Raw genomic sequence first — 47,460 nt, forward strand, 5'->3', positions numbered from 1 at the left:
GGCACACCAGTCCCAAAGCCGGATTTGTGGATAGAGACGTGAGTGTGTACAAAGGCCCCGCCGCGAAGCTCGCCGGCGGGCGCGGGGGCGCGTTTCCCGCAACGCGCGGCAGCCGGTGCGGTGACGCCCAGCCGGGCCGGAAAACTTACCCCAGAAAAGGGACGACCCCCGCCAGGGGGGGAGGAGGCGAGGGTCGTCGTGTATCAGCCCCGGGGGGTCGGGCTGATGCACCCTCGGCTCAGGCCGAGTAATGCTTACTATACACATGACAGTCCGCACTAACGCAAGTAGTTGTTCTGGCGAAAGGTGCGTTGAGCCGCAAAAATACCGGCGGTATGTTCTTTTGGTGGCGATGAGCGGCCGTTTTTGGCCTAACTCCGCGGCGCCGTCGGAGCACCGACCTATGCTGGGTCGGTGACCGTATCCGACTCGGCCGCACGGCAGCAAACCTCACCGGAAACAGCTGCAACTACCGGTCCGCACGCCCGCACTGCCGCCTTCTTCGACCTGGACAAGACCATCATCGCCAAGTCCAGCACGCTGGCCTTCAGCAAACCCTTCTTCAACCAGGGACTGCTCAACCGCCGCGCCGTGCTCAAGTCCAGTTACGCCCAGTTCATCTATCTGCTCTCCGGCGCCGATCATGACCAGATGGACCGGATGCGCATTCACATGACGAACATGGTCGCGGGTTGGGACGTGGAACAAGTCAAGTCGATCGTCAACGAGGCGCTGCACGACATCGTGACCCCGCTGGTGTTCGCGGAAGCCGCGGACCTCATCGCCGCCCACAAACTGTGCGGCCGCGACGTCGTCGTGGTCTCGGCGTCCGGCGAGGAAATCGTGGCGCCCATCGCCCGTGCGCTCGGTGCCACGCACGCGATGGCGACCCGGATGGTCGTCGAGGACGGCAAGTACACCGGCGAGATCGCGTTCTACTGCTACGGCGAAGGCAAGGTGCAAGCGATCCGCGAGCTGGCCGCGCGCGAGGGCTACCCGCTCGAACACTGCTACGCCTACTCCGACTCGATCACCGACCTGCCGATGCTCGAGATCGTCGGCCACCCGAGCGTGGTCAATCCGGACCGCGGTTTGCGCAAGGAAGCGGTCGAGCGGGGTTGGCCCGTGTTGATGTTTTCCCGCCCGGTGTCGCTGCGCGACCGGCTTCCGGCACCGTCGGGCGCCGCGATCGCGACCACCGCCGCGGTGGGCGTCACCGCGCTCGCCGCCGGCGCGGTCACGTACTCATTGCTGCGCCGCTACGCCTTTTAGGCGTAGCAGCAAACATGCCATTTGCGCAATACATTTTTGCTTCGCAATTAGGCCTTGATGTGGTTCGGGTCTAGTAGTACAAAGGAACCACGGAAGCCCGGTGAGGCCTAGGTCGATCCGGAAGAGAAGGATCGTTCTCCCGAGTCGGGCGCCCAGCACGGAACCCGGCACCCACGCGGAGTCATAGCCGCGATAATGGCAGAAGTGTTGCGGGCCTGCGTAATTGCGAAAAGTGGATGGCATCGACGGCCCTTTGGGTGGGGTTGCAGCCGGAAGCGTCGCAAGATCGCCGAGGCCAACCCACGCAGCCCAGAAATGCACGCTTGGTAACCGAGTTCCGTGCTAGCGGGCGGCGGACCGAATAATTCGGGACGTCGCCCGCTTTACATTTGCGAAACAAATTCCTTGCCGCCGGTTCTGCGGCGCGTCGGCTACCGATTCGGCAGCGATTCGGCGATCGCCAAAGCCTCCTGCGCACCGGCCTGCAGCGCCCGGCAACACAGCACGAGCCAGGCGCCGACACCTTCCGGAGTGCCTTCGGCGAACCCGCGTGCGGCGTCGCGGTAGTCCGCCGGCTGTCGCATCCAACTCACCTCGGGCACACCCAATCCGTGGGGGTCCAGCCCGCTGGCGATCGTCACCAGCCGCGACACCGCCCGGNCGCCGCAGGTTGGCCGGGTGGCGGTGGGCGCGACCCAGCGCGTCGCGGGCTCGGTCGCTGGCCTCGGCTACGCCCGGGAGTTCCATCAGCGGGGCCAGCGGGTCAGCCGTCACAGCTTGCCAACCTATCGGGGCGACGCCGACGGCCTCGGGCTGGCCTCAGGACGGCCTGGGAATGGAATCCAGCAACCGCCGCGTGTACTCGTCGGCGGGCCGGGTGAACAGCTCCTCGGTGGGCGCCTGTTCCACCACCCGGCCGGCGCGCATCACCAGGACGTCGTCGGCGATCTGCCGGATCACCGCGAGGTCATGGCTGATGAACAGGTACGTCAGACCCAGTTCGGCCTGCAGGTCGGCCAGCAGGTCCAGTATCTGCGCCTGCACCAGCACGTCGAGCGCCGAGACGGCCTCGTCACACACCAGGACGTCGGGCCGCAGCGCCAGCGCCCGAGCGATCGCGACCCGTTGCCGTTGGCCGCCCGACAGTTCGCGCGGCAGCCGCCCCAGCACCGAGGACGGCAGCGCCACATGGTCGACGAGCTCTCGCACGGCGCGCTCGCGCTGCCTGCGGTCGCCCACCCGATGGATCCGCAACGGCTCCTCGACGGCCCTGAAAACCGAATACATGGGATCCAAACTGCTGTAAGGGTTCTGGAACACCGGCTGCACACGTCGGCGAAACGCCAACACCTGCTCGCGGTCCAGCGTGTGGTCGATGGGCGTCCCATCGAAGAACACGGTGCCCGAGGTGGGTGACAGCAGACCCAGCACCATCCGCGCCAGCGTCGACTTTCCCGACCCCGACTCTCCCGCGATCGCCAACGTGCTCGCCCGGCGCAGCCGAAACGACACGTCGTCGACGGCGCGGAATTCGGCGCGGCGCCAAGGCGCCCCACGCGACTCGCGGTAGACCTTCGTCAGCTTGGAGACGACAAGAATGTCGTCGGACGGCGCGTTCGGCGTACGCGCCCGGGGCCGGGCTGGATTCGGCGTCAGCGACGGGGCGGCGGCCACCAATCGTTGGGTGTATTCGTGTTGCGGCTGCCGCAGAATTTCTTGCACCGCACCGGATTCCACCACCATACCGCGATGGACGACGACCACGGACTCGGCCCGTTCGGCGGCCAGCGCCAAGTCGTGGGTGATCAGCAGCAGCGCGGTGCCGAGTTCGGCCGTGAGCCGCTGCAGATGGTCCAGCACCTGCCGTTGCACGGTGACGTCGAGCGCGGAGGTCGGCTCGTCGGCGATGAGCAGCTTCGGCCGCCCGGCCAGGCCGATGGCGATCAGCGCGCGTTGGCACATGCCGCCCGAAAGCTGATGCGGATACCGGGCGGCCTGCTGGACCGGATCCGGCATGCCCGCCTCGGCGAGCAGCTCGAGCGCGCGTCGTCGCGCGTCGCGGGTATCGGTGTTGGCCCGCAACGCTTCCCGGATCTGAAACCCGACCTTCCAGACCGGGTTGAGGTTGGTCATCGGATCCTGGGGGACATAGCCGATGGCGCGCCCCCTGATCGACCGCAGCAGCCGGCGGTCCGCGCCGGCGATGTCGCGCCCGTCGAAAACGATGCGGCCGGCACAGATTCGCCCGCCGGGCGGCAGCAACCCGAGGATGGCGGCGGCCGTCGTGGATTTTCCCGATCCCGACTCACCGACCACCGCGACGGTCTGGCCGCGCCGCACCGTCAGGTCCACGCCGCACACTGCGGGCGGGTGGCCGGCGAACCTGACTTCCAGGCCCTCGACCGACAGCAGCGGCGCCTCGGGGGTGCTCATGCGCGCCGTGCCCGCGAGCCGGGGTCCAGGGAATCGCGCAGGGCGTCACCCATCATCATGAACGCGAGCACCGTAATCGCCAGCGCACCGGCCGGATAGAACAGGATGGGCGAGCCCGACCGCAGCCGGCTCTGCGCCAGGTTGATATCGCCGCCCCAGGACACCACCGCCGCCGGCAGGCCGACGCCGAGGTAGGACAGCGACGCCTCGGTGACGATGAACACGCCGAAGGCCAGGGTGCACACCGCGAAGACCGGGCCCAGCGCGTTGGGCAGCACATGCCGAATCAGGCTCTGGAAGTTGGTCAGCCCCAGGGCTTTCGCCGCGACCACGTAATCGCTGGCCCGCACCTCGAGCACCGCACCGCGGGCTACCCTGGCCACCTGCGGCCAGCCGAACAGCGCAAGGATGGCGACCACGGTCCACACCCGGCGGTGGTGCATGACGCCCATGATCACGATGGCGGCCAGCAGCAGGGGCAAGCCGAAAAACACGTCGGTGATGCGCGAGACGACGGCGTCGATCCAGCCCCCGTAGAAGCCGGCCAGCGCGCCCAGCGCGCCGCCGACGACGAACACGAGCAGGGTGGCCCCGAGCCCGACCGTCAGCGAGGCCCGCGCCCCGTACACGGTTCGCGCGTAGATGTCGTGGCCCTGCAGATCGGTGCCGAACCAATGCGCGGCCGACGGCGGAAGCAGGCTCTGGCTTGGATCGGCGTAGCTGGGGTCGATTCCGGTGAACAGCGCGGGGAACAACGCGACGGCGACGATCAGCGCGATCAGCGTGGCGGCGACGACGAACTTCGGACGCCGGCGCAGCTTGCGCCAGGTATCACGCCAGAAGCCGTGACGGACGGTGATGTGCTCAGTCATAGCGGATCCGGGGATCCAGAGCGGCGTACAGCAGGTCCACCGCCAGGTTGGCGACCAGATAGATGACCACCAGCACCGTGACTATCGAGACGACGGTCGGCGCCTCCTGCCTGGTGACCGCCTGGTACAAGACGCCGCCGACGCCGTGGATGTTGAAGATGCCCTCGGTCACGATGGCCCCGCCCATCAGCGACCCGAGGTCGGCGCCGAGGAACGTCACCACGGGGATCAGCGAGTTCCGCAGGATGTGCACAGTCACCACCCGCCGCTGCGAGAGCCCCTTGGCGGTCGCGGTACGCACGTAGTCGGCGTGCGCGTTGGCGGCCACCGCGGACCGGGTCAGCCGGACCACGTACGCGAATGACACTGCACCCAGGACGATCCCGGGCAGCAGCAACCGCGCGAAGGTCGCCCTCTCGCCCACGGTCACGGGCGCGATTCCCAGCCGGACACCGAACACGAATTGCGCGACAAAGCCCAGGACGAATATCGGGACGGCGATGATGACGAGGCCGGCGATCAGCACCGTGGAATCGAAGAGGCCGCCCTCGCGCAGGCCCGCCACCACGCCGAAGCCGATCCCGAACACCGTTTCCACCGCCACCGCGATCAGCGCCAGCCGCACGGTGACCGGAAAGGCATGGGCCAGAACGGCACTGACCGGCAGCCCGGAGTAGGAGCGCCCCAGATCGCCGTGCAGGATGCCACCCAGATAGCGCAGGTACTGCAGGATGAACGGATCGTCGAGGTGGCAGCGGGCTCGCAGCGCCGCGGCCACCGCGGGTGTCAGGGGCCGGTCCCCGGCCATCGCCGCGACCGGGTCGCCGGGCAGCAGGAAGACCATGCCGTAGATCAGCAGCGTGGCGCCGAGGAACACCGGCACCATGACGGCGATCCGCCGGGCGATGTACCAACCCATCTCAGCCCTTCACGATGTTCTCGTAGTCGGGCAGCCCGTTCCAGGTGACCGTGACGTTCTTGACCTCCGTCGACCAGCCCACCACGCCGATGTTGTCCCACAGCGGGACAACGGGCATGTCGTGGAACAGGATTCGCTGCGCGGCGTTGGCCAGGGCATTCGACCGCTCGATCGTGGGCGCGGCCTCGGCGGCCGCCAGCGCCGCGTCGAATTCGGGGTTGGCGTAGCCGACGTCGTTGGAGCCCGCACCGGTGGCGAACAACGGGGCGAGGAACTCGATCATGGACGGGTAGTCCCCCTGCCACGCGGCGCGAAAGGCGGTCGCGATGGTGTGGTTGGTGATCTCGGTGCGAAAGCCGGCGAAGGTCGGCTGCGGAGCGCCGACCGCGTCAATGCCCAGCACGTTCTTGACGCTGTTGGCCACCGCGTCCACCCATTCCTGGTTTCCGGCGTCGGCGTTGTAGGCGATGGCATACTGACCGCCCCACGCCGAGACGGCGTTGGCTTGCGCCCAGAGTTGCCGCGCCCGATCGGGATCGAAATTCAGGACGTCGTTGCCCGGCAGGTTCGGCTCGAAACCCGGCAACGACCGCGCGGTGAAATCGCGCGACGGGGTGCGGGTGCCCATGAAGATCCGCTGACAGATCTGCTCACGGTTGACGGCGGCCGACAGCGCCAGCCTGCGCAGCCGGCCTTCCTCGCCGCCGAAGTGCGGCAGCCGCAGCGGGGTGTCGAGGCTGTGCTTGACCGCCACCGGGCCGCTGGCGACGTTGCCGGCGCCCAGATCGCGCTTGTAGACCGGCAGCGCGCTAGGCGGAATCGTGTCCAGCACATCGAGATTGCCCGAGAGCAGGTCGGCGTAGGCGGTGTCGAGGTTGGCGTAGAACTCGAACCGCAACCCCTTGTTGTGCGGTCTGCGGTTGCCGTGATAGTCCGGGTTGGGCCGCAGGTCGATCTTGACATTGTGCTCCCAGGCCGGCCCGTCGGGGCTGTCGGCGAGCCGGTACGGACCGTCACCAAAAGGGTTGCGGCCGAACGCGGCCATGTCGCGAAACGCGGCGGTGGGCAGGGGATAGAACGCGCTGTGGCCCAACCGCAACACGAAGTCGATAGTCGGCGCCTTGAGTCGCACGCTGAACTCGAGATCGTTGACGACCCGCAGCCCGGACATGGTGCTTCGCTTGGCCTCGCCGCCGGCGACCTCGTCGAAGCCGTCGATCGGGCTGAAAAAGCTTTGCTGCAGTTGAGCATTGGTACTCAGGGCCCCGTAGTTCCACGCGTCGACGAACGAGTGGGCCGTCACCGGCGACCCGTCGGTGAACCTCCAGCCGGGTTTGAGGACGACGCGGTAGTTGACATTGTCGGTGGTCTCGATCGACTGAGCCACCTCGTTTGCGGGGTGTCCGGCGGCGTCGTAGGACACCAGGCCGGCGAACAGCCGGTCGATGCCCCGCCCGCCGTTGCTGTCGTTGGTGCTGGTCGGCACCAGCGGGTAGGGCGGTTCCCCGCCGTTGACCAGTACCAGATCGGGGCTCAGCACGCCGCCGCCGCAGCCGGACAGCGACCCGGCCGCCAGGGTCCCGGCGGCAAGGACGGCCAGCGCGGCCCGCATCGGACGCATGCCAGCGACCCTAGGCGATGGCGAAGAGCCGCAACGAGTCGCCGCGGCTAGGATGGCGCCGTGACGTCGCACGAACTCGCTGTTCAGTTCGGATATCTGGTGGCGTTGTTCGGCGTTGGCGCTGTTGGATCGGTCTGTCTGATCACCGGACTGCGCGCACGCAAACGGGCTCGGCAGCGCCGAACCGGAATATCGGCCACACCGCTGATCATCATCGGTGTCGTACTGCTGAACGTGGGTGGGCTGGGACTCGCCGGAAGTCTCGTGACGGCGTACTACCCGAGCCCGTTCGACACCGACAAATCCATGCGGGTCGGTCAGTGCGTCGACCAAACTACCTTTTTCGCAACGCGTTTCGGTTCAAACCCGGAAAACTCCTGCGCCAACCCGGCGAATACCTATGAACTCGCCTTCAGGGGCGCTCCCTCGGCAAGCTGTCCGGACGGCAAACGGGACCGCTCCATTTACGACCGATACACCGATAACTACACGATTATGTGCTTTGCGCTCAATCTCAAGCAGGGCCGGTGCTACCAGCTGGCCAACGGCGCCGAGGCCTTGACGATGACACTGGGCGACTGCAGCAAGCCCCAGCCCATGCAGACCAGAGTCGTGCAGCGCATCGACGGCAGCACGGACACAACGCGATGCCGGCCAGGGGACAGATCCATCGCCTACCCCGCTCCGCCGCGCGTCTACTGCCTGGCACCAACCGGTGCCTGACCAGTGCACCATCAGCCCGCGATGACGGGGTGGACCTCCAGTCGGCACGCATCGATGGTGGCGGGCACGGTGAACACCTGGATGATGTCGGGCGGGGTGACGGCCAGCTCGGTGTAGGTCGGGCATGCGTTGCCGTCGCCGTCGAAGCCCAAGCCCTCGACGATCGCGTGCCCCTGCGTCGACAGCGACAGGGTGACGCTCGGCGGCGCATCGACGCCGGCCGGCAGGCCGCCCAGGTAACCGCGCGGCGTGGGCTGAGCATGGATGGGCGGGCCACCCGCGCCCGAGTCGACCCCCGGATAACCGGTAAGCGTGCAGGGGTCCGCGCCGCCGGCGAGGGTGAACATCAGCGTCAGCCCGCGGTGGCCCGCGGCGCCCTGCGTCGGGGACGCGCTGACGGCGACCTGGTCCGACCAGCATGGTGCCGGCTGGTCGACAATGTCGGCCGGTTCGGCCCACGCGGGTGGCCCCAGCAGGGTGGTGGCCACGTAACCCGTTGCGGCCACGGCAAAGCTGGCGGCCCGTGGCGATCGCGAGCGCGGCGTGGCCGGGCGTGGCGGGTCGCCACCATGGAGTCGGCGGCGGAGGCGCCGCCCGTGCGGTTCCGGCACACCGGTGATTATCCGCCCGGGGGGCGCATTTGACCCCGGATTGGCGAGCGGCTTTTCACCTCGACGGTCTAGGCTCACTGACGGTTGACGCGCCTCGACATCAGGAGGAGACCAGTGACCGCCACCCACACCGAGGGCCCGCCGTCGTATCCACCGTCGGCGCAGTTCGTCGAGCAGGCCAACGCGGGTGAGGAGCTGTACCGCGAGGCCGAGCAGGACCGGCTGGCGTTTTGGGCCAAGCAGGCCGAGCGGCTGTCGTGGTCGACGCCGTTCACCGAGGTGCTGGACTGGTCGCAGGCGCCGTTCGCCAAGTGGTTCGCCGACGGCAAGCTCAACGTCGCCTACAACTGCGTCGACCGCCATGTGGAGGCCGGCCTCGGGGATCGGGTCGCCATCCACTGGGAGGGCGAACCCGGCGACAGCCGCAGCCTCACCTATTCCGATCTGCAGGCCGAGGTGTGCAAGGCGGCCAACGCGCTGACCGACCTCGGTCTGGTCGCCGGCGACCGCGTCGCGATCTACCTGCCGTTGATCCCCGAGGCCGTGATAGCGATGCTGGCCTGCGCGCGCCTGGGCATCATGCACAGCGTCGTGTTCGCCGGGTTCACCGCCAAAGCGCTGCGCGCGCGGATCGCCGACGCCCAGGCCAAGCTGCTGATCACCAGCGACGGCCAGTTCCGCCGCGGCAAGCCCGCGCCGCTGAAGGACGCGGCCGACGAGGCTGTCGCCGAATCCGACGGTCCCGTCGAGCGCGTTCTGGTGGTGCGGCGCACCGGGATTGACGTGTCCTGGAACGACGACCGCGACCTGTGGTGGCATGACGTCGTCGACACCGCGTCGCCCGAACACACCCCGCAGCCGTTCGACGCCGAGCAGCCGCTGTTCCTGCTGTACACCTCCGGCACCACCGGCAAGCCGAAGGGCATCGTCCACACCAGCGGCGGCTACCTCACTCAGTGCTCCTACACGCACTACTACGTCTTCGACATCAAGCCCGAAACCGACGTCTTCTGGTGCACCGCCGACATCGGCTGGGTGACCGGACACACCTACGGTGTCTACGGTCCGCTGTCCAACGGCGTCACCGAGGTCCTCTACGAGGGCACGCCCGACTCCCCCACCCAGCACCGGCATTTCGAGATCATCGAAAAGTACGGCGTGACAATCTATTACACCGCTCCCACCCTCATCCGCACGTTCATGAAGTGGGGACGCGAGATCCCCGACGCGCACGACCTGTCCAGCCTGCGGCTGCTCGGGTCGGTCGGTGAGCCGATCAACCCGGAGGCGTGGCGCTGGTACCGCAAGGTGATCGGCGCCGAGCGCCTCCCGATCGTCGACACGTGGTGGCAGACCGAAACGGGTTCCGCGATGATCACGCCGCTGCCCGGGGTGGCCGCGGCCAAACCGGGTTCGGCGATGCGGCCGCTGCCGGGCATCTCGGCAAAGATCGTCGACGACCACGGCGATCAGATCCCACCGGCCAATGCCAAGGGAGAGCACGTCAGCGGCTATCTGGTCCTGGACCAGCCGTGGCCGTCGATGCTGCGCGGCATCTGGGGCGATCCGGACCGGTACGTCGAGACCTACTGGTCCCGGTTCGCCGAGCAGGGCTGGTATTTCGCCGGCGACAGCGCCTATTACGACTCCGACGGCGTCATCTGGGTGGTCGGTCGCATCGACGACGTCATGAATGTGTCGGGCCATCGGCTCTCGACCGCCGAGGTGGAGTCCGCGCTGGTCGGCCACATCGCGGTGGCCGAGGCGGCCGTGGTCGGCATGACGGACGAAACCACCGGCCAGGCGATCTGCGCGTTCGTCGTCCTGTGCGCCGACTTCGAGGTGCACGACGGGATCGTCGACGAGCTGCGCGTGGAGGTGGCGCGGGAGATCTCGCCCATCGCCAAGCCGCGCGAGGTCCACGTCGTGCCGGAATTGCCCAAGACCCGCAGCGGCAAGATCATGCGCAGGCTGTTGCGCGACGTCGCCGAGAACCGGGAGTTGGGTGACACGTCGACGCTGCTGGATCCCGGCGTCTTCGACGCGATCAAGGCCGGGAAGTAGGGGCCGTCAGGCCGGCAGCGGCACGAATCCCGCGCCGGGCCGGTGCTTTGCGTTGATGTCGGCGAGGTCGGCGTTGATCGACATCACCACCGCCGGGGTGTGCAGCGGGATGTACTTGATGATGCACGTCGGCAGGTTGTCGCTGAACGCTCCGTGGATCATTCCGACCAGCAGGTTGTTGACCGTCACCGGCGCGCCGGAGTCACCCGGCTGGCCACACACCTGCATGACGATGGTGCCCGGGTCCTGGCCCGGCCCCCAGGTGACACCGCACGAGTTGCCGGTCGTGCGGCCCTGCTTACAGGCGATCTGGCCGAAGGCCGGATCCGGTCCGATGCCGCTGATCACAAACCCGTTGTAGTTGGCCACCGGCGCCACCTTGGCCGGATCGAATTTGATCACCGCGTAGTCGAGGACGTCGTTGCCCGCGACCATGACGCCCAAAGTGCCCCTGTTCTGCGCGGCCTCGGCGGCGACCTGCGCGCCCGGGCCGCCGCAGTGTGCGGAGGTGAAGCCGATCATGTCGCCGGCCGCATCGGTGCCGATCGTGGTCAGGGTGCACATCGTGTCCCCGTTGATGACGATGCCGGCACCACCACCCATCGGGACCCTGTCATCGGCTCCCGCATGGGCGGGCACGGCTAGGAAGGACACCAGCACGGCCACCATCGCCGCCCTGTAGCAACGGTAGGCCGTCTGCAACGCAACACTCCCATCGAGCGGTCGGGCATCCCCAGTGGCCCGGTAAGTCTAGTCGGCTTAGGTGTGCGGTTCGCCGGGGTCGATGTGGTAGCTAAGCCGCTTCCCTTATTCCTTTCCCGCTCAAGGGGATCGCTCACTTTACCTTCCCGTCGCCGGATTCGCTGTCCGGAAGCCGCACCCTCGGCCTTCAGCTGCCCTCGTCTGGCCCGGCACCGCATGGCAACATAAACCGCGACGAGAGAACCGAGAGGACGGGTCTGTGAGCAAAGACGATCGCAACAACGGTGTGCCCAGCACACTGACCACGATTCCGTTGGCCGACCCGCACGCCAGACCCGCCGAGCCGTCGATCGGTGACCTGATCAAAGACGCCTCGGCCCAGGTCTCCACGCTGGTGCGCGCCGAGGTCGAACTGGCGCGCTCGGAGATCACCCGGGACGTCAAGAAGGGCCTGACGGGCAGCGTCTACTTCATCGCCGCGCTGGTGGTGCTGTTTTACTCCACCTTCTTTTTCTTCTTTTTCATCGCCGAACTCCTCGACACCTGGCTGTGGCGCTGGGTGGCTTACTTGATCGTGTTCGGAATCATGGTGGTGGTCGGGGCCGTGCTGGGGCTGCTGGGCTTCCTGAAGGTCCGCCGCATCCGGGGGCCGCGGGAAACGATCGAGTCGGTCAAGGAGACCCGCAGCGCGCTCACGCCCGGCCATGACAAGGCCGCCACCGAGGCCAAGCCGCTTCCCGAATCCTCCGGCGGCCGGCACGAAAAACCCACGGATCCCTCGGGTTGGTAGATGCCGGCACCAGATCCGTCGGTCACCCGCATCGACGGGCCGTGGCGCCACCTGGACGTGCACGCCAACGGCATCCGATTCCACGTCGTCGAAGCCCTGCCGGACGGACAGGATCCGGCGGTTCCGCCCTTAGAGCCGGCCACGGCGCGGCCGCTGGTGATGCTGCTGCACGGTTTCGGATCGTTCTGGTGGTCCTGGCGCCATCAGCTGCGCGGGCTGACCGGGGCGCGAGTGGTCGCGGTCGACCTGCGTGGCTACGGCGGCAGCGACAAGCCGCCCCGCGGTTACGACGGCTGGACGCTCGCCGGTGACATGGCCGGGCTCATCCGCGCGCTCGGACACTCGTCAGCGACCCTGGTGGGCCACGCAGACGGCGGCCTGGCCTGCTGGGCGACCGCGCTGCTGCATTCGCGGCTGGTGCGCGCCATCGCGCTGATCAGCTCGCCGCACCCGGCGGCGCTGCGGCGGTCCACGCTGACGCGCCGCGATCAGGGTTACGCGCTGCTGCCGACGTTGCTGGCCTACCAGGTGCCCCTCTGGCCGGAACGCCTCCTGACCCGGGACAACGCGGCGGAGATCGAACGCTTGATTCGAAGCCGCAGCTGCCCCAAATGGATTGCCTCCGAGGATTTTTCACAGTCTGTCGGTTACCTGCGGACCGCAATCCAGATCCCCGGCGCCGCGCACTGCGCGCTGGAGTATCAGCGCTGGGCGGTGCGCAGCCAGCTACGCGGCGAAGGCCGGCGATTCATGCGGTCGATGAGCCAACAGCTCGGTATGCCGTTGCTGCACCTGCGCGGTGACGCCGACCCCTACATACTGGCCCACCCGGTCGATCACACCCAGCGCTACGCGCCCCAGGGCCGTTATCTATCCATCACTGGCGCAGGGCATTTCAGCCACGAAGAGGCGCCCGAGGAAATCAACCGGCACCTGATGAAATTCCTCGAGCAGGTGCACTGAGCCCGCATCAGCTGACACACGAGCCGGTGGCCACCTGCTGAGTGTCACCGATCTTGGAAAGCTGAGAGGCCACCTCGTCGGCCGTCAACACGAACCCCGTGTCGGGGTCGTCGACGGCCGCGCCGAACACCACCCCGAGCACGTGACCGTTGAGGTCGATCAACGGTCCACCCGAATTGCCCTGCTCCACACTGGCTCTGATGGTGTAGACGTCACGGGTGACCGGCGCCGGATCCCGATAGATGTCGGGGCCGCTGAGCCTGATGGCCTCGCGAATCCGGGCCGGGGTTGCAGTGAAGTTGCCGCCGCCCGGATAACCGAGCACCACAACGCTTTCCCCGCTCTTCGCCTCACCCTGGGCGAAGGCCAACGGCGGAGGCGGCAGGTTCGGGACGGCGAGGATCGCGATGTCGACCGACGGGTCATAGGACACCACGGTGGCGTCAAGGGGATTGCCGCTGGCGTAGATCTGGACGCTGTTGGACCCCGCCACCACGTGCGCATTGGTCATCACCCGGTCGGGGGCTATCACGAATCCGCTGCCCTCCAACACTTTTTGGCAGCTCGGCGCCAGGCTGCGCACCTTGACGACGCTGGGCGCGGTGCTCGTCACCACCGGGTTGTTGGCCAGGGCGGGGTCCGGTGAGGCGACCGGAATCACCGGGGTGCGGCTGAACGGCTCGAGCACCGCGGGCAGCCCGGAGGTGTTCAGCAGCGCCGAGAGCCGCTTGGGCACCGTCTTCAGCCAGGGCGGTGCCAGCTCATTGACCTGGGCGAGGACCCGGGAGCCCTTGACCGCGGAGGCTAGCTCGGGCTGGTCCTTGGACTGTGTCAGCGGCGTCGCCAACAGCCATGCCGCGGTCAGCACCACGACAAGCTGAACGCCCACCCCGATGACGGAGTCGATCAATCGTATTGTGCGGCTGCGGATTGCGCCCCGAACGGCACGGCCCAGTACCACGCCCGCAACCTCGCCGACGACGACCAGTGCGAGTATCAAAAACAGCGCGGTGAACAGTTTGGCGCGGGGCGCGGCGATGTGGCTGACGATGTGGGGCGCCAGCAGCACGCCCGCGATGGCACCCAGCAGCACACCGACGAACGACAGCAGGGAGCCCAGCGCGCCCGAACGCCAGCCCGAGATGGCCGCGATGAAGGCGACCGACAGGACCGCGATGTCCAGCCACTGCGACGGCGTCATCGAGTTCATGTTCATCGGCGGGACCCGCCCTCGTCGCCGACCAGCACCATCGCCTCGTCCAACTCGCGGATGTCGGTCGTGTCCCAGGGCTGGGCCCAGCCGGCGACGTCGAGCATCGCGGAGATCACCTGGCCGGTGAATCCCCACACCAGCATCTGGTTCAACAGAAACGCCGGCCCGGCCCAACGGCGGCCGAGATTTCCGCGGTACACCATCAGCCGGTTGTCCGGATTTATGAAGGCGCGCACCGGAACTCGCGACACGATGGCCGTTTCAGTCTCGTCGACGACGGCCACCGGCCCCGGATCGGGCGAATAGGCGAGCACGGGGACGACGTGGAACCGCGACGGGGCGATGAACGTGCGTTCCATGGTGGCCAGCGGGTGCAGCCGGCTCGCGTCGATCCCGGTTTCCTCGCGCGCCTCGCGCAGGGCGGTGGCGACCGGACCTTCGTCGGTGGGATCGGAAGCGCCGCCGGGAAAGGCCGCCTGGCCGGCGTGGTGGCGCAGCGTCGAGGCCCGCACGGTCAGCAACAAATCGGCATCGTCGGGCAATCCGCCGCCGGCCGGGCCGGACTCCGGGCCCGAAAACAACACCAGGACGGCTGCCTCGCGGTCGTCACCGAGTAACGATGCCATCGATGATGCGGCCTTGGCCGCGGTCACCATCGCCAGCACGCCGGCCGGCAGCCGATGCCGGTACGCCTCGGGAATCTGACCCACGTTGTCGACCAGCGGACGCAGCCAGGACGGTGACACGTCGGGCCTGAGCGGAACCGGCGCCCGCCCGTGGGTTGCGTCCCCGTTAGGCGGGGGCGTACCCCCAGCGCTCACCGGCACCTCCCTCGGCCTCAACCCGCGTCGTTTCCGACGGCAGCCGCGATCTCGTCGGCATTGGCAAAAGGCCGCGGCAGCACTTGGGCCACGCTACCGTCCGGCCGGAGGACGACCGTCGCAGGCATCACATTTACCACACGCAGCGCAGCCGCGACCCGACGACGACCGTCCTGCAGGGTCGGGAGGCGAACACCCAACTCCGCCAACCGCAGTAATGCGGCCGTCTCGTTCTCGTCCTGGTGCACGGTCACGACCATCACGTTCGGCCCGACCCGCCGCTGGTACTCGGCCATCGCGGGAAGTTCGTCGGCGCAGGGCCCGCACCAATAGGCCCACAGGTTGAGCACCACCCGGTGTCCGGCCAACGCGCGGCCGACGTCGACCACCGAACCGTCGGCGGCGCACTCCACGGTGATGCCGCGCAGCGCCTCAGGGCCGGGGCCGGCGCCGGCCGCCGGACACGGCGGCAGGTTCGCGCGCTGCCGGGGACCCGCCAGCGCGGCCGGGGTGTCGGCGTCGCGGTGTTCCCGGGGGGCCGGCGATTGATTCGGCGCGGCGGGGGGACCGCCCGCTTGCGGGGAACTGTCGTGCAGCTGCGCCACCAGGGCCACCACCAACGCCGCCACCACCACCAGGATCGCGATGGTCCATCGGGTCGTCCGCGTCAAGGTCTCCGGCCCCGGTATTAGAGCCCCACCAGGGCCAGCAAGTGCTCAGTCTCCGGCCCCTGCACGAGGGGCGCGGCCAGCAGCGGTTCCGTTGGCCCGAGGCCGAACGAGGGGCAGTCCTTGGCGAGGATGCACGCGCCGCACGCCGGTTTGCGGGCGTGGCACACCCGGCGGCCGTGGAAGATCACCCGGTGGCTCAACATGGTCCACTCCCGGCGTTCGATCAGTTCCCCGACCGCGTGCTCGATCTTCACCGGGTCCTTTTCGGCCGTCCAGCGCCACCTCTGCACCAGCCGCGAGAAATGGGTGTCGACGGTGATCCCCGGGATGCCGAAGGCGTTCCCCAGGATCACGTTGGCGGTTTTGCGCCCCACGCCCGGCAGGGTGACCAGGTCGGCCATGGTCGACGGCACGTCGCCGTCGAACCGTTCGACCAGGGCCTGCCCCAGGCCGATGAGGGAGGCGGCCTTGTTGCGAAAGAAGCCGGTGGGACGGATGAGATTCTCGAGTTCGTCCCGGTCGGCCTGCGCATAGTCCAGCGCCGAGCGGTAACGCTTGAACAGCGCGGGCGTCGTCAGGTTGACCCGTTTGTCGGTGCTCTGCGCCGACAGGATGGTGGCCACCGTCAGCTCCAGCGGCGTCGTGAAATCCAGCTCGCAGTGCGCGTCGGGAAACGCTTGCGCCAGTGCGCGATTCATCCTCCGGGCTCGGCGTACCAGGCCGACCCGGCTCTCGGGGCTTTCCGGCGCCCTGCGCCGGCCGTTGACGGCACCGTCTTGCGTGGCCGGCGTTGACTTCGAGCGCCCGGATGCCTTCGCCGCTGTCACCTACGACAGAGTACTGATTTCGTGATCTGGCTGAGACCTAAGCCATGTTTACTCTCCTTGTGTCATGGTTGCTGGTGGCGTGCGTTCCCGGGCTGCTAATGCTCGTGGCGCTCGGTCTGGGGCGGCTGGAATCCGACCTCGCCCACGACACCGTCACGACGAACGATGTCGACGATTTCCTCGACCATGCGGAGGCCGTCGATGTGCACACGCTGGCCCGGGAGGGCATGCCCGAGGCGCTGGAGTACCTGCATAGGCGCCAGGCGCTGCGGCTGGCCGAGTCGCCGTCGGCCGGCCCCCGCCACGCCGCGCCCGAGTTTGCCATCGCCTTCGGCGGCCGCGACGAGCCCGGATTGCCGACGCGAGTGGGGGCCCATTCGCATGTCAATCCGCAATTTGGGGGGGCTCGACACGTCAATCGTGTGTAGCGTGGCACGTTGGACACAATTGGCTTACCTCTAGACTTACGTCACACGAGCAGGGTCGGCCTGCCCGTACACATAATCGGAAAGCTGAAGAGGCAACGGTGGACGAGATCCTGGCAAGAGCAGGAATCTTCCAAGGGGTTGAGCCCGGCGCGGTCACCGCGCTGACCAAGCAATTGCAACCCGTCGACTTCCCGCGCGGGCACACGGTTTTCGCCGAGGGGGAGCCCGGGGATCGCCTGTACATCATCGTCTCGGGGAAGGTCAAAATCGGGCGGCGTTCGCCCGATGGCCGGGAAAATCTGCTGACGATCATGGGCCCGTCGGACATGTTCGGTGAACTGTCGATCTTTGACCCGGGCCCACGGACTTCCAGCGCCACCACCATCACGGAGGTGCGGGCGGTGTCGATGGACCGCGACGCGCTGCGGGCCTGGATCGCCGACCGGCCCGAGATCGCGGAACAGCTGCTGCGGGTGCTGGCCCGGCGACTGCGCCGGACCAACAACAACCTGGCCGACCTCATCTTCACCGACGTGCCCGGCCGGGTGGCCAAGCAGCTGCTGCAGCTGGCCCAGCGCTTCGGCACCCAGGAGGGCGGCGCGATGCGGGTCACCCACGACCTGACGCAGGAGGAGATCGCCCAGCTGGTGGGCGCGTCCCGGGAGACGGTGAACAAGGCCCTGGCCGATTTCGCCCACCGCGGCTGGATCCGGCTGGAGGGCAAGAGTGTGCTGATTTCGGATTCCGAACGGCTGGCCAGGCGCGCCCGGTAGTCGCGTTGCGCGCCGCGCCTGTAATTTTGCAGGCCCCTACCCGCACTTTCCTGCAGAATTTCAGTCTCGACGCAGGTAGGCCAGTTGCGCCTGCACCGACCACTCGGCCGCGTCCCAGAGTTTCTCGTCGACGTCGACGTAGACGTGTTCGACGACCTGGCGCGTGGTGGCATCCTCGCCGAGGTCCCGCAGCGCCGCGCGCACCTGCTCCAGACGTTCGTGCCGGTGCGTCAGGTAACCGGCGGCGACGGCTTCCAGATTCGGCAAATCCGGCCCGTGCCCGGGCAGCACCCTGCGCGGGCCCAGGCCGCGTAGCCGCCGCAGCGATTCCAGGTAGTCGGCCAGGCTGCCGTCCTCCTTGTCGATGACGGTGGTGCCGCGGCCCAGCACGGTGTCCGCCGTGAGCACGGCGTCGTCCAGGACGAACGACAGCGAGTCGGCGGTGTGGCCGGGCGTCGCCATCACCTTGATCTTCAGGCCGGCCGCATCGATCACTTCCCCATCGACGAGCTCACCGCCGAGGCCGCGCAGAAACCCGCTGCCCGCCGACCGGACGGTGGCACCGGTGCGTTCGACCAGCTTGTCGATGCCGTCGGTGTGGTCGCCGTGCCGGTGACTGATCAGCACCAGGGAGATGCGACCGGCGGCGGCGACCCGTTCGATGTGCTCGTCGTCCTCCGGCCCGGGATCCACGACGACCATCTCGTCGCTGCCGGGGCCGCGCAGCACCCAGGTGTTGGTGCCCTCCAGCGTCAGCAGGCCGGGGTTGTCGGCCAACAGGACCGAGACGGTGTCGGTGACCGCCCGCAACCTGCCGTATGCGGGGTGGGTCAGTGACTCGGCAACCTCGGTCACGGCCTCAGCCAACCTCCACGATCAGCTCCACTTCCACCGGCGCGTCCAGCGGCAGCTCGGATACGCCGACCGCCGAACGCGCGTGCGCCCCCGCGTCGCCGAACACCTCGGCGAGCAGCTCCGATGCGCCGTTGACGACTCCTGGCTGGCCGTTGAAACCCGGAGCCGAGGCGACGAACCCGACCACCTTGACCACCCGGGTGACGGCGTCGACGCCCACCAGCGAATTCACAGCCGCGAGCGCGTTCAAGGCGCAGATCCGCGCCATCGCCCTGCCCTGTTCGGGGCTGACCTCGGCGCCGACCTTGCCGGTCCCCGCCAGCTGTCCGGACTGAATCGGCAGCTGACCCGAGGTGTAGACCAGGTTGCCGGTTCGTACCGCGGGTACGTACGAGGCCAGCGGCGCAGCCACCTCCGGGAGCGCGACCCCGAGCCGCTCCAGCCGGGCGGAAGCACTCATCTCTATTTGGGGCGCTTCAAATACGCGACGTGCTGCTCGCCGGTGGGCCCGGGCAGTACGGACACCAGCTCCCAGCCGTCGGCCCCCCACTGGTCGAGGATCTGTTTGGTCGCGTGCGTGAGCAGTGGGACCGTGACGTATTCCCATGCGGTGGGTTGGCTCATGACGCGAGCTTATCGGTCGGCGTTCAACGGCTCTGGCCTGCCCAAGCGCCGTGCGGCGGTCGGGCTAGCATGCGATGGTGGCATCCATTCCTAGCGGCGGCAGTTCGGTCGGCTGGCCATCGCGCCTGTCGAAGGCCCGCTTGCATTTCGTGACCGGCAAAGGCGGGACGGGTAAGTCGACGGTAGCGGCCGCGCTGGCACTGACGCTGGCGGCGGGAGGCCGCAAGGTCCTGCTCGTCGAAGTCGAAGGGCGCCAAGGGATTGCGCAACTTTTCGACGTGCCGCCCCTGCCCTATCAGGAACTCAAGATCGCCACAGCCGAGCGGGGCGGCGAGGTCAACGCGCTGGCGATCGACATCGAGGCCGCGTTCCTGGAATACCTGGACATGTTCTACAACCTGGGCATCGCGGGCCGCGCGATGCGCCGCATCGGCGCCATCGAGTTCGCGACGACGATCGCGCCGGGCCTGCGCGACGTGCTGCTCACCGGCAAGATCAAGGAGTCGGTGGTGCGCCTCAACAAGGGGTCCAAGACCCCTGTCTACGACGCGGTCGTCGTCGACGCGCCGCCGACGGGCCGGATCGCCCGCTTCCTCGATGTCACAAAGGCGGTGAAGGACCTGGCCAAGGGCGGGCCCGTTTTCTCGCAGGCCGAGGGTGTGGTGAAGCTGCTGCATTCGGAGGCGACGGCCATCCATCTGGTCACACTGCTCGAAGCGCTGCCCGTGCAGGAGACGCTGGAAGCCATCGAGGAGCTTGCCGAGATGGAGCTGCCGATCGGCAGTGTGATCGTGAACCGCAACATCCCTTCCTTCCTGGAGCCGCGCGACCTGGCCAAGGCGGCCGAAGGGGACGTGGACGCGGACTCGGTGCGGGCCGGCCTGGAGATGGCCGGAATCAAGCTCAACGACACCGACTTCGCCGGCCTGCTGACCGAAACCATCGAGCACGCGACCCGGATCACCGCGCGGGCCGAGACCGCACAGCAACTCGACGCCTTGAAGGTGCCGCGGCTGGAACTGCCGGCCATCTCCGACGGAGTCGACCTCGGCAGCCTGTATGAGCTTTCCGAATCGCTTGCGCAGCAGGGAGTTCGATGAGTACCGCACCGACAGCCCTTGATATGGCAGCAATCCTGGCCGACAGGGCCAACCGGGTGGTCGTGTGCTGCGGGGCCGGCGGCGTCGGCAAGACCACCACCGCGGCGGCCATGGCGCTGCGCGCGGCCGAATACGGTCGCACCGTCTGCGTTTTGACGATCGACCCGGCCAAGCGGCTGGCGCAAGCGCTCGGGGTCAACGACCTCGGCAACACACCGCAGCGGGTGCCGCTGGCGCCCGAGGTGTCCGGCGAGCTGCACGCAATGATGCTCGACATGCGCCGCACGTTCGACGAAATGGTGGTCCAGTACTCGGGATCCGGTCGCGCACAAGCGATCTTGGACAACCAGTTCTATCAGACCGTCGCGACCTCGCTGGCCGGCACGCAAGAGTACATGGCGATGGAAAAGCTCGGCCAACTGTTGGGCCAGGACCGCTGGGACCTGGTGGTGGTGGACACTCCCCCGTCGCGCAACGCGCTCGACTTCTTGGATGCGCCCAAGCGACTGGGCAGCTTCATGGACAGCCGATTGTGGCGGCTGCTGCTCGCGCCCGGACGAGGCATCGGCCGATTGGTCACCGGCGCAATGGGTTTGGCGATGAAGGCGCTGTCGACGGTGCTCGGCTCGCAGATGCTGGGCGACGCCGCCGCATTCGTGCAGTCGCTAGATGCCACCTTCGGCGGCTTCCGTGAGAAAGCCGACCGCACCTACGCGCTGCTGAAAAGGCGCGGCACTCAGTTTGTGGTGGTGTCCGCCGCCGAGCCGGACGCGCTGCGCGAGGCCGCCTTCTTCGTCGACCGACTGTCGCAGGAAGCCATGCCGCTGGCCGGGCTCGTCTTGAACCGCACTCACCCGACACTGTGTTCCCTGCCGGCCGAACGGGCGATCGACGGAACCGAGACGTTGGACGCCTTGGACTCCGAGGCCGCCGCGCTGGCGGCCGCGGTGCTGCGGATTCACTCCGACCGCGCGCAAACCGCCAAACGCGAGGTCAGGCTGCTTTCCCGGTTCACCGGGGCCCACCCGCACGTGCCGGTCATCGGGGTCCCGTCGCTGCCCTTCGACGTTTCGGACCTGGATGCGCTGCGCGCTCTCGCCGACCAGATCACCGCCGCCGGCGACGAGGCGGCCCGCCCCGCGGGGCGCTGAGGAGCGGCGAATCCGAACCCCGCCGGCGAGGAGGCGGCCCGCCCCGCCGGGCGCTGTGGGGTCACCACCCGCTTGCGGGGGAGAACCGGACGGCCCGTGCTGCCGAGCGTGAATTCACGCCGGAACACGCCGAAAATGCTACGCACACTTCACGCTCGGCAATTGGCGGCGACGATCCGCTGAGTGGCTGATCCTATTTGTCACACGCCAGTAAGTGCCCGTTGCGCATTATTTGACACGAGCCAGTCTTATCCGGAAAGCCCGCTTTCGTTGCTGTCGAATTCCTATTGGGCACAAGCCAGCTCGTATTCAACACACGTCAGCCCGCTATTAGACATGGTGCAGCCGGGTCGGCCGACTAGAGACGTAACAATGACGTAATTATGAAAACCGATATTTTCAAAACCATTGGACGGGTTCCCCCGCCGGTGGCGAAACGGCGCCGTAATAATCGATCGAGTCAGCCGGCGGAGCGGCCGCGGCGCTTTTCGAAGAAGTCCGACCAGGAGATGACCTCCGGGTGCTGCTTGAGCAGAGCCCTCCGCTGGCGCTCGGTCATGCCGCCCCAGACTCCGAACTCGACCTTGTTGTCCAACGCGTCCGCCCCGCACTCCTGCATTACCGGGCAATGCCGGCAGATCACCGCCGCCTTACGCTGGGCGGCGCCCCGGACAAACAGTTCATCGGGGTCAGTGGTCCGACACAACGCTCTTGAGACCCAGGCGATCCGGTCTTCGGCATCGACACTGCGCAGAACCCCCTGTGCAGCCGCATTGTTTGTTCTACGCGCGGCCGGCCGTGAACCTGACACGAGCTGTTCCCTTCCTTCCGACCGCTCGTCGCGGCCGCCCTCCTCAGGTGCAGACCCTGCTTGCGATCTACGCCACACCATGCAGTTCGGTGTTATCTGAATCTCACCGTGTGTCTAAGTTAGGTGGTCAGGTGGCAATTGCGCAACAGTCTGATAACGGTTTTTTTGGGACGCGCGTGCAGTCTTGTCGGAAAGGATAAGCGCGCCAAACCGACCGCGCACTTCGTGCCGGTGGATGAGCTGTGACGGCGGCGCAAATTTTCTGCCAAACCCGAGCGTAAGTTCGCTGGTCACCGTGCGGGATAGGCCTTGGTCACCTCGTGGCGTGGCCGGCTGATCAGGGGCCGCTACCCTGGAACGCATGTCAGACCGCCCCCCGGCCGCGCTCACGATTGTCAAGCTCGCGGGGTGCTGCTTGTTGGCCAGCGTCGTCGCCACCGCGCTGATGTTTCCGCTCGTCGGCGGCGTCGGGCTGATGTCCAACCGGGCCTCCGAGGTGGTCGCCAACGGCTCGGCGCAGCTGCTACAGGGCGAGGTGCCGGCGGTATCGACGATGGTCGACAAGAAGGGCAACGTCATCGCCTGGCTGTATTCGCAGCGCCGGTTCGAGGTGCCCACCGACAAGATCGCCAACACCATGAAGCTGGCGATCGTCTCGATCGAGGACAAGCGGTTCGCCGACCACAACGGGGTGGACTGGAAGGGCACCCTGACCGGGCTTGCGGGCTACGCGTCCGGCGACGTCGACACCCGCGGAGGCTCGACCATCGAGCAGCAGTACGTGAAGAACTACCAACTGCTGGTGACCGCTCAGACCGACGCCGAGAAGCGCGCGGCCGTCGAGACCACGCCGGCGCGCAAGCTGCGCGAAATCCGGATGGCGCTGACGCTGGACAAGACGTTCACCAAGCCCGAGATCTTGACCCGGTACCTCAATCTGGTCTCGTTCGGAAACGGCTCGTTCGGCGTGCAGGACGCGGCGCAGACCTACTTCGGCATCAACGCGTCGGACCTGAACTGGCAGCAGGCGGCGCTGCTGGCGGGCATGGTGCAGTCCACCAGCGCGCTGAACCCGTACACCAACCCCGACGGCGCGCTGGCCAGGCGGAACCTGGTCTTGGACACGATGATCGAGAACCTGCCGCAGGAGGCCGACGCCCTGCGCGCCGCCAAGGCCACGCCGCTGGGCGTACTGCCGCAACCCAATGAGCTGCCCCGCGGCTGCATCGCGGCCGGCGACCGCGCCTTTTTCTGCGACTACGTCCAGGAGTACCTCTCGCGCGCGGGGATTAGTAAGGAACAGGTGGCTCGGGGCGGCTACCTGATCCGCACCACGCTGGACCCGGACGTGCAGATCCCGGTCAAGGCGGCCATCGACAAGTTCGCCAGCCCCAACCTGCAGGGCATCTCAAGCGTGATGAGCGTGATCGAGCCCGGCAAGACCTCCCACCACGTCATGGCCATGGCGAGTAACCGCAAGTACGGGCTGGACACCGAGGCCGGCGAAACGATGCGACCGCAGCCCTTCTCCCTCGTCGGAGACGGCGCGGGGTCGGTCTTCAAGATCTTCACGACCGCCGCCGCGCTGGACATGGGCATGGGCATCAACGCCACCCTCGAGGTTCCGGGCAGGTTCCAGGCCAAGGGCATGGGCAGCGGCGGGGCCAAGGGCTGCCCCAAGGACACCTGGTGCGTGGTCAATGCGGGCAACTACCGGGGCTCGATGAACGTCACCGATGCCCTGGCCACCTCGCCCAACACCGCGTTCGCCAAGCTGATCCAGCAGGTCGGCGTCACCCGCACGGTCGACATGGCGATCAAGCTCGGGCTGCGCTCCTACGCAGACCCCGGCACGGCCCGCGACTACAACCGGGACAGCAACGAGAGCTTGGCGGATTTCGTCAAGCGGCAGAACATCGGCTCGTTCACCCTCGGCCCGATCGAGGTGAACGCGCTGGAGTTGTCCAATGTCGCCGCGACGTTGGCGTCCGGCGGGGTGTGGTGCCCGCCGAACCCGATCGACAAGCTGATCGACCGCAACGGCAACGAGGTCTCGGTGACCACCGAGACCTGCGATCAGGTGGTGCCCGAGGGTCTGGCCAACACCATGGCCAACGCGATGAGCAAGGACGCGGTGGGCAGCGGCACGGCGGCCGGTTCGGCCGGGGCGGCGGGCTGGGACCTGCCGGTGTCGGGTAAGACGGGGACCACCGAGGCCCACAGGTCGTCCGGCTTCGTGGGTTTCACGAGCCACTACGCGGCGGCGAACTACATCTATGACGACTCTCCCAACCCGACCGACCTGTGCTCCTCCCCGCTGCGCCACTGCAGCGAGGGTGACCTGTACGGCGGTAACGAGCCGGCGCGTACCTGGTTCACGGCGATGAAGCCGATCGCCACCAACTTCGGGCCGGTGGCGTTGCCGCCGACCGACCCGCGCTACGTCGACGGCTCCCCCGGTTCCCGGGTGCCGGCCGTCACCGGCCTGGAGGTCGACATGGCCCGCCAGCGCCTCAAGGACGCCGGCTTCCAGGTCGCCGACCAAACGAACTCGGTCAACAGCAGCGCGAAGGCGGGCGAGGTGGTCGGAACGACGCCGAGCGGCCAAACGATTCCGGGCTCGATCGTCANGCCCGACGCGGCGTCGATCGCCGCGGCCCGCCACGTCAGCGCCGTGCTCGGCCGCCGGGTGGGGCCGTCGACGGGCACCAACCTGTGGGGCTGTTTCGGGCTGATCGCCGAGATGGTCGCGCAGGGCCGCAGCGGGTCGGTGGTCACCCTGCTCGCCGACAGCGGCGACCGCTACGTCGACACCTATTTCAGCGACGAGTGGGTCGCCGCGCAGGGGCTCGACCCGACCGGCCCGGCCGGCGCGCTGGTCGAATTCGAGCGCACCTGCGCGTGGAGCTAGCCCGGCGGCCTGCGGTTTGGTGAGTCGGCGGGCCGGTGCGATAGGCTGTCGTGGCTTCAAGCGGGGTGTGGCGCAGCTTGGTAGCGCGCTTCGTTCGGGACGAAGAGGCCGTGGGTTCGAATCCCGCCACCCCGACCAGCAAGCGGCTGTAACCGGTTGTGCAACCGACGTCGCGGCACCACTCGAGCTCGAATGGTCACCTCATCGTGTTCTCGATGTGACGGCGGTAACTCACCCTTGACGTCACTCGAGTGCCGGAGGCGCACTCCGGACGGATGGCGAATGGGGTGCCGGCGCTGGGAGATCGTCTTGGCTCGGTTGTGCGGGCACCGATGGAACGGTGGCCGCGCTTGGTCTTCTTCGGGGGCGCGTGCGTGCTGGTCGCCGGAGGCGTATGCGTGGCGAGCGCCGCCCCACCCGCCCCGCCCGCAGTCCTGCTCGTCGGCAGCTATCAAGGGATTCCCGGACGATACTCGAGCATCCAGGCGGCGGTCGACGCCGCCCACCCCGGGGACTGGGTGCTGATCGGGCCGGGCGACTACCACGAGACCGGCAATCGCGTTCCGTCGGGGGCCGTCGGCGACGACGCGGCCGGGGCCGCCGTGCTTGTGACCACGCCCGGCATCCACATCCGCGGCATGGACCGCAATGGGGTCGCGCTCGACGGCACCAGGCCCGGGGCGTCCTCGTGCAGTTCCGCGGCGGCAGACCAGGACCCCGGGCCGCTCGATGCCAACGGCGTCCCGGCGGGACGAAACGGGCTGATCGTGTTCAAGGTGTCCGGCGTCAGCGTCGAGAACCTCACCGCCTGCAACTTCCTCGCGGGGGACCTCACCCCCGGGGACGAGATCTGGTTTGACGGCGGCGGCTCCAGCGGCGCCCAGCAGATCGGCAGCTGGCGCGGCGCGTTCCTGTCGGCCACTTCGACCTACAACGGCGGCCCGAACCAATCCGCCCAGTACGGGATCTACGCCTCCAACACCTACGGACCGGGGCTGTTTACGCAGGTGTACGCCAACAATATGGCCGACGCGGCGTTTTACATCGGTGCCTGCCCGGACTGCAACACGATCCTCGACCACGCCCACGGCCAGAATTCGGCCCAGGGCTACTCGGGGACCAACTCCGGCGGCCGCCTGATCATCCAGAACTCCGAGTTCGACAACAATCACACGGGGTTCTCCACCAACAGCCAGAACAACGACGACCAACCGTCGCCGCAGTCCGGTCGCTGCCCCGGTCGCGGGCGGGGCCCGACCGGGACCCATTCGTGCTGGCTGTTCACGCGCAACTCGGTGCACGACAACAACAATGCGAACGTGCCCACCAGCCCCGGCATCGTCGGCTTCAGTCCGGTGGGCACCGGCGTCCTGATCTCCGGGGGTCGGTTCGACACCGTCGACGCCAACGACATCCGCGACAACGGCGCGTGGGGCGTGCTGCTGGTCCCGGAGGTCGACACGGTGACCCCGCCGCCGATCGCCCACTGCAAAGGTGGCTTCGGCCTCAAGGCGTTGTCGTTCTGCTACTTCGACGACAAGGGAAACGAGATCGAAAACAACACGCTGAGCAACAACGGCTTCTTCGGTAACCCGGCTAACGTCGACCTCGCGGAGGTCTCAAACCTCGCGTATCCCGGTAATTGCTGGCACGGGAACATCGATGCCTCGCGAACGGCCCTCGGCGCCAAGCGCTTTCAGCTCGGCCGCCCGCGGGTCACGAGCGACCCGCTCCTCATCCAGTTCTTCCCACACGACATCTGCGGAATCCCGGACGAGGGGGCGGGCATCGCCGGGATCATCAGCGTCCTCAGCCTGCAGGTCGCTTGCGACTCGGAGTTCCTCGGCCCCTGCCCGGCGACGGTCGTCACGAACTATCCGCGCCAGACGGCGGTCCAGATGATGACGCTGCCCGCGCAGCCGAGCATGCCCGATCCGTGCCTGGGCGTGCCGGGGAATCCGTGGTGTCCGACCAACCCGGCCAGCCCAGCCCCGTATCCCGTGCCGGGGCCGATCGTTCAGTAAGACGCGTCATTCGAGGACCTCGACGAAACTCGCTGCTAGGCTTCCAGTTCCGGTCGGACCCGCCCGCGCTCGGCCCGCGCCCAGATGTGCAGTTGCTCGCGCCCGACGAGGCGGCAACGGTGGGTGGCCGCCAACTGGCGGGCCGCCTTGGTGAACGCCTGATTGGTCACCACGACCGCCCGGTTGCAGCCGTGCTGCCGCGCTCCGGAGACGACCTGTTGGACGGCGGCCACACCGACCGCCTTCGCCTGCCGCTTGCACTGGACCGCCATGCGGGTGCCGTCCTTCTGGGCGACCAGGTCCACGCCGTAGTCACCGGTGCTGGCGGTGTGGGTGACGCCCCACCCCACGGTCCGAAGCTGCGCGGCGACAAACTCTTCGAACTCGACCCCCGACATGTCATCGACGGACGCGAGGTCCGACATCGCGTACCGCCGGTCGCGCCGTCGCTGCCGCCCGGCCCGGTAGCGGTCGCGCTGCACACCGAGCCACAGCAGGGCGACCACGGTCAAGACGAGGCCACCCAGTCCGGCGGAGAATCCCGCGACCACGCTGCCGGTCGCGTGCTGAGTGAAAAACCAAGGAAGGGCGAACCCCGGTAGCAGGAAGGACCCGACGATCTTCTCCATGACTCCTCAACGTGACCGGCACGGACTCGCCGATGAACCTAGCGGATGGGTCCGACAATTCGGCGTAGGCGCAGGCGCGGGACGACCAGCCGGCTATCGCGCGCCCGCCTGGATCGGGCGAAGCCGCACCCGGGTGCCGTAGCGAGGCGCCAGCATGATGGAGCGCCGCACGATCCTCTCGGGCTCGTCGTCGACGGTGCTGAACTCGCCCTCGCGCAGCAGCGTGTGCAGCACGGTGATCAACTCCCGCAGCGAGAACGCCGCACCCAGACAGCGTTTCACCCCGCCCCCGAACGGCACCCACGCATAGGTTTCGGGCCGGCTGCCCAGGAACCTCTCCGGCCGGAACTCGTTCGGGTGCTCGTAGGTGGCCGGGTTGCGGTTGATCGCGATGATGTGAACGACGATGCGCGTGCCGGCATCGACGAGGTAGCCGCCGATCGGAAACGGTTGCGCCGCAACGCGAGCCGTGAACGGCGCGGGTGGCCGTACCCGCAGCGTCTCGTGGATCACCGCGGTGGTGAATGCCTCCTCCCCGCTCAGCGCTTCGGCTTGCACGCGTCGTAGCGCCTCGGGGTGGTGCAACAGCAGGTCGAAGACCCACGCCAGCGTGGTGGCGGTGGTTTCGTGCCCCGCCAGCATCAGGGTGATCAGGTCGTCGCGAATCTCGCTGTCGGACAGTCGTTCTCCGTCTTCGCCGCGGGCGCACATCAACAACGCGAGGATGTCCGGCCGCTCGCCGAGGTGCGGGTCGTTTCGCCGCCGCGCGATGAGCGGCATGACGACGTCGTCGATCTCGCGGTTGGCTCGCGCGCGCCGCGGCCACACCCGCAACGCACCGAGATGTCGCAGCGCATAGCGGAGCGTCAATTGCTCTGAGACACCGAGGTTCAGCAGGCCCTCGAAGGGCCGGCCCAGCCGCCGAACCGCGTCGGGCTCGTCGACCCCGAAGATGACCCTGACGATCACGTCCAGGGTCAGCGCCCGCGCCGCCTTCAGCATCTCGAACGGGCGGTCAACGGGCCAGCTGTGCATCGCCGCCCGGGCGCAGTTCTGCATGATCGGCACGTAACTGCTCAGCGCGGCACCGTGCAGCGGGGGCGTCAGCAGTTTGCGGCGCCGCAGATGCTCCGGCTCCTCCTGCACGAACATCGATCCCGACCCGTAGATGGCCGCCGCGGGACCCACGCCCTCGCCGCCGAGCAGCACGTCCGCCGGCGCGGTGAACACCTGCTTGACCAGCTCCGGCTCGGACACGATCGCGACGTTGCCCAGGCTGAGAATGGGCATTGTCATGATCGGCCCGTATCGACGGATGAGCCGCAGCATCCGGCGCTCGCCGCCGACGAGGTACGCGACCGCGTACGCCGCGGCGAAAGCCGAGCGAAGCGCGCGTGGAGCGGGCAGGCCCGGCGGCGGGCTCAAGGCATCCGGCTTACCATCCGGACGAATCGCGGAGGCTGCCACGTTGACGACAGAAACACGGCGCCTCGCGTTGGTCAAGGCGCGTGCTCGTTCCCCCGCGCACCCGCCCCGGCGTCAGGCGCAGTCGGCGCAGACGGGAAGCCCCGAGCCCGACGTGCACATCCGGCTGCGGTGTTGTACTAGAAAGCAGCTCGAGCAGGTGAACTCGTCGGCGCGCTGGGGAATCACCGTCACCGAGAGTTCTTCACTCGACAGGTCCGCGCCCGGCAGCTCGAAGAACAGCACGTCGTTGGGATCCTCGTCGACGACCGCGGTGGACGAGGCGGGCAGGGTGGTGGCCAGCTCGCGGAGCGCGGACGGGTCCTGGGTCTCGACATCGGCTACACGGCGGGCGTCGTAATCGCTTGCGGTCGCCATGGGGCGTTCCTTCCTGCTGAATGACGGGTTCCCGCACTTGCCTGTACTCACCCGTGGCTGAGTCGATACCCCGATCGGGCGTTCGCCACACCCATTCGGGCCCAAAAATTTTGCGGGCATGACAATAGACGCCTTTGGGCGTCGATGAGTTCAGCTGAGCAGGCGGATCGGCCCGCTGACGACCGGAGCTGAACCGGCGGCCCAAGCGGATTCGTCGGCACGGCGGCGGTTATGCGACACCCAGGCCAACCCGAACCACGGCGACGCGACGGCCAATATCAGCCCCGCGATGGCCAACCCGGCGTGCCCGGTCAGCAGCGCCAGCACGCCGGCCAGTACGCCCAGCGCCCAGAGCCCCGCGGCAACCCGGCCGGGAAGGCCGAAATCGATTCCGGCGTGCGGCCTGTCGGACGTGTCGAGCATGCTGACGTTTTACCCGGTCAGGCCGGAATCCAAACCTCTCGGTCCCTCAGCTGGCCGGTGGCGGCGCGGCTTGTCGGAATGCATGCCGTGCCAACGCAGCTCGGCGGCGTACCGGGTGGTCAACCGAGACATGTTGTCCGCCAACGTCGTTCGCACGGCACGCCGCGCGGGGATGGGATGTCTTGAATGCGTACCCGCGAAGCGGCGGCCCGAACGACGTGTCGCCCCGCCTCGGCGCGGGTATGCCGCGCACATGACAACCGCGAAGCCGGCGGGAACCCTTCAGGGCACCCCCGCCGTCCTGTTCGACGTCGACGGAACCCTGGTCGATTCCAACTATCTGCACGTCTATGCGTGGCAGCGCGCGTTCGACGACGAAAAAATGCCGGTCGCCGCATGGAAGATTCACCGTTGCATCGGCATGGACGGCTCCGAGTTGGTCCGCACCCTGTCCGATGACGCGCCGGACGACGTGCAGGAGCGGCTCAGCGACGGCCACAGCCGCTACTACCGCGACGTCCTACCCCTGTTGGCCCCGCTGCCCGGCGCCCGAGAGTTGCTGCGGCACGTCGCCGGGCTGGGACTGCAAGTGGTGCTCGCCAGCTCGGCCCCCGACGACGAACTCGAGGCGCTGCTCAAGGCGCTCGACTGCGACGACGTCATCGCCGAAACGACGTCGTCGCGGGATGTCGACACGGCCAAACCCGAACCCGGCATCGTGCAGGTCGCCCTGGACCGGGCCGGCGTGGACGCCGACCACGCGGTATTTGTCGGCGACGCCGTGTGGGACGCGCACGCCGCGGCGGCCGCGGGAGTGCCGTGCATCGGGGTGTTGAGCGGCGGCATCTCGGGCGCCGAATTGGAGGCGGCCGGCGCGTCCCCGATTTTTGCGGAGCCGCAGGACCTGCTCGAGCATTTGGGGTCCACCCGCATCGCCGAACTACATACCGCGGGTGCGAAGCAGTAGCGGCAATACCCACCAAAAGGACGTAAATAACACCACTGCAAAGGCTCCCGCTATTAACCCCGCCCGATTTCCGGCCACCGAGGCAAAAACGATCACGGTCACACCCGTCAGCGCCGTGCCCAGCAGCGCCAGCCCGGCGTAGGCGCACCGGTGCGCGGCCGACACCAGGACTTGGAGGCGGTGCCGCCGGAACAGCAGCCGGTGAATGCCCACCGGGGCGACCAGCAGCACCGTTGCCCCCACCGAACACGCGACCGTCCCCAGGTAGACGAACCGCATCTGTTCGTTGAGGACGTCGAAGCGCTGCTGGAACGGCAGCGTCAACAGGAAGCCGGTGAGCAGCTGCACCCCGGTCTGCACCACGCGCAGCTCCTGCAGCAGGCTGTTCCAATTGCGGTCCAGCCGTTCAATTTCGGTCTCGCCGCGCGTATTGCGGTCCCACTGCTGGTCGCCCTCGGGGTGATCGACGTCCATGGTGGTGATCCTCGTACCAGCGGCCGCGACGCAATACGCAGGCTCGCGACGGCCTCATCGTCAGCGGTTGAGGTTGCCGTCCCGGACCGCGGTCAACGCGTCGTCCAACGTCGGGTACAGCGGGAAGGTCTTGTCCAAACCGGTCAGGTGTATCGGTCTCCTGGTCGCCGGCCCCCGCGCGACCACACCGAACTCGGTGGATTTACCGAGCTTTTCGTAGGTTGCGGCAAGGATCTTCAAGCCGACCGAGCCGAGAAACTCGACCGCGGAAAGGTCGATGACCAGTGCCGTCGGGCCGTCCGCGATCACCGCGCCGATGGCCTGTTCGAGCGCCGGGGCGGTGACCAGATCGATTTCCCCGCTGACGCTGACCACCGACACACCATCGTGGTCGGTAACCAGCGTGGTAATCGAATCAGGAGCTGACAATGGCGATCCTTTGTCCCGGGCCGTAAATGTGGTGCAAGCGTAACCTGCCGCGCGAACTGCGAGAAGAATATGCCCTCGACACCTGCGGCGCGATAACCCAGACTAGTCTCCCCATAGGGACTGCGGAGCGCGACGCGGCAACGGGAGGCCAGATGTCAGATTCCTCGGATTTCGGAAGCACCGCCACCGCCGCGCAGACGGTCAGCGAGGGCCTGCTGCCCCAGCTGGTCCAGCACCTGCGCCAGAACCGCACCGTCTTGCGGGAGGAGTGGGCCCGCCGAATCACCGAGGCGCAATTGCTCACCGCGATGACACCCGAGGAGCTCTTCTCCGAGGCCACCGCCGTCTACGACAACTACGTCGAGGTGCTCGAGACCGGTAGCGTCGAGGCGCTGCAGGCCTACGCGCGCGACCTGTCGGAACGCATCATCCCCCGCGGCGTGGAGACCGACGAGGTGCTGGGGATCGTCTTGCTGCTGCGCGACGTGCTCGCGCGCTCGCTGTTCGAGAAGTACCAGACCGATTTCGAGATGCTCAATCGCGTGCTCGACGCATACGAGCCGGCGGCCAACCGCATCGCCAACACCGTGGGCGTCAGCTTCGTGCAGGAACGCGAGCGCATCATCCGGCAGCAGCAGGAAGCGATCCGCGAGCTGTCGACTCCAGTGCTGCAGGTGCGCGAGCAGCTGCTGATTTTGCCGATCATCGGCGTGCTGGACAGTCAGCGCGCCCGCCAGGTCACCGAACAGCTGCTGAGGGCCATCCGCGCCAACCGTGCGAAAGTCGTCGTCATCGACATCACCGGGGTGCCCACCATCGACTCCACGGTGGCCAACCACCTGGTGCAGACGGTCGACGCATCGGGCCTGATGGGTGCGAGCGTGATCATCACCGGCCTGTCCTCGGAAATCGCCCTGACCCTGGTGACGATCGGGCTGGACCTGTCCAAGATGAACGCCGTCGGCGACCTGCAGGGCGGTATCGAAGAAGCCGAACGCCTGCTCGGCTACGAGGTCACCCGCACCGGCGAGACCACCGGGTAGACACCATTAGCGCGAGCACCCCATGCCAGTCCCCATCCTGAAACAGGGCGCGATCCTGATCGCAACGGTGCAGTCCGCCCTGACCGACTCCGAGACCGAACGGCTGCGGCTCGACCTCATGGAGCGGGTCAGCAGGTTTCGTGCGCAGGGCATCATCGTCGACGTCACCGCCATCGATGTGATGGACTCGTTCGCCGCCCGATCGCTGCGGACCATCGCGCACATGACCCGGTTGCGGGGCGCGGACACCGTCATCGTTGGCCTGCAGCCAGAGGTCGCCTTCGCGATGGTCCAACTCGGGCTGGCGTTCGATGACATGAACACCGCGCTGGACCTGGAAGAGGGCCTCGCCCTGCTGAATCGGCAACTGGGACTGGGGAAATCGACGATCGGGCGCGATGGTGGCGGCTGACGTTGTCGTCGACATCAACAATTCCGACGACATCGTCGCCGCCCGCAGAGCCGGACATCAGCTCGCCCTCGATCTCGGATTCTCCCTGACCGACGTCACCATGGTCGCCACGGCGATCTCCGAAGTCGCCCGCAACATCACCAGCTACGCGGGTCGGGGCACCGTCCACCTCTGGGTGGCTGACCGAGACGGCCGCAAGGCGCTGGTGGTGCGCGCCGAGGACGACGGGCCCGGCATCGCCGACATCGAGCGCGCGCTGGAGGACGGCTATTCGACCGGTCGCGGGTTGGGGCTGGGCTTGCCCGGAGCGCGACGGCTGATGGACCGGTTGGTCGTCGACTCGACGCTGGGCCACGGGACCGTCGTCGAGATGTGGAAGTGGGTTCCCGCCCGTGCATGAGAACGGGCGCTTCGGGCCGATCGAGTGGGCACGGGCCGGTCGCCCGATGCCCAGCGAGTCCACGTCCGGCGACCGGGGCATTGCGGTGGACCTCGACGGGAAGGCCGCACTGTTCGGCGTGGTGGACGGGCTCGGTCACGGCCCGGAAGCCGCAACCGCCGCGCTGCGCGCGGTCGACGCGGTCGAGCGTGCGAGTTCCGAGCGGCTCGAGATCCTGATCGAACTCTGCCATCGCATGTTGGCCGGCACCCGGGGAGTAGCAATGACCTTGGCGCGGCTGGACTTTGCGACGAACAAGCTGACGTGGACGGGCGTCGGCAACGTCACCGCCGATCTGGTGGCCAAGGCCCCGACCGGCATCGAAGTCCGGTCCAGCGCGCGCCTCGCCGCGGGGATCGTCGGCTATCGGATACCGGAAATCAGGCCCGCCCAGGCGCTTTCGATCCGTCCGGGCGACCTGCTGGTGATCAGCACCGACGGCATCGCCGAAGATTACTTGGAGCACATCGACTTTGCGGCTCACGCCGTCGTTATCGCCGAAGAACTCCTCGGTAAGCACGCCAAGGAAACCGACGATGCCATGGTGCTGACCGCGCGTCACCGGGGGACCAAGACATGAGCACCAACCAGAACTTTCACGCCGAATACGCGGCCGCCTTGCGCGCCTACCTCGACGCGCGGGACGAGGACAGCCTGACCGTGGGCCACGAGCTCGGACGCCGCGCCCTACAAGAGCAAATCAGCATGCTCGAAATCATCGAGCATCATGTCCAACTGGTCTTCGATCTGGTCGACGACGCACGAATCGCCGCACCCGTCGCTTTGGAATTCCTGTTGCAGACGTTGGCGCCGCTCGACGTGGCGACTCGGGGATTCCTCGACGGCACCAAGCTCTACGCGCGGGAGCGGGCCCGCGCCGAGGGCCTGGCCGATCGCGACAAATTCCGCACCGCGCTGGTGAATTCGCTGCAGGAGGGCTTCTTTGTCGCCGACCACGAGGGTTCGGTGATCGAGATGAACAACGCCTTCATCGAGATCCTGGGCTATCCCACGGCGGGCCTGCCCTACCGGTGGCCCCACCCCTGGCTGGTCGACAAGAAGACCGCCCGTGAACAACAATCCCTGGTCCGCAGCAACGGCAGCGCCGAATACGAAACCCCGATCCGGCATCGGGATGGCCATCTGGCTTGGGTGATGGTCAGCATCAACGCGGTCAAGGAGGGCGGCAGCGATCGAGACGTCTACGTGGGGACGATCCGAGACGTCACCGCGGAGCGGGCATTCGCCGCGCGGGAGAGCGCGGTCCTGCGACTGGCCACGGCCGTTGCGGTGGCCAAGAGCGTCGCCGAGCTGCTGTCGATCACCCTCGACGAGTGCCGCGAGGCGATCGACGTCCAACGCGTGATCGCCGTGTCGTGGCCCAGCGGCGGCGGCGAACCCGATGTCCAGGTGGCCGGCGGGCCGCCCGAAACATCCTGGCGCGGAATGGATCCCTGGTTACGTAGCACTTTCCAGGACGCGCGAAACCAGCTGCCGCTGACCGCCAAGACCGTCGACCGGCCCGACAATCCCGGCAAGGCACAGGGATTGGTCGCGGTGCTGTCCAACGCCGGTGACCTGGCGTTGTGGTTGGAGCTTCGTTCCCCCCGCTGGGTCAGCGCGGAGGATCGGCTCCTGGTCACGGTGCTGATCGGCCACCTCAGCCTGGCCATGCAACACGTGCGTCAGTTCGAGAACGCCCGCGAAACGTCGCTGACCCTGCAGCGCGCGATGCTGCCCACGGTGCAGACGCCTCCCGGCTTCGCGGTGTGCTACGAACCCGCGGTGCCGCCATTGGAGATCGGGGGCGACTGGTATGACGTGCTGCCCATCGGCGACAACCGCATCGGCATCGTCGTCGGTGACTGCGTCGGCCGTGGCCTGCCGGCGGCCGCGACCATGGGGCAGCTGCGCAGCTCGGCGCGCGCGCTGTTGATCAACGGCGCCCAACCGGCGCTGCTGCTCGAGCAGCTCGACTTGGCCGCCTCGCTCATCCCGAATGCGTACTGCACCACGGTCTTTCTGGCGATCCTGGACACCGAGACCGGAGTCCTGGAATACAGCAATGCCGGCCACATGCCCGCCATGGTCGCGGGGCCGCCGCCGGCGAACACGACGGTGCTGACCGATGCCGCGTCGGTGCCGCTCGCGGTCCGCCGGGACCAACCGCGGCCCCAGGCCTCCCGGGTGCTACCTCCGGGCTCGACGTTGATGCTCTACACGGACGGCCTGGTCGAGCGCAAGCACGAGTCGATTGACATCGGAATCGCCCGCGCCGCAGACGTTTTGCTCGAGACGGCCGAGCTTCCCCTGGAACAGGCCCCGGAGGCGGTAGTCGGCGCGCTGGCCCCGGCGTCGGGGTATGACGACGATGTCGCGATGGTGATCTACCGGCACCTGCCCACACAGCTCCGCATCGAAAGCGAGGCATTTGCCGGGCAATTGTTCAACGTCCGGCATCGGTTAACCGCCTGGCTGCGCACCGCCAACGTCCCCGAGGCGGTGGCAGCCGACATCGTGCTGGTCGTCAACGAAGCGTGCACCAACTGCGTCGAGCATGCTTATCGCGGACACCGCACCGGGACGATGCTGCTCGAAGCCGAAGTCGCCGCCGGCCGGGTCCGAACCAGGATCACCGACGCGGGTTCCTGGAAGACACCGGCCGACGACCCGGGTAACAGCGGACGCGGGCTGGTGTTGATGCGCGCGCTCAGCGACGCGATGCACCTGCAGAGCACCCCGACGGGCACCACCGTCGACATCACCTTCCGCGTTCCCGAGGGGCAGTAGTGACGGACCACCGTTTGCCCGGCCCCGTTGACGGGTAGTCATCGGCGTGACCCGCACCTCAATCCCGGTGGAACCCGCCCTGCCGGCGGCACACGGACCGCTGTCGACCGCCGTCCGGCATGCGCTGGTCGGGCCGCCGTCACATGATCACCTCACGCGCATCGGCGCGTCCGTTCGGGACTCCGATCCCTATGGCCTGGATCTCCAGCTGGCGCTGTGCATGTGCTATGAGCTGCACTACCGGGGTTTCGCAGGCGTGGACCCCGCCTGGGAGTGGAACCCCGGGCTGCTGCAGTTGCGCGCCGAACTCGAACGCGTCTTTCTGGCCGGCGTGCGACGCGACGTCGGACCCATCGAGCCCGGGCGCACGGCGGCGGCCGAGATGGAGGCGATCTCCAACGAGCCCACCGACGGCACCGGGCCGTCGTATTACCTGCGCGACGCGGGGAGCTGGGAGCAGATGCGCGAATACTTCGCGCACCGGTCGCTGTATCACCTCAAAGAGGGCGATCCGCACGCCTTCGCGATTCCGCGGCTGATGGGGACCGCCAAGGCGGCCTTTGTGGCCGTCGAGTTCGACGAGTACGGCGCCGGTCGGGGGCCGCGCCTGCACCAGCAACTCTTTGCCGATCTGCTGGTGGCCGCCGAGCTGGATGCGACGTACCTCGGTTACCTCGACGCCGTCCCCGCCGAGTCGTTGGCGGTGGTCAATCTGATGTCACTGTTCGGGCTACACCGCGCGTTACGGGGCGCCACGGTCGGGCACTTCGCCTCGACGGAGATCACCTCGCCGCCGGGATCCCAACGGATGGTTCAGGCCCTGCAGCGGATGGGGGCGCCCTCAGCCTGCATCGAGTTCTACAGCGAGCACGTCGAAGCCGACGCGGTGCACGAACAGGTGGTGCGCATCGACGTCGTCGGCGATCTCGTCGCGCGGGAACCGCACCTGGACTCCGATGTCGTGTTCGGGATACGGGCGCACGCCGCGGTCGAAAACCGATTGGCGGACAAGCTCATGGAGTCGTGGCAGCGGGGTCAGACGTCGTTGCGGCGGCCCCTGGATTGGCGGTAGCCGCCCGGCCCGTCCGTCTCCCGGCGCGACGGCAGCGCCGATGGCTGGTGTCGCACAACGGGTATGCGTCGCTGCGCCGACAGGTGCAGATCGCCACCATGAACCGGTCGGACTCGACGACCTCACCGTCGGGCATCTCGATGCTTACCGGCCCGGACACCAACACCGGTCCGCCCGGCACCACCTGTACTCGCGTGGTCGTCATGGCTTGTCCGCCCTAATCACGACGAGTTCCTCCTCGCGGCGGCCGCGTGGGATCAAGCCGGTGTCCTCCAACCACGTCGCCCGCGCCGACATCACCGGGCCGAACGGGATCCACTTGGAGGCAATGACTTCGCCCTTCATGCCGGCCCATTTTAGGCGATCCAGCGATTGCTGAACCCCGGCGATCGCAGAGTGCACCAGCAGCAGCGACCCGCCGTCGCACAACAGCTTTGGCGCCGCGTCGCACAACGGATCCAGGATCAGACGCCCATCGACGCCGGCGTTCCAGGCCAACGACGGGCCGGCGCCGGTGCAAATCGATGCAGGGTCGTCGCCGGGAGGGGTTGGGACGTAAGGCGGATTGGCCGTCACCACGTCGAAGGGGGCGCGGTCGACGGCGTCCATCCACGACCCCTCACGGGCATCCACCTCGACGCCCGCCAATGCGGCATTGGTCCGGCAACAACGTACCGCGTGCGGGCAGATGTCGAGGGCGGTAACGCTGGAGCAACCCATTTCGGCCGCGGCGATCGCGACGAATCCGCTTCCCGTGCACAGGTCGAGCACGCGTCGTTGCGGGATCAACGCGGAATGGTGCATCGCGTCGACCAGCAACCGCGAATCTTCTTGCGGCTGATACACGTTATGCGCAACCGAAACGGCCGGTTCTGGATACGTGGTCGTCAATGTGGGCCTTTCGGTAAGCCTGCAGAGGATCGCCGCGGCAATCACGGCCTTGGCCTGTGTAATGCCCGCAAACCCGGGTGTTAAAACGGTGTGAATGATCTGGCGCCGACTATCCCGTGGCGGCGGGAGCGAATTGCTTGACGATCGCCCGGCAAAACGCCGGCAGGTCCGACGGTGAGCGGCTGGTGATCAAATTGCCGTCGACGGCGACCTCTTCGTCGACCACGTGCGCGCCCGCGTTGCGCAGGTCGGTGCGGATGCTGGGGTATGACGTCAGCGTCCGTCCCACGGCCACACCTGCCTCCACCAGCGTCCACGGACCGTGGCAGATCGCGGCCACGGGCTTGCCGGAGACCACGAAGTCACGCACGAACGAGACCGCCGCCTCGTCGAGGCGCAGCTTGTCCGGATTCACGGTGCCGCCGGGGAGTATCAGGCCGTCGAATTCGCCCACCGACGCGTCCGAGACCGCACGGTCGACCGGGAAAGTCCCGGCCGGCTCGAGATCATGATTACGGGCTTGGATTTCGCCGTCCTTCAGCGACAGCAATTCGACCTGGGCGCCGGCTTCTTGAAGGGCAGCACGCGGTTGCTCGAGCTCTACTTTCTCCACACCATCGGCCGCCAGGATGGCAATCTTCTTCCCTTGCAATTCATTTGACATCGCGGTACCTCCTTCACGGATGCAGGACGACCTTTGTGCCGCCATCCTGCTTGTGTTTAAAGATTTCGTAGCCGTGCGGCGCCTGGTCGAGGCCCAAGTGCCAGGTGATGATGACGGTCGGATCGATCTCGCCGCGGCGGATCCGCTCCAGCAAGGGCCGCATGTAGCGCTGCACATGGCATTGGCCGGTCTTGATGGTCAGCGACCGATTCATGATCGCCCAACGGCGTCCAGACCAGCGTGTCGGTACCGGCCAACAGCGCCGCACCGTGGCCGCATTCGCGCGCACCCAGCGCGCGGATGACCCGGCGGGCCAGCCGCGTGTCGTCGACGCCCGCAACCGCAGCAACCTTCCGGGGCGCCATCAGCTCGGCCAAGCCCGGCCCGAAGCTGGCGCCGGCGAGCGCCCGCACTAGTGGCGCGGTGGTGTTGCCGGATTGATCATTCATCGTCGACTCCCCTGCCATGCCGAACACAGGATGGCGCAAAGCTGCTGCTGGATAGCGCGTTTGCCGACCGTCCGCTCGCCCGGCGCTAAGCCTGGTAGGTCAAACTGCCGGTGGTAAGCCCGATGCCCACGACTGCACTCGGATACCCCTGCGGGAACGGCCCAAACTTGTCATCAACCGGACGCGTCGCGCAGCGCGTCGAGCAAAGGCTGGGCTGCTTCGGAGAGGAAAAGGTCCTGCGCCTCCCCGCCGATCTGGACAAGCGCGATGTCGGTGAAGCCCGCCTCCCAGTAGGGCCGCACGGCCTCGACGATCGCGTCCAGGTCGGGGCCGCAGGGGATGGAACCGGCGACGTCCTCGGGTCGCACGAATTGGGTCGCACCCGCGAAACCGGCAGGTGTGGGCAAGTCCGCGTTGACCCTCCAGCCGCCGCCGAACCACCGGAACTGGTCGTGCGCGCGCTGGATGGCGGCGTCGCGGTCGGGGTCCCAGCACACCGGGATTTGGCCGACCACCCGTCCGCCTCCGGCGGGGTTGGCGGCCTGCCGGGCGGCGTGCCACTCGCGGACGAGTTCCCCGTCGGGCTCCACGGCGATCAGGTGTTCGGCCAGCTTGGCGAACCTGTCGACGCCCTTCGCCCCGGACATCGCCACCCCGATGGCGACCGGAACGTCCGGGAGGTCCCACAGCCGCGCCGAATCCACCTGGAAGTACTCGCCGCGCCAGTTCACCAGCTGGCCGCCGAACAGCTCCCGGATGATCTTGATGGCTTCGCGCAACATGTCCTGCCGACGCTCGACGGTCGGCCAACCCCTGCCCACCACGTGCTCGTTGAGGTTCTCACCGCTGCCCAACCCGAGGGTGAACCGGCCGTCGGACAGGATCTGCACGGTCGCGGCCTGCTGCGCGACGATCGCGGGGTGATACCGCATCGTCGGGCAGGTCACGTAGGTGTACAGGTCCACCCGCTCGGTGGCGTGCGCCACCGCGCCCAGCACCGCCCAGGCGTTGGGCGCGTGCCCCTGAGACGTCAGCCAGGGCGAGAAGTGGTCGCTGCACACCTCGAAGTCGAAGCCTCGCTCCTCTGCCGAGCTAGCTTGGCGCACAAGGTCTTTGGGGCCACTCTGCTCGGTCATCAGAGTGTAGCCAAAATTTGTCATGCGCTATACGTACCCCGGTCCGCGGGGCGCAAACCGCGCGGGCGGCGGCGCAAACCGCGAGGATCAGTCCGCGGTGCTGATGGAGTCCCCGGTAACCCCGGCCGCCCGGCGGGCGGCGAGCCTGCGTTTCTGGGGCTCGATGGTGTAGCGGGGGTCTCGGGCCGATTCCAGGCCGGCCTCGAAGAAACCGAACCTCAGCATTGCCGACGCCGCCAGCAACGTGAACCCGGATACGGCCGCGACACCGCGGTGGTGGCCCCCGAGCAACGCGCCCAGACCACCCGCGGCCGCGAGCCGTTCGCTCCAGGCCAACAGCCGGCCCGGCCTGCCACGGTGCAGCGGTTCCCTGGTCGTCGGGTCCATCCGGTACTCGGTGAACCGGGCGGCGATCAGGTCACCGATCGCGCCGACGACGGCCAGCCTGCGGGCGGGGCCCGCCTCGCAGACCGGGGTGGTGATCATCGCCAGTCCCGCCCCGGCCAGGCTCGCCGAGCTGACGAAGACGAACGGCAGGTCGCGGTGCGCGGCGTTCCAGGTCGGGGTCGCGGTGTCGGTGAGCAGCACCGCGGTGTAGACCGCCAGCGGCGCCGCGAACACGGCGGCTTCCAATCCCGCCGGCCCCTCCGCGGCGCGCAGCACGGGCCGCAAGGGGCCCAACGGGATTCGTCCACCGCTCATCCGGTCGACCTCGGAGGCCGCCGCAACCCCGATGCCGGCGGAAAAGAAGCTCAGAATCCAGGAGCCGATGCTCATCGGCGAGGTCAGTTTGACCGTCCGCAGCATGTTGACGAAACGCTCGGGCCGGCCCAGATCCTTCACCAGCGCGACGGCGCCCACCATCACCGCGACCAGAGCGGACAGCCTCGTGTTGCGGCGCAGCGTGTTTCGCCCCGTGAGCTGGGCACCGGCCGCCAGCAGACCGGACCCACCGGCGACGCCGCCCAGGAACAGATACGCCGCCACCTCGTGTCCCCAGGGCGCGGGCTTGACAACCGGACGACCGTAATACGAGGTGAACTCGGCTTCGGGGACCATCGGCATCTCGCGGGAACCGTCCCCGCCACCCCGACGGCCCGCGCGCCTACCCTTCCGGCGCCCGCCGCGCTCGGGCTGCGGCGGACGGAAGCTGTCGAATTCGGAAGTACTCACCGGCCCCTCCAGAAAGCCCATGCGGCCGCGCCGACCATGCCGGCCGCGGCCACGCCGGCGCGCTTGAACATGGTCATCAGGTCAGCCGTGCAGACCCGCGGATCTGGCGGTAAGCCGTAGACCTCCGGCTCGTCGAGCAGCAAGAAGATCGACCCGGTGCCGCCGACACCGTCGTGCTCGTTGGCGCCGTAGAGCCGGGCCTCGGTGAGCCCCTGCGCGTGCAGCTGGGCGACCCGTTCGCGGGCCTTGGCTACCAGGTCGTCGTGGTCGCCGAACTTGATCGAGGTCGTGGGGCACGTCTGGGCGCACGCCGGTATCTGGTCCTCGACCAGGCGGTCGTAGCACAGGGTGCACTTCTGGGCGACCCCGGTGACGGGCTTTTCGCCCGGGCGGCCGGGCCGCTGCGCGGGCGTGGTGTACGTGCCGTCGTTGCGGCGCTCGACCACCCCGAACGGGCACCCGGCCACGCAGGTGCCGCAGCCGTTGCAGACGTCGTCCTGCACGACGACGGTGCCGAACTCGGTGCGGAACAACGCCCCCGTCGGGCAGACGTCGAGACAGCCGGCGTGCGTGCAGTGCTTGCACACGTCCGACGACATCAACCAGCGGAACTCCGGGGTGTCCGGCGGCGTGCTGTCGGGTTGGCGCGCGTCCCGGGAAATCGAGGGCATCCCCAAATCGGTCAGGGCACGCCCGGATTCGCGCGCCTCCTCGATGCGGTCGCGGCCCTGCTCGATGAACGCCACGTGCCGCCACGTGCTCGCGCCCAGCGAGCCGGTGTTGTCGTAAGACGAGCCCAGCAGTTCGAGGTCGCCGTCCTGCGGGTTGCGGTTCCATTCCTTGCACGCCACCTCGCAGGCCTTGCAGCCGATACAGATCGAGGTGTCGGTGAAAAATCCCTTGCGCGCCTTGGGATCTGGCCAGCCGGCGTCACTCGTCGGGTCGGTCGGCCCGCTCAGCTGACCCATCGGCTCCCCCTTCCCATACGCCGTCGCTGATTCGTGCGTTGCCGGTTTCGGTGGTGGCGCCGGATCGGGACTGGTACTCGGCGATCAGGCGTAGCAATTCCTCGCCCTGCGGCCGGCGCCCCGGGCGGATGTCGCAGGACCCGGCCTTGGACTCCTGGATCTGCACGTTGGGATCCAGCGTCACGCCGAGCAGGTCGTTGGCCGCGTCGCCGCTGACCACCGCGTCACTCCCGACGCCCCAGTGGTACGGCAATCCGATCTGATGCACCGTATGGCCGTTGATGACCAGCGGCGCAACGCGTTTAGTGACCAGAACCCGGGCTTCGATCGCCGCGCGGGGCGAAACGATGGTGGCCCACCCGTACGGCTCGAGACCGCGTTCGGCGGCCAGCTCCGGGGAGACCTCACAGAACATCTCCGGTTGCAGCTCCGACAGGTAGGGCAGCCACCGGCTCATCCCGCCGGCGGTGTGATGCTCGGTGAGCCGGTAGGTGGTGAACACGTACGGATAGACATCGGCCCCGGGCTCGCCGGCGCTGGGGGCGCTCAGATTGTCCTTGCGCGGGAAGATGATTCGCGCCGGGTTGCGCTGTTGGGGGTACAGCGGGTTGGCGACTGGCGACTCCTGCGGTTCGTAGTGCGTGGGCAACGGCCCGTCGACAACGCCCTTCGGCGCGAACAGCCAACCCTTGCCGTCGGCCTGCATGATGAATGGGTCGTCGCCGGCCAGGGCGTCGGGACCGCCGAGGTCGGGATCGGGCCGGCTGTCCGGTGCCCGGTCGGCCACGAAGTCGGGCACGTCGAACCCGACCCACCGTTTCCGGTCCGGATCCCACCAGACGTACCTTTTGCGCTCGCTCCAGGGCTTGCCGTCGGGGTCGGCGGAGGCGCGGTTGTACAGGATGCGGCGGTCGGCCGGCCACGCCCAGCCCCACTCCTGCTGGCTCGGCGACGCACCGCCGTGCGGGACGCGGCGGGCGGCCTGGTTGGCGCCGTTCGCATACACGCCGGTGTAGATCCAGCAACCCGCGGCGGTCGACCCATCGGCGCGCAACTCGGTGTAGGAGGACAACGGATTGCCCCGTGCCACATGATATCCGTTGATCTCGGCCAGCACCGCTTCCCCGTCGGGGTCGCCGTGGTCGTCGGTGGGGTAGTCCCACGTGAGGTCCAGCAGGGGCCGGTCGCGGTCGTCGGTCGAGCCCGCCAGCCGCTGCCTGATCCGCTTGCCGAGCTCGTAGACGAAGGCCAATTCGCTTTGGCAGTCGCCGGGCGGCTCGACGGCCTTGTGCCGCCACTGCAGCAGCCGCTGCGTCTGGGTGAACGATCCCGCCTTCTCCACGTGCGTGGCCGCCGGCAGGAAGAACACCTCGGTGTCGATGTCCTCGGTTTTCAATTCGCCCGACGCGATCTCCGGCCCGTCCTTCCACCAGGTGGCCGACTCGATGAGGTTGAGGTCGCGGACCACCAGCCACTTGAGGTGGGACATGCCGAGGCGCTGCATCCGGCCGTGCGCCGACCCGACCGCGGGGTTCTGGCCGAGCAGGAAGTAGCCCTCCACCTCGTCGGCCAGCATCCCGGTGACGGTCTGGTAGGTGCCGTGCGGGCCGGTCAGCCGCGGCAGGTAGTCGTAGGCCCAGTCGTTGCCCTTGCCGGCCGCGTCGCCCCACCACGCCTTGAGCAGGCTGATCGCGTAGCTATCGGCGTTGGCCCAGAAGCCCTTCTGGCGCTTCGATCCCACCGCGTCGAGGTAGGCCTGCAAGGTGTCGTGCATGCCCGCCTTCGGCATCGGCAGGTACCCGGGCAGCAGATTGAACAAAGTGGGAATGTCGGTGGAGCCCTGGATGCTGGCGTGGCCGCGCAGCGCCATGATGCCGCTGCCCGGCCGGCCCACGTTGCCCAACAGGAGCTGCAAAATCGTTGCGGTGCGGATGAATTGGGCTCCGAGGGTGTGCTGCGTCCACCCGACCGCGTACGCGAAGCAGGTGGTCCGCTCGCGCCCGGAGTTCTCGACGATGGAGCGGGCCAGGTAATCGAAATCCGCGCGGCTGATGCCGCAGACGTCGGTGACCATCTCCGGCGTGTAGCGGGCGTAGTGGCGCTTGAGGATCTGGAACACCGTCCGCGGGTGCTGCAGGGTTTCGTCGCGCTTCACCCGGGCGTGCGCGAGGGGAGGTCCGCCGCTGCCATGCTCGTCACCCGCCGCGCTTTGCGAGGCGGTGGCGCCGTGCGTGTGGCCGCCGGCCGGAGACTCGATCTGGCCGTTTTCCTGCTCCTCGTACGCCCAGGTCGACGTGTCGTACTGCCCGGTTTCGGGGTCGAAGCCGGAGAACAAACCGTTCAGATCTTCGGTGTCCCTGAACTTCTCGTTGATCAGGGTGGCGGCGTTCGTGTAGGCGACGACGTACTCGGAGAACCACAGGTCGTTGCTGAGTACGTGGTTGATCAGCGCGCCGAGCAGGACGACGTCGGAGCCGGCCCTGATCGGGATATGTCGGTCCGACACGGCCGAGGTCCGGGTGAACCGCGGATCGACGTGTATCACCCGCGCGCCGCGGGCCCGGGCCTCCTCGACCCACTGGAAACCCACCGGATGGCACTCGGCCATGTTGGAGCCTTGGATGACGATGCAATCGGCGTTGGCCATGTCCTGCAGTGTTTGGGTGGCGCCACCGCGCCCGAAGGAGGCTCCCAGACCGGGAACCGTGGCGGAGTGTCAAATACGAGCTTGATTCTCGATCTGGATGGCGCCCGCGGCGGTGAAGAGCTTCTTGATGAGGTAGTTCTCCTCGTTGTCCAGCGTCGCACCGCCCAGCGCGGCGATGCCCATGGTGCGGCGCAGCAGGTTGCCCTTCTTGTCGATGTCCTGCCAGGTGTGGCGGCGGGACTCGACGAAGCGGTCGGCGATCATGTCGATCGCGCTGTCCAGCTCGAGCGGCTGCCACTCCGTCGCCCGCGGCGCGCGGTAGAGCACCCGCATTTGCCGGCCCGGCGAGTTCACCAGCTGTTCGCTGGCAGCACCCTTGGGGCACAAGCGGCCTCGCGAGATCGGCGAGTCCGGGTCGCCCTCGATCTGGACCACCCGCTCGTCCTTGACGTACACCCGCTGTCCACAACCGACCGCGCAGTAGGGACAGATGCTCTGCACCACCCGGTCGGCCGTCGTCGTGCGCGGCGTGACGGCGCGGGTCTGCTTCGAGGTGACGGCCGAGCCGCGGCCGAGCTTGTCCCCCGAACGCAACTGACGCAGGACGGGCCATTCCAAAAACAACTTCCGCATGGGCATGACCTTTACCCTAGTGCGCGCCGCCGAAACCGCGCCCGCTCAGCGCACCACGATCGTGTGCTCACCGCGGGGCACCAGCTCCCCGATGACGGGGGCGCCCGGGATCTCGCCGGCGATCAGCAGCCCGCCGGAGGTCTGCGCGTCGGCGAGCAGCAGCGCCTCGGCCTCGCCGACCCCCGACAGATCGACGTGCGGGGCCACCCAGTCGAGGTTGCGCCGCGTGCCGCCGCTGACGTAGCCGGCCGCCAGCGCCTCCCGCGCGCCGTCCAGGTACGGTACCGCCGCCGCGTCGAGGACCGCCGTCACGCCGCTGGCCCGGGCCAGCTTGTGCAGGTGCCCGAGCAGCCCGAAACCCGTGACGTCCGTGGCGCATTCGACACCGGCGGCCAGCGCCGCGGCAGCCGCGTCGGCGTTGTGCGTGGTCATCGCCTCGATCGCCTGCTCGAACCGCTCGCCCGTGGCCTTGTGCCTGCTGTTGAGCACACCGATCCCCAGCGGCTTGGTCAACGACAGCGGGGTGCCGGGTCTGCCGGCGTCGTTGCGCAACAACCGGTCCGGATCCGCGATCCCGGTGACGGCCAGCCCGTATTTGGGCTCCGGGTCGTCGACGCTGTGCCCGCCGGCGAGGTGGCAGCCGGCCAGGCCGCACACGTCCAGCCCACCGCGCAGCGTCTCGGCCGCCAGCTCGAAGGGCAGCACCTCGCGCGGCCAGCCCAGCAGGTTCAGCGCCACCACCGGACGCCCGCCCATCGCGTAGACGTCGGACAGCGCGTTGGCGGCCGCGATGCGTCCCCAGTCGTAGGCGTCGTCGACCACCGGGGTGAAAAAGTCCGTCGTGGCGATCAGCGCCGTGCCGTTCGCCAGGCGCACCGCGGCCGCGTCGTCGCCGTGGTCCAGCCCGACCAGCAGTTCGCCGAGCGGGTCCCGCGGCGCGCTCGCCCCCAACCCGCGGACGACGTCCTCCAACTCACCCGGCGGGATCTTGCACGCGCAGCCGCCGCCATGGGCGTACTGAGTCAGTCGGTAGCTCACGGATACATAATTGTCGCCATGGTCCGAGGAGGCGTGTCCGGTCTGGTGACCGGCGCGGTCTTCAAAACCGTCGAACGGCAGACGCTGCCGCTGGCGGGTTCGATTCCCGTCCGCCTCCGCCATATCCCGTCGAGCCCGACATGAGCGACCCGCGCCGGCGGG

General features: G+C 68.0%; 46 protein-coding genes, 2 tRNA genes and 2 pseudogenes. 20 read left to right on the forward strand and 30 right to left on the reverse strand.

Annotated elements, in window-relative coordinates:
• The first annotated feature begins 414 nt into the window (after nt 1–414).
• Complete coding sequence (locus BN4348_RS53060; RefSeq protein ID WP_066916599.1) at nt 415–1,272, forward strand: HAD-IB family hydrolase; 858 nt, start codon at nt 415–417, stop codon at nt 1,270–1,272.
• Nucleotides 1,273–1,703: 431 nt separating this feature from the next.
• On the opposite strand, the pseudogene BN4348_RS53070 reads toward BN4348_RS53060, so the two are convergent.
• From BN4348_RS53070 to BN4348_RS53090, 5 genes and pseudogenes are all read right to left on the reverse strand, one after another.
• A pseudogene (locus BN4348_RS53070) lies at nt 1,704–1,931 on the reverse strand (oxidoreductase); the annotation flags it as partial.
• A 160-nt stretch (nt 1,932–2,091) separates the two neighbouring features.
• Nucleotides 2,092–3,705 carry a dipeptide ABC transporter ATP-binding protein gene (locus BN4348_RS53075; protein ID WP_066916601.1) on the reverse strand — a complete coding sequence of 538 codons (1,614 nt, stop codon included), beginning with the start codon at nt 3,703–3,705 and terminating at the stop codon, nt 2,092–2,094.
• Nucleotides 3,702–4,577, reverse strand: a complete 876-nt coding sequence (locus BN4348_RS53080; RefSeq protein ID WP_066916603.1) for an ABC transporter permease — start codon at nt 4,575–4,577, stop codon at nt 3,702–3,704. The genes BN4348_RS53075 and BN4348_RS53080 overlap by 4 nt, the downstream gene beginning before the upstream one ends.
• Entirely contained in the window at nt 4,570–5,496 is a 927-nt protein-coding gene (locus BN4348_RS53085; RefSeq protein ID WP_066916605.1) for an ABC transporter permease, read from the reverse strand. The genes BN4348_RS53080 and BN4348_RS53085 overlap by 8 nt, the downstream gene beginning before the upstream one ends.
• 1 nt (nt 5,497) lies before the next feature.
• Nucleotides 5,498–7,117, reverse strand: a complete 1,620-nt coding sequence (locus tag BN4348_RS53090; protein WP_066916607.1) for a peptide ABC transporter substrate-binding protein — start codon at nt 7,115–7,117, stop codon at nt 5,498–5,500.
• Between the two features lie 99 nt (nt 7,118–7,216).
• Between BN4348_RS53090 and BN4348_RS53095 the strand changes: the two genes are divergently transcribed.
• Entirely contained in the window at nt 7,217–7,840 is a 624-nt protein-coding gene (locus tag BN4348_RS53095) for a hypothetical protein (RefSeq protein WP_142308756.1), read from the forward strand.
• An 11-nt stretch (nt 7,841–7,851) separates the two neighbouring features.
• Here the strand turns inward: BN4348_RS53095 and BN4348_RS53100 are convergent, their stop codons facing one another.
• On the reverse strand, nt 7,852–8,316 hold the full coding sequence (locus BN4348_RS53100) for a DUF4232 domain-containing protein (protein ID WP_066916682.1): 465 nt from the start codon (nt 8,314–8,316) through the stop codon (nt 7,852–7,854).
• A 249-nt stretch (nt 8,317–8,565) separates the two neighbouring features.
• Between BN4348_RS53100 and acs the strand changes: the two genes are divergently transcribed.
• Entirely contained in the window at nt 8,566–10,515 is a 1,950-nt protein-coding gene (acs, locus tag BN4348_RS53105; protein WP_066916611.1) for an acetate--CoA ligase, read from the forward strand.
• A gap of 6 nt (nt 10,516–10,521) precedes the next feature.
• Here the strand turns inward: acs and BN4348_RS53110 are convergent, their stop codons facing one another.
• A complete protein-coding gene (locus tag BN4348_RS53110) occupies nt 10,522–11,217 on the reverse strand; it encodes a chymotrypsin family serine protease (RefSeq protein WP_096866209.1) in 696 nt (231 codons plus the stop codon).
• A gap of 259 nt (nt 11,218–11,476) precedes the next feature.
• Here BN4348_RS53110 and BN4348_RS53115 point away from each other — a divergent pair, with 259 nt between their 5' ends.
• Nucleotides 11,477–12,007 carry a phage holin family protein gene (locus BN4348_RS53115; RefSeq protein ID WP_066916615.1) on the forward strand — a complete coding sequence of 177 codons (531 nt, stop codon included), beginning with the start codon at nt 11,477–11,479 and terminating at the stop codon, nt 12,005–12,007.
• Nucleotides 12,008–12,970, forward strand: a complete 963-nt coding sequence (locus BN4348_RS53120) for an alpha/beta fold hydrolase (protein ID WP_066916617.1) — start codon at nt 12,008–12,010, stop codon at nt 12,968–12,970. It begins immediately after the preceding gene.
• Between the two features lie 7 nt (nt 12,971–12,977).
• Here the strand turns inward: BN4348_RS53120 and marP are convergent, their stop codons facing one another.
• Genes marP through nth form a run of 4 tightly spaced genes read right to left on the reverse strand, consistent with a single transcriptional unit; the run spans nt 12,978 to nt 16,373 of the window.
• Complete coding sequence (gene marP, locus BN4348_RS53125; RefSeq protein WP_096866318.1) at nt 12,978–14,171, reverse strand: acid resistance serine protease MarP; 1,194 nt, start codon at nt 14,169–14,171, stop codon at nt 12,978–12,980.
• 11 nt (nt 14,172–14,182) lie between these two features.
• Entirely contained in the window at nt 14,183–15,004 is an 822-nt protein-coding gene (locus BN4348_RS53130) for an NUDIX hydrolase (protein WP_066916621.1), read from the reverse strand.
• Between the two features lie 17 nt (nt 15,005–15,021).
• Nucleotides 15,022–15,675 carry a TlpA disulfide reductase family protein gene (locus tag BN4348_RS53135; RefSeq protein WP_066916623.1) on the reverse strand — a complete coding sequence of 218 codons (654 nt, stop codon included), beginning with the start codon at nt 15,673–15,675 and terminating at the stop codon, nt 15,022–15,024.
• A 17-nt stretch (nt 15,676–15,692) separates the two neighbouring features.
• Nucleotides 15,693–16,373 (reverse strand): endonuclease III, encoded by a 681-nt coding sequence (gene nth / locus BN4348_RS53140; RefSeq protein WP_066916625.1) that lies wholly within the window; start codon nt 16,371–16,373, stop codon nt 15,693–15,695.
• 173 nt (nt 16,374–16,546) lie between these two features.
• Here nth and BN4348_RS53145 point away from each other — a divergent pair, with 173 nt between their 5' ends.
• Entirely contained in the window at nt 16,547–16,930 is a 384-nt protein-coding gene (locus BN4348_RS53145; RefSeq protein ID WP_066916628.1) for a hypothetical protein, read from the forward strand.
• 98 nt (nt 16,931–17,028) lie between these two features.
• A complete protein-coding gene (crp, locus tag BN4348_RS53150; protein ID WP_036465140.1) occupies nt 17,029–17,703 on the forward strand; it encodes a cAMP-activated global transcriptional regulator CRP in 675 nt (224 codons plus the stop codon).
• Between the two features lie 60 nt (nt 17,704–17,763).
• On the opposite strand, the gene BN4348_RS53155 is transcribed toward crp, so the two are convergent.
• Genes BN4348_RS53155 through BN4348_RS53165 form a run of 3 tightly spaced genes read right to left on the reverse strand, consistent with a single transcriptional unit; the run spans nt 17,764 to nt 19,182 of the window.
• Nucleotides 17,764–18,558 carry an MBL fold metallo-hydrolase gene (locus tag BN4348_RS53155; protein WP_066916630.1) on the reverse strand — a complete coding sequence of 265 codons (795 nt, stop codon included), beginning with the start codon at nt 18,556–18,558 and terminating at the stop codon, nt 17,764–17,766.
• A 4-nt stretch (nt 18,559–18,562) separates the two neighbouring features.
• Nucleotides 18,563–19,018: a RidA family protein gene (locus BN4348_RS53160; RefSeq protein ID WP_066916632.1), complete on the reverse strand. Its 456-nt coding sequence runs from the start codon at nt 19,016–19,018 to the stop codon at nt 18,563–18,565.
• A 2-nt stretch (nt 19,019–19,020) separates the two neighbouring features.
• Complete coding sequence (locus BN4348_RS53165) at nt 19,021–19,182, reverse strand: DUF4177 domain-containing protein (protein ID WP_007166633.1); 162 nt, start codon at nt 19,180–19,182, stop codon at nt 19,021–19,023.
• Nucleotides 19,183–19,256: 74 nt separating this feature from the next.
• Here BN4348_RS53165 and BN4348_RS53170 point away from each other — a divergent pair, with 74 nt between their 5' ends.
• Together BN4348_RS53170 and BN4348_RS53175 are read left to right on the forward strand one after the other, a co-directional pair.
• On the forward strand, nt 19,257–20,282 hold the full coding sequence (locus tag BN4348_RS53170; RefSeq protein ID WP_066916635.1) for an ArsA-related P-loop ATPase: 1,026 nt from the start codon (nt 19,257–19,259) through the stop codon (nt 20,280–20,282).
• A complete protein-coding gene (locus tag BN4348_RS53175) occupies nt 20,279–21,433 on the forward strand; it encodes an ArsA family ATPase (protein WP_066916637.1) in 1,155 nt (384 codons plus the stop codon). The genes BN4348_RS53170 and BN4348_RS53175 overlap by 4 nt, the downstream gene beginning before the upstream one ends.
• A 460-nt stretch (nt 21,434–21,893) precedes the next feature.
• Here the strand turns inward: BN4348_RS53175 and BN4348_RS53180 are convergent, their stop codons facing one another.
• Nucleotides 21,894–22,244: a WhiB family transcriptional regulator gene (locus BN4348_RS53180; RefSeq protein ID WP_066916639.1), complete on the reverse strand. Its 351-nt coding sequence runs from the start codon at nt 22,242–22,244 to the stop codon at nt 21,894–21,896.
• A 361-nt stretch (nt 22,245–22,605) separates the two neighbouring features.
• Here BN4348_RS53180 and ponA2 point away from each other — a divergent pair.
• The 3 genes and pseudogenes from ponA2 to BN4348_RS53195 form a co-directional block, all read left to right on the forward strand.
• A pseudogene (ponA2, locus tag BN4348_RS53185) lies at nt 22,606–24,873 on the forward strand (transglycosylase/D,D-transpeptidase PonA2); the annotation flags it as partial.
• Nucleotides 24,874–25,216: 343 nt separating this feature from the next.
• Nucleotides 25,217–25,293, forward strand: a tRNA-Pro gene (locus BN4348_RS53190).
• 212 nt (nt 25,294–25,505) lie between these two features.
• Entirely contained in the window at nt 25,506–27,179 is a 1,674-nt protein-coding gene (locus BN4348_RS53195; protein WP_142308757.1) for a hypothetical protein, read from the forward strand.
• 35 nt (nt 27,180–27,214) lie between these two features.
• Here the strand turns inward: BN4348_RS53195 and BN4348_RS53200 are convergent, their stop codons facing one another.
• From BN4348_RS53200 to BN4348_RS53215, 4 genes are all read right to left on the reverse strand, one after another.
• Complete coding sequence (locus BN4348_RS53200) at nt 27,215–27,808, reverse strand: restriction endonuclease (protein ID WP_066916643.1); 594 nt, start codon at nt 27,806–27,808, stop codon at nt 27,215–27,217.
• Between the two features lie 93 nt (nt 27,809–27,901).
• A complete protein-coding gene (locus BN4348_RS53205) occupies nt 27,902–29,311 on the reverse strand; it encodes a cytochrome P450 (RefSeq protein WP_096866210.1) in 1,410 nt (469 codons plus the stop codon).
• Nucleotides 29,312–29,347: 36 nt separating this feature from the next.
• Nucleotides 29,348–29,650, reverse strand: coding sequence for a DUF4193 domain-containing protein (locus tag BN4348_RS53210; RefSeq protein WP_066916645.1), 303 nt, complete (start codon nt 29,648–29,650; stop codon nt 29,348–29,350).
• 150 nt (nt 29,651–29,800) lie between these two features.
• The gene (locus tag BN4348_RS53215; RefSeq protein WP_066916647.1) at nt 29,801–30,073 is read right to left on the reverse strand and encodes a hypothetical protein; all 273 of its coding nucleotides are present in this window, start codon (nt 30,071–30,073) and stop codon (nt 29,801–29,803) included.
• A gap of 253 nt (nt 30,074–30,326) precedes the next feature.
• Between BN4348_RS53215 and BN4348_RS53220 the strand changes: the two genes are divergently transcribed.
• On the forward strand, nt 30,327–31,040 hold the full coding sequence (locus BN4348_RS53220) for an HAD family hydrolase (protein ID WP_066916649.1): 714 nt from the start codon (nt 30,327–30,329) through the stop codon (nt 31,038–31,040).
• On the opposite strand, the gene BN4348_RS53225 is transcribed toward BN4348_RS53220, so the two are convergent.
• A complete protein-coding gene (locus BN4348_RS53225; RefSeq protein ID WP_066916651.1) occupies nt 31,014–31,514 on the reverse strand; it encodes a DUF6328 family protein in 501 nt (166 codons plus the stop codon). The genes BN4348_RS53220 and BN4348_RS53225 overlap by 27 nt on opposite strands.
• A gap of 60 nt (nt 31,515–31,574) precedes the next feature.
• Nucleotides 31,575–31,943 (reverse strand): STAS domain-containing protein, encoded by a 369-nt coding sequence (locus BN4348_RS53230; protein WP_231971434.1) that lies wholly within the window; start codon nt 31,941–31,943, stop codon nt 31,575–31,577.
• 152 nt (nt 31,944–32,095) lie between these two features.
• On the opposite strand from BN4348_RS53230, the gene BN4348_RS53235 reads away from it, so the two are divergent.
• The 6 genes from BN4348_RS53235 to BN4348_RS53260 are packed head-to-tail and all read left to right on the forward strand — an operon-like array spanning nt 32,096 to nt 37,699.
• Nucleotides 32,096–32,986 (forward strand): STAS domain-containing protein, encoded by an 891-nt coding sequence (locus tag BN4348_RS53235; RefSeq protein ID WP_066916653.1) that lies wholly within the window; start codon nt 32,096–32,098, stop codon nt 32,984–32,986.
• A 22-nt stretch (nt 32,987–33,008) separates the two neighbouring features.
• Nucleotides 33,009–33,398, forward strand: a complete 390-nt coding sequence (locus BN4348_RS53240; RefSeq protein ID WP_066916656.1) for an STAS domain-containing protein — start codon at nt 33,009–33,011, stop codon at nt 33,396–33,398.
• A complete protein-coding gene (locus BN4348_RS53245; protein ID WP_066916688.1) occupies nt 33,388–33,798 on the forward strand; it encodes an ATP-binding protein in 411 nt (136 codons plus the stop codon). The genes BN4348_RS53240 and BN4348_RS53245 overlap by 11 nt, the downstream gene beginning before the upstream one ends.
• 46 nt (nt 33,799–33,844) lie before the next feature.
• Nucleotides 33,845–34,417, forward strand: coding sequence for a SpoIIE family protein phosphatase (locus BN4348_RS53250; RefSeq protein ID WP_084454526.1), 573 nt, complete (start codon nt 33,845–33,847; stop codon nt 34,415–34,417).
• Nucleotides 34,414–36,627, forward strand: coding sequence for a SpoIIE family protein phosphatase (locus tag BN4348_RS53255; protein WP_066916660.1), 2,214 nt, complete (start codon nt 34,414–34,416; stop codon nt 36,625–36,627). Before BN4348_RS53250 ends, BN4348_RS53255 begins: the two co-directional genes overlap by 4 nt.
• Nucleotides 36,628–36,673: 46 nt before the next feature.
• Nucleotides 36,674–37,699 (forward strand): iron-containing redox enzyme family protein, encoded by a 1,026-nt coding sequence (locus BN4348_RS53260; protein ID WP_066916662.1) that lies wholly within the window; start codon nt 36,674–36,676, stop codon nt 37,697–37,699.
• Here BN4348_RS53260 and BN4348_RS53265 read toward each other — a convergent pair.
• From BN4348_RS53265 to selD, 9 genes are all read right to left on the reverse strand, one after another.
• Nucleotides 37,641–37,904: a CDGSH iron-sulfur domain-containing protein gene (locus tag BN4348_RS53265; RefSeq protein WP_084454521.1), complete on the reverse strand. Its 264-nt coding sequence runs from the start codon at nt 37,902–37,904 to the stop codon at nt 37,641–37,643. The two genes, BN4348_RS53260 and BN4348_RS53265, sit on opposite strands and share 59 nt — an antisense overlap.
• A complete protein-coding gene (locus BN4348_RS53270; protein ID WP_066916664.1) occupies nt 37,901–38,590 on the reverse strand; it encodes a HemK2/MTQ2 family protein methyltransferase in 690 nt (229 codons plus the stop codon). The genes BN4348_RS53265 and BN4348_RS53270 overlap by 4 nt, the downstream gene beginning before the upstream one ends.
• Nucleotides 38,591–38,699: 109 nt before the next feature.
• Entirely contained in the window at nt 38,700–39,254 is a 555-nt protein-coding gene (locus BN4348_RS53275) for a type 1 glutamine amidotransferase domain-containing protein (protein WP_066916666.1), read from the reverse strand.
• A 13-nt stretch (nt 39,255–39,267) separates the two neighbouring features.
• A complete protein-coding gene (locus BN4348_RS53280) occupies nt 39,268–39,468 on the reverse strand; it encodes a hypothetical protein (RefSeq protein WP_066916668.1) in 201 nt (66 codons plus the stop codon).
• Nucleotides 39,469–39,876: 408 nt separating this feature from the next.
• Entirely contained in the window at nt 39,877–40,863 is a 987-nt protein-coding gene (locus BN4348_RS53285) for an LLM class F420-dependent oxidoreductase (RefSeq protein WP_066916672.1), read from the reverse strand.
• A gap of 63 nt (nt 40,864–40,926) precedes the next feature.
• Nucleotides 40,927–42,012 (reverse strand): NrfD/PsrC family molybdoenzyme membrane anchor subunit, encoded by a 1,086-nt coding sequence (gene nrfD, locus BN4348_RS53290; RefSeq protein WP_308204265.1) that lies wholly within the window; start codon nt 42,010–42,012, stop codon nt 40,927–40,929.
• Nucleotides 42,009–42,980 (reverse strand): 4Fe-4S dicluster domain-containing protein, encoded by a 972-nt coding sequence (locus BN4348_RS53295; RefSeq protein WP_066916676.1) that lies wholly within the window; start codon nt 42,978–42,980, stop codon nt 42,009–42,011. Before BN4348_RS53295 ends, nrfD begins: the two co-directional genes overlap by 4 nt.
• Complete coding sequence (fdh, locus tag BN4348_RS53300; protein WP_211145760.1) at nt 42,943–46,266, reverse strand: formate dehydrogenase; 3,324 nt, start codon at nt 46,264–46,266, stop codon at nt 42,943–42,945. The genes BN4348_RS53295 and fdh overlap by 38 nt, the downstream gene beginning before the upstream one ends.
• Before the next feature lie 39 nt (nt 46,267–46,305).
• Nucleotides 46,306–47,298 carry a selenide, water dikinase SelD gene (gene selD / locus BN4348_RS53310; protein WP_066916690.1) on the reverse strand — a complete coding sequence of 331 codons (993 nt, stop codon included), beginning with the start codon at nt 47,296–47,298 and terminating at the stop codon, nt 46,306–46,308.
• A gap of 27 nt (nt 47,299–47,325) precedes the next feature.
• On the opposite strand from selD, the gene BN4348_RS53315 reads away from it, so the two are divergent.
• Nucleotides 47,326–47,420 (forward strand) — tRNA-Sec (locus tag BN4348_RS53315).
• Nucleotides 47,421–47,460: the final 40 nt, after the last annotated feature.

Origin of the sequence: Mycobacterium interjectum (assembly GCF_900078675.2) — a bacterium.
GTDB classification, from domain to species: Bacteria; Actinomycetota; Actinomycetes; order Mycobacteriales; family Mycobacteriaceae; genus Mycobacterium; species Mycobacterium interjectum.

Coding starts and splice junctions, on each gene's coding strand:
- BN4348_RS53075 (WP_066916601.1), bottom strand. CDS start 3,705: ATGAGCACCCCCGAGGCGCCGCTGCTGTCGGTCGAGGGCCTGGAAGTC.
- BN4348_RS53080 (WP_066916603.1), bottom strand. CDS start 4,577: ATGACTGAGCACATCACCGTCCGTCACGGCTTCTGGCGTGATACCTGG.
- BN4348_RS53085 (WP_066916605.1), bottom strand. CDS start 5,496: ATGGGTTGGTACATCGCCCGGCGGATCGCCGTCATGGTGCCGGTGTTC.
- BN4348_RS53090 (WP_066916607.1), bottom strand. CDS start 7,117: ATGCGTCCGATGCGGGCCGCGCTGGCCGTCCTTGCCGCCGGGACCCTG.
- BN4348_RS53120 (WP_066916617.1), top strand. CDS start 12,008: ATGCCGGCACCAGATCCGTCGGTCACCCGCATCGACGGGCCGTGGCGC.
- marP (WP_096866318.1), bottom strand. CDS start 14,171: ATGACGCCGTCGCAGTGGCTGGACATCGCGGTCCTGTCGGTCGCCTTC.
- nth (WP_066916625.1), bottom strand. CDS start 16,373: ATGAATCGCGCACTGGCGCAAGCGTTTCCCGACGCGCACTGCGAGCTG.
- BN4348_RS53145 (WP_066916628.1), top strand. CDS start 16,547: ATGTTTACTCTCCTTGTGTCATGGTTGCTGGTGGCGTGCGTTCCCGGG.
- BN4348_RS53160 (WP_066916632.1), bottom strand. CDS start 19,018: ATGAGTGCTTCCGCCCGGCTGGAGCGGCTCGGGGTCGCGCTCCCGGAG.
- BN4348_RS53165 (WP_007166633.1), bottom strand. CDS start 19,182: ATGAGCCAACCCACCGCATGGGAATACGTCACGGTCCCACTGCTCACG.
- BN4348_RS53170 (WP_066916635.1), top strand. CDS start 19,257: ATGGTGGCATCCATTCCTAGCGGCGGCAGTTCGGTCGGCTGGCCATCG.
- BN4348_RS53175 (WP_066916637.1), top strand. CDS start 20,279: ATGAGTACCGCACCGACAGCCCTTGATATGGCAGCAATCCTGGCCGAC.
- BN4348_RS53200 (WP_066916643.1), bottom strand. CDS start 27,808: ATGGAGAAGATCGTCGGGTCCTTCCTGCTACCGGGGTTCGCCCTTCCT.
- BN4348_RS53210 (WP_066916645.1), bottom strand. CDS start 29,650: ATGGCGACCGCAAGCGATTACGACGCCCGCCGTGTAGCCGATGTCGAG.
- BN4348_RS53215 (WP_066916647.1), bottom strand. CDS start 30,073: ATGCTCGACACGTCCGACAGGCCGCACGCCGGAATCGATTTCGGCCTT.
- BN4348_RS53220 (WP_066916649.1), top strand. CDS start 30,327: ATGACAACCGCGAAGCCGGCGGGAACCCTTCAGGGCACCCCCGCCGTC.
- BN4348_RS53225 (WP_066916651.1), bottom strand. CDS start 31,514: ATGGACGTCGATCACCCCGAGGGCGACCAGCAGTGGGACCGCAATACG.
- BN4348_RS53235 (WP_066916653.1), top strand. CDS start 32,096: ATGTCAGATTCCTCGGATTTCGGAAGCACCGCCACCGCCGCGCAGACG.
- BN4348_RS53240 (WP_066916656.1), top strand. CDS start 33,009: ATGCCAGTCCCCATCCTGAAACAGGGCGCGATCCTGATCGCAACGGTG.
- BN4348_RS53250 (WP_084454526.1), top strand. CDS start 33,845: ATGCCCAGCGAGTCCACGTCCGGCGACCGGGGCATTGCGGTGGACCTC.
- BN4348_RS53255 (WP_066916660.1), top strand. CDS start 34,414: ATGAGCACCAACCAGAACTTTCACGCCGAATACGCGGCCGCCTTGCGC.
- BN4348_RS53265 (WP_084454521.1), bottom strand. CDS start 37,904: ATGACGACCACGCGAGTACAGGTGGTGCCGGGCGGACCGGTGTTGGTG.
- BN4348_RS53275 (WP_066916666.1), bottom strand. CDS start 39,254: ATGTCAAATGAATTGCAAGGGAAGAAGATTGCCATCCTGGCGGCCGAT.
- BN4348_RS53280 (WP_066916668.1), bottom strand. CDS start 39,468: ATGAATCGGTCGCTGACCATCAAGACCGGCCAATGCCATGTGCAGCGC.
- BN4348_RS53285 (WP_066916672.1), bottom strand. CDS start 40,863: ATGACAAATTTTGGCTACACTCTGATGACCGAGCAGAGTGGCCCCAAA.
- BN4348_RS53295 (WP_066916676.1), bottom strand. CDS start 42,980: ATGGGTCAGCTGAGCGGGCCGACCGACCCGACGAGTGACGCCGGCTGG.